The sequence below is a fragment of the Roseibium sp. MMSF_3247 genome, from assembly GCF_030733765.1.
Lineage (GTDB): Bacteria > Pseudomonadota > Alphaproteobacteria > Rhizobiales > Stappiaceae > Roseibium.
In genome coordinates, this window is the sequence record NZ_JASHII010000008.1 from 1 (window position 1) to 55,624 (window position 55,624).

The 55,624-nt window shown below is 55.6% G+C and carries 60 protein-coding genes and 4 tRNA genes (1 of these 64 cut by a window edge); 36 read left to right on the forward strand and 28 right to left on the reverse strand.

Going from position 1 to position 55,624, the window contains the following annotated elements; genetic code table 11:
• From RBB44_RS21730 to RBB44_RS21740, 3 genes are all read right to left on the reverse strand, one after another.
• The coding region (locus tag RBB44_RS21730) for a GTP-binding protein (protein ID WP_306156159.1) at positions 1–566 on the reverse strand (566 nt) is incomplete at its 3' end.
• A 165-nt stretch (positions 567–731) separates the two neighbouring features.
• Positions 732–805, reverse strand: a tRNA-Gly gene (locus RBB44_RS21735).
• Positions 806–825: 20 nt separating this feature from the next.
• Positions 826–910, reverse strand: a tRNA-Tyr gene (locus RBB44_RS21740).
• Positions 911–1,312: 402 nt separating this feature from the next.
• Here RBB44_RS21740 and RBB44_RS21745 point away from each other — a divergent pair.
• The 4 genes from RBB44_RS21745 (at position 1,313) to RBB44_RS21760 (ending at position 3,958) form a co-directional block, all read left to right on the forward strand.
• Complete coding sequence (locus tag RBB44_RS21745) at positions 1,313–1,954, forward strand: glutathione S-transferase family protein (RefSeq protein WP_306150502.1); 642 nt, start codon at positions 1,313–1,315, stop codon at positions 1,952–1,954.
• 88 nt (positions 1,955–2,042) lie between these two features.
• Positions 2,043–2,543, forward strand: coding sequence for a MarR family winged helix-turn-helix transcriptional regulator (locus RBB44_RS21750; RefSeq protein WP_306150501.1), 501 nt, complete (start codon positions 2,043–2,045; stop codon positions 2,541–2,543).
• Between the two features lie 42 nt (positions 2,544–2,585).
• Positions 2,586–3,110: a PaaI family thioesterase gene (locus tag RBB44_RS21755; RefSeq protein ID WP_306150500.1), complete on the forward strand. Its 525-nt coding sequence runs from the start codon at positions 2,586–2,588 to the stop codon at positions 3,108–3,110.
• Between the two features lie 20 nt (positions 3,111–3,130).
• Complete coding sequence (locus RBB44_RS21760) at positions 3,131–3,958, forward strand: RNA methyltransferase (RefSeq protein ID WP_306150499.1); 828 nt, start codon at positions 3,131–3,133, stop codon at positions 3,956–3,958.
• Here the strand turns inward: RBB44_RS21760 and RBB44_RS21765 are convergent.
• Complete coding sequence (locus RBB44_RS21765; protein WP_306150498.1) at positions 3,955–4,269, reverse strand: antibiotic biosynthesis monooxygenase; 315 nt, start codon at positions 4,267–4,269, stop codon at positions 3,955–3,957. The two genes, RBB44_RS21760 and RBB44_RS21765, sit on opposite strands and share 4 nt — an antisense overlap.
• 435 nt (positions 4,270–4,704) lie before the next feature.
• On the opposite strand from RBB44_RS21765, the gene RBB44_RS21770 reads away from it, so the two are divergent.
• Together RBB44_RS21770 and RBB44_RS21775 are read left to right on the forward strand one after the other, a co-directional pair.
• A tRNA-Thr gene (locus tag RBB44_RS21770) sits at positions 4,705–4,780 on the forward strand.
• A 238-nt stretch (positions 4,781–5,018) separates the two neighbouring features.
• Complete coding sequence (locus RBB44_RS21775) at positions 5,019–5,579, forward strand: class I SAM-dependent methyltransferase (RefSeq protein ID WP_306150497.1); 561 nt, start codon at positions 5,019–5,021, stop codon at positions 5,577–5,579.
• A gap of 39 nt (positions 5,580–5,618) precedes the next feature.
• Here the strand turns inward: RBB44_RS21775 and RBB44_RS21780 are convergent, their stop codons facing one another.
• Positions 5,619–6,281 (reverse strand): L,D-transpeptidase, encoded by a 663-nt coding sequence (locus RBB44_RS21780; RefSeq protein WP_286189906.1) that lies wholly within the window; start codon positions 6,279–6,281, stop codon positions 5,619–5,621.
• A 288-nt stretch (positions 6,282–6,569) separates the two neighbouring features.
• Between RBB44_RS21780 and RBB44_RS21785 the strand changes: the two genes are divergently transcribed.
• From RBB44_RS21785 to RBB44_RS21820, 8 genes are all read left to right on the forward strand, one after another.
• Positions 6,570–7,199 (forward strand): glutathione S-transferase family protein, encoded by a 630-nt coding sequence (locus RBB44_RS21785; protein ID WP_306150496.1) that lies wholly within the window; start codon positions 6,570–6,572, stop codon positions 7,197–7,199.
• A gap of 10 nt (positions 7,200–7,209) precedes the next feature.
• Positions 7,210–8,103: a LysR family transcriptional regulator gene (locus tag RBB44_RS21790; protein ID WP_306150495.1), complete on the forward strand. Its 894-nt coding sequence runs from the start codon at positions 7,210–7,212 to the stop codon at positions 8,101–8,103.
• Between the two features lie 189 nt (positions 8,104–8,292).
• Positions 8,293–9,480: a 2-aminoethylphosphonate--pyruvate transaminase gene (locus RBB44_RS21795; protein WP_306150494.1), complete on the forward strand. Its 1,188-nt coding sequence runs from the start codon at positions 8,293–8,295 to the stop codon at positions 9,478–9,480.
• 22 nt (positions 9,481–9,502) lie between these two features.
• On the forward strand, positions 9,503–10,285 hold the full coding sequence (gene phnX / locus RBB44_RS21800; RefSeq protein ID WP_306150493.1) for a phosphonoacetaldehyde hydrolase: 783 nt from the start codon (positions 9,503–9,505) through the stop codon (positions 10,283–10,285).
• Positions 10,282–11,784, forward strand: coding sequence for a sulfatase-like hydrolase/transferase (locus tag RBB44_RS21805; protein WP_306150492.1), 1,503 nt, complete (start codon positions 10,282–10,284; stop codon positions 11,782–11,784). Before phnX ends, RBB44_RS21805 begins: the two co-directional genes overlap by 4 nt.
• A gap of 98 nt (positions 11,785–11,882) precedes the next feature.
• Positions 11,883–12,707: a serine protease gene (locus RBB44_RS21810; RefSeq protein ID WP_306150491.1), complete on the forward strand. Its 825-nt coding sequence runs from the start codon at positions 11,883–11,885 to the stop codon at positions 12,705–12,707.
• A gap of 154 nt (positions 12,708–12,861) precedes the next feature.
• Entirely contained in the window at positions 12,862–13,674 is an 813-nt protein-coding gene (locus RBB44_RS21815) for an NAD kinase (RefSeq protein WP_306150490.1), read from the forward strand.
• 117 nt (positions 13,675–13,791) lie between these two features.
• Entirely contained in the window at positions 13,792–14,319 is a 528-nt protein-coding gene (locus RBB44_RS21820) for a hypothetical protein (protein ID WP_209173885.1), read from the forward strand.
• Positions 14,320–14,411: 92 nt separating this feature from the next.
• On the opposite strand, the gene RBB44_RS21825 is transcribed toward RBB44_RS21820, so the two are convergent.
• From RBB44_RS21825 to RBB44_RS21840, 4 genes are all read right to left on the reverse strand, one after another.
• Positions 14,412–15,572 (reverse strand): DUF2336 domain-containing protein, encoded by a 1,161-nt coding sequence (locus tag RBB44_RS21825; protein ID WP_306150488.1) that lies wholly within the window; start codon positions 15,570–15,572, stop codon positions 14,412–14,414.
• 109 nt (positions 15,573–15,681) lie between these two features.
• Positions 15,682–17,103: a transglycosylase SLT domain-containing protein gene (locus tag RBB44_RS21830; protein WP_306150487.1), complete on the reverse strand. Its 1,422-nt coding sequence runs from the start codon at positions 17,101–17,103 to the stop codon at positions 15,682–15,684.
• A gap of 318 nt (positions 17,104–17,421) precedes the next feature.
• A complete protein-coding gene (locus tag RBB44_RS21835; protein WP_133946802.1) occupies positions 17,422–18,024 on the reverse strand; it encodes a flavin reductase family protein in 603 nt (200 codons plus the stop codon).
• Positions 18,025–18,026: 2 nt separating this feature from the next.
• Positions 18,027–18,623, reverse strand: a complete 597-nt coding sequence (locus RBB44_RS21840; RefSeq protein ID WP_371932352.1) for a nitroreductase — start codon at positions 18,621–18,623, stop codon at positions 18,027–18,029.
• Positions 18,624–18,803: 180 nt separating this feature from the next.
• On the opposite strand from RBB44_RS21840, the gene RBB44_RS21845 reads away from it, so the two are divergent.
• Positions 18,804–19,898: a hypothetical protein gene (locus RBB44_RS21845; protein WP_209173890.1), complete on the forward strand. Its 1,095-nt coding sequence runs from the start codon at positions 18,804–18,806 to the stop codon at positions 19,896–19,898.
• A gap of 49 nt (positions 19,899–19,947) precedes the next feature.
• Here the strand turns inward: RBB44_RS21845 and RBB44_RS21850 are convergent, their stop codons facing one another.
• The 4 genes from RBB44_RS21850 to RBB44_RS21865 all read right to left on the reverse strand — a co-directional run bounded on the left by RBB44_RS21850 (position 19,948) and on the right by RBB44_RS21865 (position 24,428).
• Positions 19,948–20,790, reverse strand: a complete 843-nt coding sequence (locus RBB44_RS21850) for a lysophospholipid acyltransferase family protein (RefSeq protein ID WP_133946800.1) — start codon at positions 20,788–20,790, stop codon at positions 19,948–19,950.
• 170 nt (positions 20,791–20,960) lie between these two features.
• On the reverse strand, positions 20,961–22,931 hold the full coding sequence (gene thrS, locus RBB44_RS21855) for a threonine--tRNA ligase (protein WP_306150486.1): 1,971 nt from the start codon (positions 22,929–22,931) through the stop codon (positions 20,961–20,963).
• A 156-nt stretch (positions 22,932–23,087) separates the two neighbouring features.
• On the reverse strand, positions 23,088–23,801 hold the full coding sequence (locus RBB44_RS21860; protein ID WP_306150485.1) for an ABC transporter substrate-binding protein: 714 nt from the start codon (positions 23,799–23,801) through the stop codon (positions 23,088–23,090).
• Between the two features lie 192 nt (positions 23,802–23,993).
• On the reverse strand, positions 23,994–24,428 hold the full coding sequence (locus tag RBB44_RS21865) for an Lrp/AsnC family transcriptional regulator (protein WP_306150484.1): 435 nt from the start codon (positions 24,426–24,428) through the stop codon (positions 23,994–23,996).
• A 134-nt stretch (positions 24,429–24,562) separates the two neighbouring features.
• Here RBB44_RS21865 and RBB44_RS21870 point away from each other — a divergent pair, with 134 nt between their 5' ends.
• On the forward strand, positions 24,563–25,462 hold the full coding sequence (locus RBB44_RS21870; RefSeq protein ID WP_306150483.1) for a DMT family transporter: 900 nt from the start codon (positions 24,563–24,565) through the stop codon (positions 25,460–25,462).
• Between the two features lie 9 nt (positions 25,463–25,471).
• On the opposite strand, the gene RBB44_RS21875 is transcribed toward RBB44_RS21870, so the two are convergent.
• From RBB44_RS21875 to RBB44_RS21885, 3 genes are all read right to left on the reverse strand, one after another.
• Positions 25,472–27,253: a radical SAM protein gene (locus tag RBB44_RS21875; RefSeq protein WP_306150482.1), complete on the reverse strand. Its 1,782-nt coding sequence runs from the start codon at positions 27,251–27,253 to the stop codon at positions 25,472–25,474.
• A gap of 96 nt (positions 27,254–27,349) precedes the next feature.
• A complete protein-coding gene (yidD, locus tag RBB44_RS21880; RefSeq protein WP_306150481.1) occupies positions 27,350–27,700 on the reverse strand; it encodes a membrane protein insertion efficiency factor YidD in 351 nt (116 codons plus the stop codon).
• Positions 27,701–27,747: 47 nt separating this feature from the next.
• Positions 27,748–28,200, reverse strand: coding sequence for an iron-sulfur cluster assembly scaffold protein (locus RBB44_RS21885; protein ID WP_306150480.1), 453 nt, complete (start codon positions 28,198–28,200; stop codon positions 27,748–27,750).
• 287 nt (positions 28,201–28,487) lie between these two features.
• Between RBB44_RS21885 and folE the strand changes: the two genes are divergently transcribed.
• The 8 genes from folE to RBB44_RS21920 all read left to right on the forward strand — a co-directional run bounded on the left by folE (position 28,488) and on the right by RBB44_RS21920 (position 34,797).
• On the forward strand, positions 28,488–29,114 hold the full coding sequence (gene folE, locus RBB44_RS21890) for a GTP cyclohydrolase I FolE (RefSeq protein ID WP_055671275.1): 627 nt from the start codon (positions 28,488–28,490) through the stop codon (positions 29,112–29,114).
• 51 nt (positions 29,115–29,165) lie between these two features.
• Positions 29,166–29,621: a phosphoribosyl-AMP cyclohydrolase gene (gene hisI, locus RBB44_RS21895; protein WP_306150479.1), complete on the forward strand. Its 456-nt coding sequence runs from the start codon at positions 29,166–29,168 to the stop codon at positions 29,619–29,621.
• 302 nt (positions 29,622–29,923) lie between these two features.
• On the forward strand, positions 29,924–30,436 hold the full coding sequence (gene napF / locus RBB44_RS25565) for a ferredoxin-type protein NapF (protein WP_371932351.1): 513 nt from the start codon (positions 29,924–29,926) through the stop codon (positions 30,434–30,436).
• Positions 30,433–30,735 carry a chaperone NapD gene (locus RBB44_RS21900; RefSeq protein ID WP_306150478.1) on the forward strand — a complete coding sequence of 101 codons (303 nt, stop codon included), beginning with the start codon at positions 30,433–30,435 and terminating at the stop codon, positions 30,733–30,735. The genes napF and RBB44_RS21900 overlap by 4 nt, the downstream gene beginning before the upstream one ends.
• Positions 30,722–33,214, forward strand: a complete 2,493-nt coding sequence (gene napA, locus RBB44_RS21905; RefSeq protein WP_306150477.1) for a nitrate reductase catalytic subunit NapA — start codon at positions 30,722–30,724, stop codon at positions 33,212–33,214. The genes RBB44_RS21900 and napA overlap by 14 nt, the downstream gene beginning before the upstream one ends.
• A gap of 56 nt (positions 33,215–33,270) precedes the next feature.
• Positions 33,271–33,723, forward strand: coding sequence for a nitrate reductase cytochrome c-type subunit (locus tag RBB44_RS21910; protein WP_306150476.1), 453 nt, complete (start codon positions 33,271–33,273; stop codon positions 33,721–33,723).
• A 29-nt stretch (positions 33,724–33,752) separates the two neighbouring features.
• Positions 33,753–34,457, forward strand: coding sequence for a NapC/NirT family cytochrome c (locus tag RBB44_RS21915; protein ID WP_306150475.1), 705 nt, complete (start codon positions 33,753–33,755; stop codon positions 34,455–34,457).
• A gap of 73 nt (positions 34,458–34,530) precedes the next feature.
• Positions 34,531–34,797, forward strand: a complete 267-nt coding sequence (locus tag RBB44_RS21920) for a hypothetical protein (protein ID WP_209178441.1) — start codon at positions 34,531–34,533, stop codon at positions 34,795–34,797.
• A gap of 109 nt (positions 34,798–34,906) precedes the next feature.
• Here the strand turns inward: RBB44_RS21920 and RBB44_RS21925 are convergent, their stop codons facing one another.
• The gene (locus RBB44_RS21925; protein WP_008190618.1) at positions 34,907–35,338 is read right to left on the reverse strand and encodes a CBS domain-containing protein; all 432 of its coding nucleotides are present in this window, start codon (positions 35,336–35,338) and stop codon (positions 34,907–34,909) included.
• A 103-nt stretch (positions 35,339–35,441) separates the two neighbouring features.
• Positions 35,442–36,224, reverse strand: coding sequence for a rhomboid family intramembrane serine protease (locus tag RBB44_RS21930; protein WP_306150474.1), 783 nt, complete (start codon positions 36,222–36,224; stop codon positions 35,442–35,444).
• 549 nt (positions 36,225–36,773) lie between these two features.
• On the opposite strand from RBB44_RS21930, the gene RBB44_RS21935 reads away from it, so the two are divergent.
• From RBB44_RS21935 to RBB44_RS21945, 3 genes are all read left to right on the forward strand, one after another.
• Positions 36,774–37,442 (forward strand): PAS domain-containing protein, encoded by a 669-nt coding sequence (locus tag RBB44_RS21935; RefSeq protein WP_133946785.1) that lies wholly within the window; start codon positions 36,774–36,776, stop codon positions 37,440–37,442.
• 157 nt (positions 37,443–37,599) lie between these two features.
• Positions 37,600–38,238, forward strand: a complete 639-nt coding sequence (locus RBB44_RS21940; protein WP_209173905.1) for a PilZ domain-containing protein — start codon at positions 37,600–37,602, stop codon at positions 38,236–38,238.
• A gap of 544 nt (positions 38,239–38,782) precedes the next feature.
• A complete protein-coding gene (locus tag RBB44_RS21945; RefSeq protein ID WP_306150473.1) occupies positions 38,783–39,397 on the forward strand; it encodes a transglutaminase-like cysteine peptidase in 615 nt (204 codons plus the stop codon).
• Positions 39,398–39,594: 197 nt separating this feature from the next.
• Here the strand turns inward: RBB44_RS21945 and RBB44_RS21950 are convergent, their stop codons facing one another.
• Positions 39,595–40,122 carry a gamma carbonic anhydrase family protein gene (locus RBB44_RS21950; protein ID WP_306149981.1) on the reverse strand — a complete coding sequence of 176 codons (528 nt, stop codon included), beginning with the start codon at positions 40,120–40,122 and terminating at the stop codon, positions 39,595–39,597.
• Between the two features lie 3 nt (positions 40,123–40,125).
• Positions 40,126–40,449, reverse strand: a complete 324-nt coding sequence (locus tag RBB44_RS21955) for a hypothetical protein (RefSeq protein WP_306149983.1) — start codon at positions 40,447–40,449, stop codon at positions 40,126–40,128.
• Between the two features lie 210 nt (positions 40,450–40,659).
• Between RBB44_RS21955 and RBB44_RS21960 the strand changes: the two genes are divergently transcribed.
• Complete coding sequence (locus RBB44_RS21960) at positions 40,660–41,370, forward strand: hypothetical protein (protein WP_306149984.1); 711 nt, start codon at positions 40,660–40,662, stop codon at positions 41,368–41,370.
• Between the two features lie 58 nt (positions 41,371–41,428).
• Here the strand turns inward: RBB44_RS21960 and RBB44_RS21965 are convergent, their stop codons facing one another.
• Both RBB44_RS21965 and cysE read right to left on the reverse strand, forming a co-directional pair.
• Positions 41,429–41,644, reverse strand: coding sequence for a DUF3126 family protein (locus RBB44_RS21965; protein WP_008189983.1), 216 nt, complete (start codon positions 41,642–41,644; stop codon positions 41,429–41,431).
• 120 nt (positions 41,645–41,764) lie between these two features.
• The gene (cysE, locus tag RBB44_RS21970; RefSeq protein WP_306149985.1) at positions 41,765–42,583 is read right to left on the reverse strand and encodes a serine O-acetyltransferase; all 819 of its coding nucleotides are present in this window, start codon (positions 42,581–42,583) and stop codon (positions 41,765–41,767) included.
• Between the two features lie 166 nt (positions 42,584–42,749).
• Between cysE and RBB44_RS21975 the strand changes: the two genes are divergently transcribed.
• Positions 42,750–43,565, forward strand: a complete 816-nt coding sequence (locus RBB44_RS21975) for an enoyl-CoA hydratase-related protein (protein ID WP_306149986.1) — start codon at positions 42,750–42,752, stop codon at positions 43,563–43,565.
• A 129-nt stretch (positions 43,566–43,694) separates the two neighbouring features.
• Here the strand turns inward: RBB44_RS21975 and RBB44_RS21980 are convergent, their stop codons facing one another.
• Both RBB44_RS21980 and RBB44_RS21985 read right to left on the reverse strand, forming a co-directional pair.
• Complete coding sequence (locus RBB44_RS21980; protein ID WP_306149987.1) at positions 43,695–44,579, reverse strand: alpha/beta fold hydrolase; 885 nt, start codon at positions 44,577–44,579, stop codon at positions 43,695–43,697.
• 44 nt (positions 44,580–44,623) lie between these two features.
• Positions 44,624–45,379, reverse strand: coding sequence for an alpha/beta fold hydrolase (locus RBB44_RS21985; RefSeq protein ID WP_306149988.1), 756 nt, complete (start codon positions 45,377–45,379; stop codon positions 44,624–44,626).
• 209 nt (positions 45,380–45,588) lie between these two features.
• Here RBB44_RS21985 and RBB44_RS21990 point away from each other — a divergent pair, with 209 nt between their 5' ends.
• The 5 genes from RBB44_RS21990 (at position 45,589) to RBB44_RS22010 (ending at position 49,249) form a co-directional block, all read left to right on the forward strand.
• A complete protein-coding gene (locus RBB44_RS21990; RefSeq protein ID WP_040452254.1) occupies positions 45,589–45,834 on the forward strand; it encodes a zinc-finger domain-containing protein in 246 nt (81 codons plus the stop codon).
• 25 nt (positions 45,835–45,859) lie between these two features.
• The gene (locus RBB44_RS21995; protein ID WP_306149989.1) at positions 45,860–47,074 is read left to right on the forward strand and encodes an FAD-dependent monooxygenase; all 1,215 of its coding nucleotides are present in this window, start codon (positions 45,860–45,862) and stop codon (positions 47,072–47,074) included.
• Between the two features lie 110 nt (positions 47,075–47,184).
• Positions 47,185–47,928, forward strand: coding sequence for a molybdopterin-binding protein (locus tag RBB44_RS22000; RefSeq protein ID WP_306149990.1), 744 nt, complete (start codon positions 47,185–47,187; stop codon positions 47,926–47,928).
• 15 nt (positions 47,929–47,943) lie between these two features.
• On the forward strand, positions 47,944–48,453 hold the full coding sequence (gene gpt / locus RBB44_RS22005) for a xanthine phosphoribosyltransferase (RefSeq protein ID WP_133946776.1): 510 nt from the start codon (positions 47,944–47,946) through the stop codon (positions 48,451–48,453).
• Positions 48,454–48,589: 136 nt separating this feature from the next.
• Positions 48,590–49,249 (forward strand): L,D-transpeptidase, encoded by a 660-nt coding sequence (locus RBB44_RS22010; RefSeq protein ID WP_306149991.1) that lies wholly within the window; start codon positions 48,590–48,592, stop codon positions 49,247–49,249.
• A gap of 22 nt (positions 49,250–49,271) precedes the next feature.
• Here RBB44_RS22010 and sfsA read toward each other — a convergent pair whose 3' ends face one another.
• Complete coding sequence (gene sfsA, locus RBB44_RS22015) at positions 49,272–49,976, reverse strand: DNA/RNA nuclease SfsA (RefSeq protein ID WP_306149992.1); 705 nt, start codon at positions 49,974–49,976, stop codon at positions 49,272–49,274.
• A gap of 40 nt (positions 49,977–50,016) precedes the next feature.
• Entirely contained in the window at positions 50,017–51,441 is a 1,425-nt protein-coding gene (locus tag RBB44_RS22020; protein ID WP_008192452.1) for a TrkH family potassium uptake protein, read from the reverse strand.
• Between the two features lie 334 nt (positions 51,442–51,775).
• Here RBB44_RS22020 and RBB44_RS22025 point away from each other — a divergent pair, with 334 nt between their 5' ends.
• Positions 51,776–53,935, forward strand: coding sequence for an EAL domain-containing protein (locus RBB44_RS22025; RefSeq protein ID WP_306149993.1), 2,160 nt, complete (start codon positions 51,776–51,778; stop codon positions 53,933–53,935).
• Positions 53,936–53,993: 58 nt separating this feature from the next.
• Here RBB44_RS22025 and RBB44_RS22030 read toward each other — a convergent pair whose 3' ends face one another.
• The gene (locus tag RBB44_RS22030) at positions 53,994–54,755 is read right to left on the reverse strand and encodes an ABC transporter substrate-binding protein (protein WP_306149994.1); all 762 of its coding nucleotides are present in this window, start codon (positions 54,753–54,755) and stop codon (positions 53,994–53,996) included.
• Between the two features lie 346 nt (positions 54,756–55,101).
• Positions 55,102–55,187 (reverse strand) — tRNA-Leu (locus RBB44_RS22035).
• 207 nt (positions 55,188–55,394) lie between these two features.
• Here RBB44_RS22035 and map point away from each other — a divergent pair.
• Positions 55,395–55,624: the 5' portion of a type I methionyl aminopeptidase gene (map, locus tag RBB44_RS22040; RefSeq protein WP_133946771.1), read on the forward strand. The gene runs 601 nt beyond the window's last position; the window shows 230 of its 831 coding nt (coding positions 1–230); the start codon lies at positions 55,395–55,397; the stop codon falls past the right edge of the window.

Consider the following 55,624-nt stretch of genomic DNA (forward strand, 5'->3'; position numbering starts at 1 on the left):
TCACGGCCAATGGCTGCATCGCGGTCTTCAACAGCTGCCAGAGCAGAACCCTTGACGATCGGAATGTCGTCGCCCGGAAACTCGTAGGAAGACAGCAGTTCACGGATTTCCATTTCGACGAGCTCGAGAAGCTCTTCGTCGTCGACCTGGTCAACCTTGTTCATGAACACGACAAGTGCCGGAACGCCAACCTGACGCGCAAGCAGGATGTGCTCACGGGTCTGCGGCATCGGGCCGTCAGCTGCAGAACAAACAAGGATCGCGCCGTCCATCTGGGCAGCACCGGTGATCATGTTCTTCACGTAGTCGGCGTGGCCCGGGCAATCAACGTGAGCGTAGTGACGGTTTTCCGTCTCATACTCAACGTGCGCCGTGGAGATGGTGATGCCGCGTGCCTTTTCTTCAGGCGCGCCGTCAATCTCGTCATATGCTTTTGCAGTCGCACCGCCAGCTTCAGCCAGCGTCATGGTGATTGCAGCGGTCAGCGTCGTCTTGCCGTGGTCAACGTGGCCAATCGTGCCAATGTTGACGTGCGGCTTATTGCGCTCAAACTTTTCCTTCGCCATCGGCGTCGCTCTCTGTCCAGTACTCGGTTCAGTCGATAAGGCTCGCGCGGGCCGCTGATTGACGCCTTGAACAGAGCCCAAGCGGCAAACAACTTCCCATAAGAACTTTTCAGGATTTCCGGGCGAAAGAGCCTTCCGTTCCGGACACTCCGATCAGGCCCATGATGGAGCGGGTGAAGGGAATCGAACCCTCGTCGTCAGCTTGGAAGGCTGCTGCTCTACCATTGAGCTACACCCGCACAACGAGGAAACGAGACGATGGTGGAGGAGGTTGGATTCGAACCAACGTAGGCATAGCCAACGGATTTACAGTCCGTCCCCTTTAGCCACTCGGGCACTCCTCCATCTCGTCTTGCTTCACGCCGAAGCGATCAGGATGGCTTAACCGAAGAGCCCGCCCGGAAGGGGCGAGCAATCCCGTGGCGCGTGTTATGCAGATGCGGACCTGACCTGTCAACGCCGATTTTGAAAAGAAACGAACAAAATCAACCCGGGACCGAAAACCTTGGACCCAAGCGCGCCATAACCGCTTGCCATTCTTGGAGCATTATGACCTCAAACAGAGCAAAACCTCCAAGGATTTCGCCGCTTTCTCGTGATCTCAGTTACAACAAGCCCCTACCCTGTGGACAACTTTTTCCGGCCAATTCGGCTCTTCAATCTTCGCAGCGCCGTTCATTCCCTAACATATTCGACCGGCGGCATGAGAGCGCCGTTTCGGATTCTATGAAATTGGTGGCAAACGGATGCTGAAAGTGTGGGGCCGCAAAACATCGTCCAATGTTCAAGCACTCATGTGGTGCATCGGAGAGCTCGGCGTGGAGTATGAGAGAGCCGACATCGGGCACAGGTTCGGGGGAACCGATACTGAAGACTTCAAGCGGCTAAATCCAAACCAGACGATCCCGGTTCTTCAAGATGCAGACGGCCCGCCAATCTGGGAAACCGGAGCCATCATGAGATATCTGGCCGACAAATATGCGCCAGATAGCTTTTGGCCGAAGCCACAGCAAGACCGCGCCAGGGTCGACATGTGGGCGGAGTGGTCCAAGATCAACATCGCAATGGCGTTTACGGCCCCGGCTTTCTGGCGGGTGGTCCGCACACCTCCGGAAGCCCAGGACTGGAACCAGATCCGAATGGCAATAGCGGCTCTTGAAACCGAACTCGAAATCGCAGAGCTGCAGCTGACGAACCATGCCTATCTTGCTGGTCCTGACTTCACATTGGCGGACATCCAGTTCGGCCACATTCTCTATCAGCACTTCGATATCAATATCGACCGCGCGGATCTGCCCCGTTTGCACCGCTATTATCACCGGCTCACTGAACACAGCGCTTTCCGCGAGCACGTTATGGTGTCGTACGAGGAACTGCGCTGCAGCTAACCCAATTTCGGAGTGTCTAACAGAAAGTCACCCGGCGAGGCACGACAGGATCATTGCAGCACACGCCATTTTGTTGTAGCTACAACACATGGACCCCTCACTCGACGATATCGACTTTAATGAAATGGGCCGCCTGTGCCTTGGCCATTCGGTCCGCCGGACGGCCAATCTGCTGACCCGACATTTCAACCGCTACCTCGCGCCTCTTGGTTTGGAGATCACGCAGGCGCAGCTCATGGCGGTTATTGCCAGCGGTGACGACCTCTCCTCCTCCGACATCGCCCGTTACCTTGGAATTGACCGCTCGACCCTTGCCCGCAACCTAAAGCCATTAGAGGCCGCCGGCTTGATTGAACGGCACAAGCCCGGCGGCCGAAAGGTAACACCACGCCTCACCCAAAGGGGCGCCACTCTGACCGCAGAAGTTCATGCTGCCTGGGAACAGGCCCAGCGCGACCTGACACACGAACTCGGCGCGGAAACGGCAGATGCCATTCGCGGTCATTTGTCGAGCCTGCGGAAAACCGTTCGTGCACTCGAAACCGTTGCCAAACAGCCTGCCGCGCCGCCCGACGGTGCGTCTTCGTAAATAACCGGATCCCCAAAAACCATTCTTTTTAAGGACAGTTTAATGACCAATGCGCAAACCGTAACGGAAAACGGCAAAACCTATCAGTTCGACGCTCTGCCGAAGGAGCAGGTGGCGGGTATCTCCGGAATGGATGTTTTCAAGCTGATGCTCGATGGTCAGCTGCCAGCTCCCCCGATCATGCTTCAATCCAATATCCGCTTGAAGGAATTTGATCACGGGCGTGCGGTCTTTGTCGGCCAGCCGGAAAAGCAATTTCTCAATCCACTGGGTACGATTCATGGCGGTTGGATTTCAACGATCCTGGATAGTGCTCTCAGTTGCGCAGTTCACACCTGTCTGGAACCTGGCGAGTTCTACACCACCACATCCTTGACCGTGAATATGGTCCGCCCCCTTATGCCGGGCAGTGGGGAAGTCACGTGCGAAGGGCGCATTGTTCATCGCGGCTCCCGGCTGGCAACATCGGAAGGTGAGTTGAAAGATGCCCGCGGCAAGCTGATTGCCCATGCGACGGTCAGCTGCATGATCTTTCCCAACCCTGCAGCCTCTTCCCCTGGACGCTGATTGGGGCTAGAGCATGCGGGATGACCGACGATAAAAAACCTGCATGGAAAACTCAGCGCCACGGCTCCGGCAACGCCCAAGGCCGCTTTGCTAAATCCAAGGGCAAACCGGGACCACGGCGTCCCGGATTGCCTCCGGAAGGCCCCGTCTTGCTTTATGGCCTCCACACGGTGGAAGCAGCCTTTGCCAATAAGGATCGCAAGCGCCTGAAACTTTATGCAACGGAGAATGCAAAGAACCGTCTGCAGGAGCGGGGCGTCATTATTGATGTTCCGGTGGAGGACAAGCGCCCCAAGGAACTGGACCGGATGGTCACCAAGGACGCCGTCCACCAGGGTATGATCCTTGAGGCTGATCCCCTGCCCGCTTATGGCGCGGAACATTTAAAAGGCGCCCGGCTGATTCTGGCCCTCGATCAGGTCACCGATCCGCACAATGTCGGTGCGATCCTGCGCTCTGCCGTCGCTTTGGATGCCGACGCCGTTGTGACCACGGAACGCCACGCCCCGGAAGAGGGCCCTGTGCTGGCCAAATCCGCCTCCGGCGCACTCGACATGATCAAGCATGTGCGGGTGAAGAACATGGCCCGCTTCATTACAGAAATGAAGGAGCAAGGCTTTGGCTGCATTGCGCTCGACAGCGATGGTCCCGCGAGCCTTGAAGATACCGACTTCACAGAAAAGACCGTTCTGGTTCTCGGATCGGAAGGGAAAGGCGTGCGACAGGGCGTGCGGGAAGCCTGCGGTCTCTTGGCCAGGCTCGACATGCCCGGCGAAATCCGCTCGCTGAATGTGTCCAACGCCGCCGTACTCTCACTCTATGTCGCGCGCCAGAAGATGGGGCTTTAGGCCCCACTCACCGTCTCAAAGCCTTCAAATTTTGGCGGGCCGGCATAAAGGTCCTTGTTACTGCCAGCGTTTTTATGCGCATCCCGGAATTGTTCCGATTTGGTCCAGGCGAGAAAGTCGTCTTTGCTGTTCCAGATCGTATGGGACGCATACAAGACGGTTTGACCGTCCTCGGCTTCCGGGCCTTTCAGCAAATGAAAGCTCTTAAAACCATCCAGCTCGTGAAGACGGGTCTCCCGGCCTTTCCATACAGCCTCAAAAGCCTCCTCCTGGCCCTTTTTCACTGCAAACCGGTTCATCGCGAGATACATGGCGACCTTCCTTTTTTGAAATTGTTCCGCCAATAATTATGAGTATTTCACTCATATTACCAGTGCTGATTTGCCAACATATTCAAATCTCTGAAACGATGGGGCTTATGGAAAAAGGGCAGACGCATCCGCCTGCCCCGGTCATCACCTGAGATCAAACAAACGCAAAATCATCTGCACCGAGAGACGACAACGCGACGTTTTCAAGGGTAATCGTATTGTTCGCATCGAAAGTGATTACGGTATCCGCACCGACTTGCGCGTTAGCAAAGGTGATCTAGTGGGCAACGGCGAAAAGGCCAAAATGTTTTCCACAAGGGCATCGGCTTTTCGCATGCAATATCGGCGACTTAGAAACAAATTCGCCGTGAAAATCAAAAAATGTATCGCCCCCTCTAGACATCCAACCGGTTTCTGGTAGAAGCCCTCTCCAGCGCCGGTATAGCTCAGTTGGTAGAGCACGTGATTTGTAATCTCGGGGTCGCGGGTTCGAATCCTGCTGCCGGCACCACTTCCCAAATTTATTGAGTTCTTTGCGGGTTCCCAGCAGCCGATGGTTCTGCTGGAAAGTGGCCCACTAGGTTAGTGCATGTTTGCGCAGACGATAAGCGCGGATTGGTCGCTTCTGGTGCGTCTGGCCGCCTGATAATATGGCTGCCGCCTTGCCCTTTTGAATTTGTCTGTACTTTGCCAGTATGAAACGCGCCGCCATGGAGCACGCATCGATTTCACAAAGCTGGCGTAATCCAATGAACACCGAAAAACTCGGCAAATCACGCCTGATGAATTTTCTAGCCCGGTTGGGCGGTATAGCGATGGAAAGCCGGTTGCGTCATCTGCTTTTTGATCCGGTCGCAACGCTTCGCGATGCCGGGCTTAAACCAGGGCAAACCGTCCTTGAGGTCGGCTGCGGCACAGGCTTCTACACCCTTCCTGCAGCGCGCATCCTAGGCAACAGCGGGCATTTTATCGCGATGGATCCGTTGACGGACTATGTCAAAAGGGTCCGTTTGAAGGTCGACGCAGCCGGGCTGCAAAATGTTGATGTGATCCAACACGATGCGCTTCAAACGGGACTTGAAGAAGGCTGTGCCGATCTGGTGCTGCTGCTCGGCGTTCTGCCATTCCCGACTTTGCCCTTGGAAAAACTTCTGCCGGAAATGCACCGCGTCCTGAAACCCGATGGGCAAATGGGCATCTGGCTGTTCCCCACGACCGCTGGCGTCCCCGGCGCCATCGAGAAATCAGGGATGTTCTTCGAAATTTCCAGGAACGGCCGTGTCTACCGGTATGCCAGGATGCAGAGCTAAACCTGCCTCCTCACCGAGCAACCCCTCGGGAAAAACCGGTTACCCTAAAACAATAACCTTGGTGCCGAGCTCCACACGATCATAGAGATCAATGATGTCCTGGTGCCACATGCGGATGCAGCCGCTTGAAGCATTGGTACCGATGCTGCGGGGTTGATTGGTGCTGTGGATCCGATAAAGCGTGTCTTTGTTGCCTTGCCAGAGGTAAAGACCACGCGCGCCGATCGGATTGCTCGGCCCGCCCTCCTGGCCGTCCCGGTACCGCTCTAGATCCGGATCGCGTTCGATCATCTCATCGGGCGGAAACCATTTCGGCCACTCGCGCTTGAAGCGGATCACCGCCTCGCCATTCCAGGCAAACCCGGCCCTGCCAACCCCGATGCCGTACCGGATCGCCCGCCCGCCTGGCTGAACCAAATAGAGGAACTTGTTGTTCGGATCGACCACGATTGTTCCAACCGGATGTGAGGTTGGGTAAAAAACCGTTTGCCGCAGGTATTTCGGATCAAAAGTCTGATAATCGATCGGCGGCAGATTGAAACCACCATCGCGGACAGCAGCGTAAGCCAGCGCGTAATTTGGCGTCCCATCAGACAAAGGCGTCAGACCAGCCTCAACAGTTGCGCTTTTCTTGCTCTGGCAAGCTGCCAGAGCGAGCGGAAGGCCAATGACAAAACTCCGGCGGGTAAACTTCAGCGCCATGCTCTCACATCCTTTCACCGGCATATTTCCGGTTTTCTGAAACCACCCAGAGTCACGTCAGACCTGGATGCTTTTTGAAAGACCGGCCGATGGATCCAACGTCAATTACCGAACCTGTTGCAGGAATGAATGCCAACATCATTATGGTAAACAGCCCCTTAACAGCAACGCAATCTGGCAAACAAACCGGTGACACACACGTCAATTTGATCATCAGGGTTGAAATCACCGCTATCCTGCTTTCTTGCTGTTCCCAACACATGCGATCCAGACATCCGGAGCCGACCCATGATTGACCTTTACACTTGGACCACCCCGAACGGCCGCAAGGTGTCGATCCTTTTGGAAGAGCTTGGCGTTGACTACACGTCCCATGCAATCGACATCACCAATGGTGACCAGATGGCACCGGGGTTTCTGGAGATCAGCCCAAACAACAAAATCCCGGCAATTGTGGATCGCGAGACTGGTCTGAAGCTTATGGAATCCGGGGCAATCATGATTTACCTCGCCGAGAAATACGGCAAGTATCTCGCCCCATCCGGAGAAAACCGGGCCCGGACGCTGGAATGGCTGATGTGGCAAATGGGTGGGTTTGGGCCGATGCTTGGCCAGGCGCATCATTTTGTGCATTTCAATCCGGACAAGTCCGACTATGCCAAGGAGCGCTATTCCACAGAAGCGCGCCGGCTCTACGGCGTGCTCGACAAACAACTTCAAGGGCGCGATTTTATCGCGGGCAATTATTCGATTGCCGATATGGCCTGCTGGCCTTGGGCATCGCGCTATGAATGGCAGGGCGTTACTCTCTCCGATTTTCCGAATGTCCGGGCCTGGTATCAGCGCATAGCTGCACGTCCGGCCGTCCAGCGCGGATATCAAGTGCCGAAAGACATGGGACCGATTCCAGCCGGGTGAACAAGCAGAGATGGACGTCCCAAACCGCATTAAAAACCCGCTCAGCCTCAGTCAGTTGCGCGCTCTGGAAGCTGTTGTACGCCGGGGCAGTTTTTCTGCGGCCGCAAAGGAGATCGGGGTTTCTCAGCCCTCAATTTCCAACCATGTGCATGGATTGGAAAACCGCTTCAAGACCCGGCTGATCGCCAAATCCGGTTACTCAGTCTCCGCAACGCCTGCGCTTGAGGCGCTCTTGCCGAAGATACGGGCGATCCTCGCTCTCACCAGCGATCTGGAATCGGAACTGCTTCATCAAAAGCAGCTAGGCGCTGGTGAGCTCAGGATCGGCTATTCGACCTACCAGCTGGCAATCCCGAGAATTTCGGCCTTCATGGCGCGTCATCCGGAAATATCCATCGAAGCCCGCGCTTTGGCCACCAGCGATATTCTCGACCTGTTTGACAACGGGGACATCGACATCGGCTTTGTGACCGGCCGGGAAATCCCGGCAGGTCTTGAGGGCGAACTTCTGGTCCAGACGCGCATCGTCATTGCCGCACGGGCCGACCATCCGTTGGCATCCAAAGGCACTGTCAGCTGGAAAGACCTGGAAACCCTTCCGTTGCTGCAGCGGGAAAGTTCATCCGGAACCCGCAAGATGTTCGAGGCAGCTGCCACTGTTGCCAGGATCAAACCCAAAACGATTCTTGCGCTCGGGTCATGGGGGTCGATCGCCACCCTAATCCGGTCCGGCATCGGTGTCGGCATTGCAATGGAAGCTGAGATCACAGACCGGGATGGCTGTGTCGCAATCCCGATCGACAGCCCGTCCCTCATCGCGAACCATTATGTTGTCTGGCAAAAAGACATGGCAGGCGTTGCTGCAATAGAGGCGTTCCGGGCCAGCTTGAACACTACAACCTGACCCGCTTGCCGACAGCGCCAGCATCAAGTCTATAACTAATAATTATAGATAAGACTATTTCATTAAACTGTTACGGGAAGAGAGTGTTAAAGGCGCACAGGCTTTGGAGATCCGCTCGGTTGGCACATGGAACCGAGAGGCATCTTCAACTTTGTCTGCAGTTCATTTCACGCCCCAAAGGGACCATTCATGACCCAACACCCGACGGCCTTGCCAAAACCGAAATACGGCGAGCCCTATCTTTTGACCCCTGGGCCACTCACAACATCGTTTGATGTCAAGGAAGCCATGTTGCGGGATTGGGGCAGTTGGGACGGCGATTTCAAGGCGATGACCGCCGAACTCCGGAAAAGCCTCATTTCTTTGCTGGGCGATGGCAGTGATGCCTATGACTGCGTCCCGATCCAGGGCAGCGGCACCTTTGCGGTCGAAGCCATGCTGGGCAGTTTCACGCCGAAGACCAAAAAAACCCTGATCCTGTCCAATGGCGCCTACGGCAAACGCGCAGTTGAAACGATGGCTTATCTTGGCCGCCCGGCTGAAGTGCTGGACAAGGGTGACTATCTTCCGCCGCGTGGACCGGAAGTCGCCGCCCTTCTGAACGCGGATCCGGAGATCAGCCACGTGCTGATCGTCCATTGTGAGACAAGCTCCGGCATCCTCAACCCTTTGCAGGAAATTTCGGACGCCGTTGCCGCCGCGGGCAGAACCCTTTTGATCGATTCCATGTCAGCTTTCGGCGCTATTCCGGTCGAGCCGTCAAAGCTCCGGTTTGCAGCGATGGTATCATCTGCAAACAAATGCATTGAAGGCGTGCCAGGGTTCGGTTTTGTGATCACACAAAGGGCCCAGCTCGAGGCTGCCAAAGGCAACAGCCATTCCATTAGCCTCGATGTACATGCCCAATGGGCACATCTGGAGAAAACCGGTCAGTGGCGATTCACACCGCCAACTCATGTTGTCGCAGCGTTCCTGGAGGCCTTGCGGGCGCACAAAGCCGAAGGCGGCGTTGCAGCGCGCGGCGAGCGCTACAGGACAAACAGGGACGTTATGGTTTCAGGGATGCGGGCGCTCGGATTTGAAACCCTGCTGGATGCTGAATGGTTGTCGCCGATCATCGTCACCTTCTTTTGCCCGGCAGACCCCGCCTTCAGCTTCCCGCGGTTCTACGAGCTCATGAAAGCGCGCGGGTTCATCCTTTATCCCGGCAAACTGACTGTCGTTGACAGCTTCCGGGTCGGCTGCATTGGTCAGATGGACGAACATGTCCTGCGCGGCGTAACCGCCGCCGCTTCTGACGTTTTGAAAGAAATGGGCATTGAAAGCGCCGCCCCACCTGCAGAAGCGCTCGCAGAGCGCGCAAAACTCGCCGCTTGAGCAAACACAAGAAAGAGAACCAATGAGCAAATTCAAAGCTGTCGTTTTCGACTGGGCCGGAACCATGATCGATTTCGGATCCTTCGCACCAATGGGTGTGTTTGTGACAGCATTTGAAAAATTCGGCATCACCGCGAGCATTGATCAGGCCCGTGGCCCAATGGGCATGCCGAAGTGGGATCACATCCGGTCCATGATGGACGATCCGGACATTGCTGCTCAATGGCAGGCCAAATACGGCAGCGCCCCAACTGATGCCGATGTCGACAAAGTCTATGAGATCTTTGTACCGATGAATGAGGAAGTAGTCGCGGATTACGCCGACCTCGTTCCAGGCGCTCTCGATACGATCGCTTACCTGCGATCCAACAACGTGAAAATCGGCTCCACCACTGGATACACCCGGTCCATTATGGAGCGCGTTCTTCCAAGAGCCGCCGAACAGGGCTATGAGCCGGACAATCTGGTGTGTTCTGATGACCTACCTGAGGGTCGTCCGGGTCCTCTCGGCATGTATCAGTGCTTTGTTGATCTTGTCGCCTACCCACCCAGCGCCGTCATCAAGGTAGATGATACGGAGCCCGGCATCGCAGAGGGCGTGGCAGCCGGTTGCATCACCGTCGGTCTTGCTCTTTCCGGCAACTTCGCAGGGAAAACCCCGGAAGAACTGGCGGCCCTGCCTGAGGCTGAGGTCGAAGCGATCCGGCAGGAAGCAACCGCCAAACTCAAGGAAGCGGGTGCCGACTACGTGATCGATACTGTTGCCGATCTTCCCAAACTGATGGATCAGATGGAAGCTGCATGACATCGCGTCCGAACATCCTTCTGATAACGGCCGATCAGTGGCGGGGTGATTGCATCGGCGCTGTCGGTCATCCGGTGGTCAAAACCCCGAACCTTGATGCCTTTGCAGAAACGGCCACCGTTTTTGAGCAGCATTATGCGACGACTGCACCCTGCTCGCCAGCCAGGGCCTCTCTCTACACCGGCCTCTATCAGATGAACCACCGGGTGATCTGGAACGGGGCTCCGCTGGACGACCGGTTCGACAACATTGCCCGCGCAGGACGAAGAGCCGGCTATGTCCCGACCTTGTTTGGCTATACGGACACCTCGCCGGATCCACGGGTACATGATCCGAACGATCCGGCCCTCTCCACTTATGAGGGGGTTCTGCCTGGATTTTACGTTCGTCAACCGCTGCCCGAAGATGACAAACCCTGGCGCTCCTGGCTGGCCACCCGCGGCCATGATCCGGCATCCTTCGACACCCTGCACCACGTTGAGCCGGAGGATGGCGAACTTATCTCTCGCAAGGCCCCGCGCTATTCCAAGGACGAAACGCAGACGGCCTTCCTAACGGACAGTTTTTTCAATTGGCTTGGCGAACAGGTCGCAGGAAAGCCCTGGATGGCGCATATTTCATTCCTGCGTCCGCATCCGCCGATCACCGTGCCCGAGCCCTATAATATGATGTACGATCCGGATGACGGGCCTGAGTTCAAGGGCGCCGAAAGCGCATGGCAAGAAGCAGCGTTCCATCCCCTTGTCTCCGCCTTGCAAGAGTACCAGCATCTTTCCAGCCACATTCCAGGCGCCAACGGCCACGTGCGCGACCTGACCCGACACGATTTGAAGCGCCTTCGAGCGCTCTACTACGGCATGATCACAGAGGTTGATGCCCAGCTTGGCCGCATTTTCTCCGCCCTCGATCAGATCGCGGACGACACACTAATCATCTTCACCTCCGATCATGCGGAGATGATGGGCGATCACTGGATGCTCGGCAAGGGCGGGTTTTACAAACAGAGTTATCACATCCCCCTGATCATCCGGGGGCCCGGCATGGCCAAGGACAACAGGGTTTCTGCCTTTACTTCGGCCGCAGACATCTTTCCCACCCTTTTGGACGTTCTGGGACTCGAGCCCAAACACAAACCTGACGGAAACAGCCTTGCCCCGTATCTTAGAGGCCAAACACCGACCGGTTGGCGGGATGCTGCGCTTTATGAGTTCGACTTCCGCCGGTTGTTGCAGTTTTTCCCGGAAGACGTCCGCAAGAGCTGTCAGGCAGGCGGAGCCTCGGCTCTGACACGCCTTGGAACCGATTGGCAATATGTTCACTTCAGCGGGTTGCCCAATCTGTTGCTCTCAACAAACGATGAAACGGGTGGGATCAAGAACAGGGCTGACAGCGAACCGGCGGCTCTTATCCAAAACATGAATGCCCTCCTCTCCAGTCGCATGCGCCACAATGACGAGACACTCGCCCGGACAATGGTGTGGGAGTATTATTCCAACTAGCAAAGCTTTCAGCGATTGACTTTAGGCCGCGTTAAACCCGTTCAGCGACACTGCACGTAGGAAAACAGTCAGCTCAGGTTCGTCGGAGGCTTCAAAACGTGGCTGTCCCCAGTGGGATTACATCAAGCAGCGGAACAATGTGGCGCACGCTCGCGGCCGCTTATGCGGCTGTGTTCGCACTATCTTGCCTCGCCCTTTCAGACACTGCTGTAGCAACAGAACCAGCTCTTAAGGTCATCGACAGCACGGACGCGCCATGGCCTTCCATTGGCCGGGTCAATGTGGCTGGCTACCGCACCACATCCATGTGTACCGGCACACTGATTGCGCCGAATATCGTGTTGACCGCAGCCCACTGTCTTTACAATAAGGCGACGCTGAAGAAGTTTCCGGAAGACGACATGTTCTTCATCGCTGGAGTCCGCCGAGACGAGTTTTCTGCGCGCCTGGAGGTGGCCTGCGCCTTGTCTGCCAAGGGCTATGCTCCGAAGAAGCAACCGAAACTGGCTGATGTGCATACCGATGTCGGGATCTTGATTTTGAAGGAAAGCGCCAAGCTGCCTGCCGTCCCGGCTCTGTCACCTGAGGATGCAGGCGTGTTAACTCAGGATACAAGGTTCGATTCAGCCGGCTATCGCCGCAGCCGCCGTTTTCTGCCAACCGTCGTTTCAGCCTGCCAGGTGATCGGCACCATAGAAGACAGCTGGGTTACAAACTGCTCGTCGGAAAGCGGCGCATCGGGCGGACCTTTGCTGGTCGCAACCCCGGATGGGCTCAGAGTGGCTGGTGTAATGTCTGCAAAAATCGACGATATCCGATCCGCAATCGTGCCCTTTTTCGAGTGGCAGGAACTTCTGGCCTCACCGGTTTGTCCGGCAAGCGGCGATGCAGCCCAAACGGCTCTACGTCCCACAATTGACTGATAGCTTGGCCTCACCTTCGACTGCGAACCTGTTTCCCACCACCGGCACTTGCTAATTCTTCAAGGGCATGGCCTAGTCGTTAGATAGCTGGCGCCACAGCGCCGTGGCGGCACAAAATCCGTAAGACCACTCTCGTCCAGGCCCTTGTAGATCAATGAACCGTATTGTTTCTTCCCCGCAGCCGGACGATGCCAGCCAGATCACTGACAAGAAACTCGCCTTTGTTTCCAGTGACACGGATGAGGCGAAACACGCGCGGGAAACATTGTCGGCGCAATATGGCGAAGTTCCGATCGCTGATGCCGATATCATAGTGGCACTTGGCGGTGATGGCCTGATGCTGGAAACCCTCTATGCACAGATGGGATCAAACAAGCCGATTTACGGCATGAACCGTGGTTCGGTCGGCTTCCTCATGAACGAGTACCGGGAAGATGGCCTGCGGGAACGTCTTGCCAAAGCGGACACCACAGCGATCTACCCACTGGAGATGACCGCCACCGATGACAACGGCGTTGAGCATTCAGCGCTCGCCATCAACGAAGTTTCCCTGCTCCGCCAAACATCCCAGGCTGCGCGCCTGAAGATTTCGGTCGATGGCCGCGTCCGGTTGGAAGAACTGATTTGCGATGGGATAATTGTAGCAACGCCCGCCGGCAGCACGGCGTATAACCTCTCCGCGCACGGTCCGATCCTACCAATCACAGCTCAGTTGCTTGCCTTGACCCCGATCAGCGCCTTCCGCCCGCGCCGTTGGCGTGGTGCATTGCTTCCCGATTGGGCGGCGGTCGATATCGAAATCCTGGACCCTGAAAAACGGCCGGTCAGCGCCTCTGCGGATCACCGCGAGATCCGCAGGGTCACAAAAGTGTCGGTTCGGGAGTCCACGGAACAGGAAGGCCGGATCATGTTTGATGACGATCATGGCTGGGATGAGCGGATCCTAACGGAAATGTTCAGATACTAGCGGTCCTGATCGACCACCTGCGAAAGACTTGGCGGCGGGAAAGACCCTGTTAAAGTTGTTTACGCATACTGGCGATCGTGAGTGACCGCTCACTGCAACGATGAGGACCCTGCCGCAATGGCTGAAACCGCTCCGGATCAAGATTACGAAATTCTGCAGCCGCCGACAGATCTGCGGAAGAAGGTCCGTGAACTGACACCTCGCGAGGCACGCAAGTTTGATCCGGTAAAAGCTGCAGAAGCTGCTCTGCAAAGGATCGCTCCGCATTTTGGCAACTGGATGGAAAACGAAGCCAAAACGCTCGTGGGTGCTTGGGACTCCGTCAAAGCGGACGGCATTTCCTCCGAAACGATAGATGTCCTTTATCAATCGGCACACAACATCAAAGGCCAGGCGCTTACACTGGGCTTTCCGCTCGTTGGCGATGTTGCTTCCAGCTTTTGTCACTTGCTGGAAAACATTCCAACGCCCAACGATCTGCCAGTAGGGCTCGCGGAAGGATTTGTTGAAGCAATCCGGGCGATGGTGATTGAAGGCGCGAAGGATACCGCCAACAAGACCGGTGTCGAGCTTTTGGAAACGCTGCGCACGGCGACCGACACCTATCTTGCCCAGTTCCCGGCCAAAGAAACAGACGAGAGCTAAGCGGACTCGATCAGCCGCAAGCCTGAATCACTACCCATTATATTTTGGATCAGATTCGCGTTCCGCGCACCAATTCTGCCCGGCGTTGGTAATCACGCAGCATTGACCGAGCGAAGATCTCCGGCGCTCTTTTTCAGAACCGAGCGTGCCTCAAGGCGGGCGACATCAATCGCAAACCGGCGAAGGAATGCATTGATATCCTCATCCGCACCAAAAGCACCGTCTTGCATTTCAGACAGCAACGCTTCAGTCAAAGCCCGCGCTTCTTCAAGGGCAAGGTCATAGCTGAAGTCAGCCTCAGCCTTGCGGGCAATGTCGATCGCTAGCAGGAACGCTTGGTGTGACCGGATTGGCAATCCAGCCTTTCTCAAAACGGCTTGAAGTGCCGCGCGGCGGACAGTCAGCAAAACCTTGCACAGACGTGGCAGCGGCATGTTGCCAAGGTTTGCCAGAGCTGCCGCAAAGAAACGTAGACGGCCGCAACAAACAGCCCGCAGCAAGAGACGCGTGTTCAGGCGCCCGCTTGCCCGCAAGTGTTCCACGAATTCGGGAAGATCGTCATCGTTTGCCTCAAGCGCGAGTCGGAGGACGACTTTGTCGATTGCATCCGACAGGAACACATCGCGCTGATGCTCTGGAACACGCTCCAAAACAACGGGATGGTTTTCAAGGTTCTGCGCAAGCCCCATCAACAGCTCATAGCGCACAGGAATTGGCAGATCGCCGAGTTTCAGCAATTCATCGCAAAGATCGGGGTGTTGCTCAAAGCGTTCGGCAAGCCGTACCAGAGACGACTTCAAAACTGTTGCCCCTGGATTCTTGAGCAAGGCCATACAGGCCGCTTCGTCAGCAACTTCGCACATAGCCGCGCTGACACCCGCAGGGACAGATTCGCGCTCTGCAATGGCGCACTGAACTGCTCGGCTGCCCTCAGCCAGAAGATCCACCAGCTCGGTTTCGTTCAAGAGCGGGGAAGATTTCAGAACAAGGACCGCGATCTCGTCAACGTCTTGCGCGAGAAAACGGATCACGTGTCCGGGAGCATGCGCGCTCGCAGCCAATACCTTCGCGACGGTTTTGCGAACCGGCCGGCTCGGATCATCCAGAAGAACTGTAAGTGCTGCCGCCATGGTTTTCCGTTCCAGGCTGCCTTCTTCGGCAGCCAAATAACGCTCTGCATAGGTTCGCGCCGCCTCAATATCGAGGCCAGCCTGATCAGTGTCGGTGAGGTGCAGAATGTCGTGAACGGTCATGCTCTTAACGTCAGTCCTGAATAGTCTTTGCACTATCCTGACATCAAAGACTTAACGATCCGTTCACCATAATTTTGACATGCCCCCGCCTGTCTTCAACCTCCGAAACCTAAGCCGGAGGCAGTAAGTCTTTCTGTTCTTCCTGAGCCTTCAAACGAAGAAACCGTGTGAGGTCTAACGGACCACCTTGATTGACAAGGGCCAATTCCTGGGCAGCCACCTGAGTAGATGCTCCGGACACAGCGCTGTAGAGCGCAGCCTCTTCAACGGCCGCGAAGGCGGATGCAAACCTTGGATTGACGCCTGCCTGATCGGAACCCGGATCATTGCGGAACAGAGCTTCAAACGGGTTCGCGGTCTGGGCTGCCTGGAACGCGGACAACACACGGCTCACGGTTTGATCCGGGGCCTGATTGATACTCGCGTCACGCGGGTCGTCAGGATCAGGCCGCGGAGCGCTTGCCACTTGCTGTGCCTGTACCTGTGCCTGTGCTTGAGTTTGTGCCGGATCACTCGTCCCTGGATCGGCTACCGCGACAGTCTGCGGACGTCCCTCCGGAACAGGCGCCTTCGCAATCGTTTCAGGAAGGTCTAACGGCAGTGCGGGCTGGACGGGCACTGTCGCCGCCGCCATTTGCACTGGCGCATCCGGCTTGGACCGCATCGCGAATTGCGCGGCCGGATCCCCTGCCAAATGATCAAAGTCCTTCGGCTTTGCCTCTGCCATCATGCTGGGCGGCTGTGGCTTGGACCGCATCGCAAAAGCTGCAGCCGGATCTCCCGCCAGATCATCAAACGGAACCGGTGCCGTTACTGGCGCTCCAGATGCCGGCTTCGCATTCGGCAGAGCTGCCACATTCAAAAGCTCGCCAGAGGTCCTGAGGTTTTTACGTCCGCCGGCTTCAGCAATCATGTTGACTGCATCATGCTTGGACACAATCACCTGATAGACTTCTTCCATGGACCGGGCCTGGCCATTTCGATGGTAGAAGATCGGCTTGTTGGCCCGCGCTTGTGCGGAAAAAACCTGATCGGCGCGCATGTCGGGATTTGCCGCGGTTTTTTCGATCAAGCGACTTGCACCGTTCGCACCAAGAAAATGCGCCATATAGAGCTCGCCGTCCGTCGGCTCACGGCCAATCCGGCGCTCAAGATACTGCGCGTTCTTCTGGGTCAAAGCCCCCGCCATGACAGACGAGATTTCAGGATCCTTGCGAAGATCAAGGATCTCCCGGCGCATCTGGGGATCGCTGACATAGTACTTACCGCTTTTTGACCGGTGAATATGGTCCGCGTACTTGTCCAACCCGTGCTTTGGCCCGGCCTGTTTCATTGTTTCGAGCCAGGTGGACTCTATGAACTGGAATAAGCCTGTAGCACTCGATGTTTTTGCCTTGGCCGACGGATTAAACGAAGATTCCCGTGCGGCTGTTTTCACAAGATAGTCAAACGACGTTCCTGTGGATGTACTCGCAGACTGAAACGCAAGCTCGATCCTAGACGCGACCGAGGTAGTGTCAGCAACCCGCATGACTGGCCTCCTCGACGAAACTAATTATTACTTCGTTAACTTTCGCGCCAAAAAGGTTAACAAAACCTTAACAAGCCACAGGCGGGACCGATTCATTTATTAGAGAAACGAAAACCTAACGGCTCCTACGTAACTATGCCAATGCAATCTCAGGCATTTGTGGACTTTGGCTGTTTCCTGCGATTTTTCTTGGGAAAAAATTGCCGGGTCAGTCCGGAATTGTTTGGGACAAATCAGTTACTGGACGGAAAATTCATTGTTTCATAATGAGACAAGACACTGACCACTGCAGCGCCTTGTCGATTCTTGGTCAGATACTCAAACTTTGGGACGACCCATTTGAAATACTTCCGTCACCACAGCGTAATCCATGTAGCCGAGGCGGGAGAGCGGCTTGTACCGGGTCACGTCCACCATGCCGTTGACGATTACATCATCGGAAATATGCACCCCGACCACCTGACCGAAGATGACCCAGCTGTTCGTGTCGGTTCCGTCGAGACCTTTCATACGGATGGTCTGAAGATGCTTGCACTCCAGGGCAGTTGCCGCTTTGGCAACCCGCGGCACGCTAACGAGATTGGATTGAGCCATCTCCAAACCCGTCAACTCAAATTCAGATTTCTCGTGCGGCACGGCAGCGGAGGACAGGTTCATCTCGTCTTTCAGATCGTAGCTTGCCATGTTGCAGACGAACTCACCGGTCGCATCAATGTTGGCAGCGCTGTCTTTATAGTTGGAGGACGAGAACATCACGATCGGCGGCGTATCGCAGACACAGTTGAAGAAACTGTAGGGAGCCAGATTGGTTTTCCCATCCTTGTCGACGCTGGAAATCCAACCGATCGGCCGCGGTGCGATGATCGCCTTAAATGGATTATGCGGCAGTCCGTGATCGTTTTTTTCTGTTTCGTAGAACATATTCAGTCCGTTTCCGTCCAGTTGGAAGTTATTTCGGAAAGATCCGGCCGCGGACGTTCAACGGGCGGCTGCGTGGCTGTTCCGATATGAATAAAACCTGCAAACCGCTCACCATCTTGAAGACCGAGATAACGCCCCGCTTCTTCATCGAACGCATACCACTCCGTCAACCACTGAGAGGCAAAGCCAGCAGCAGCGGCTGCAGAAACAAGGGTCATGCAAACGGCGCCGGCAGAAAGCTGCTGTTCCCAGACAGGTATTTTCGGGTGCTCTGCGGCCTTGCTTACAACACCGACAACCACAGGCGCGCGCGTGAACCGCGTCCGTTCCTTGTCGGTCTGGGCTTCATCAAGCGGTCCGTTCTTTCTGGCATAAAGCTCTGAAAGGAAGGCCCCGATCTTTTCGCCCTGCGATGCCCGGTAAGTGATGAAGCGCCAAGGCGCGAGCTTTCCGTGGTCCGGAACGCGCGCGGCAATGGTCAACAGATCTGTGAGCTGGGCATCATCCGGGCCAGGCGCCGACATGGTGACAGATGGGTGTGACCGGCGGGTCCGCAAAAACTCCAAGGTTTGAGGTGATCCCCTGCCAAACTCGGACATTCGGTCTGCCTTTCCGCAGATAGTTTCATTTGCAACTATCTACCTAATTGATTGTTGGGATTTGTCAACTGCACTCTTCAGGTCTTGAATTCGCCAAATTTTAAGGTCCATTACAAGAAACAGGCTGGAAGGTACCGCTGACCAGATGACATCGCTTGGCCAAAACGATAATAAGTGGGCATGCAGAATCCAACGACTTTGTTGAACCGGATCAAAGACACGCGCACCAAGGTGCAGCGGTTCGTCATGACTGCGCTCTGCGCGGCGCTGATTTCAGCGCTACCTGGCACAGCACAGGCCCAAACCAGTGCGCCGATGCCGCCTGCCATGAAGCCGGATCCAAACGCACCGTCCGCGGCGTCTCAGGAACCCATTCAGAATCTTCTCGACCGCGAACCGGAACCCTTGTTCTCGGACAACACGCTGGTTCCTTACGCGCCCGCATCCGGCGGCATTCAAGGAACGGCCGACGGGCTGGATGGCGGCGCACTTTATCTCATGGCGAAGCTGACACGTGACAGCCAACCGCTGAACGACAATCTCATTTGGCGCATCTACTCCGAAACGACCAACGCCGATGGCCGGCTTCAGTTGATTGCCACGTCGAAAGGCGGGGATGCCGAATTCCGTTTGGATCCGGGTGCATACATGATCCACACCTCCTACGGCTATGCGCAGGCTACCAACCGGATCGTGATCGGCAAGGAAGTCCTATCGAAAATGGTGACGTTAAATGCCGGCGGCATCAAATTCGACGCCACGCTGCCGGACGGTGCTCCTTTAGAAAGCGGGCCGGTGACGTTCGACATTTACAGTCGGGAATTCGATCAGCGCGGCGAACGAGATCTGATCGCCAGCAGCGTGAAGCCTGGTTCGATAATCCGGTTGAACGCAGACACTTACCACATTGTTAGCCGATACGGGGATGCGAACGCCGAAATCCGCGCCGACATCCAGGTCCTTCCGGGCAAGCTAACTGAAGCGACAATTTTCCACAAAGCGGCCGACATCACGCTGAAGCTTGTCAATGAGCGCGGCGGTGAAGCGATCGCCAACACCACCTGGTCGGTTTTGTCTCCAGGCGGTGACGTGGTCGTCGAAGCCACCGGCGCGTTTCCGGACTTTGTTCTTGCCGCGGGTGAATATGAGGCAGTGGCCCGCAACAACGGAAGGACCTACCTTCATACGTTCACGGTTGAGCCAGGTGCAGACCGGGAAGTGGAAGTGGTCTCTTCGATCAGCGAATTGGTCAGCGGGTCGTCAAGGGCGAATTGATCGCCCTTGGAGATTTCAGGATTTTCCAGAAAAGCAAAGCGACCGCCGGTCAATGGCGGCTGAGCAGCCGTTCTTTTTGTTCGGCCGGTGCCATTTCCATCACTTTAGACTGCAGGAAGTCCATGACTTCCTTTTGGTCCTTGAAACCGGAAATGGTTTCATAGGGGATCGGCGCCCCTGCCCTTGCCCGGATTGCCTGTCCGAGTGTCCGGCGGAACTCGCGGACATAAAGCGAAAGACGAAGGGTCAGCGAGAACCGGCTGACCAAATGAAACAACCAGGAATTCTGGCCTTCAAAGTGGATCGGCAAGACGGTCGCTTTGGATGAGCGGATCATCTTCGCCGTAAAGGTTTTCCATGGCAGTTCTTCAGCACGGCCGAACGGCTTTTGTGCCGTTGCAACGCCGCCACCTGGAAACACGATAATCGTCGTGCCTTCTTCCAAGAGTTTCAGCGCCTCCTTGCGGGTCGCCATATTTGTCTTGAGCGCTTCTTTGGTTTCCTCAAAATCGACCGGCAAGGAGAATGGCCGGATCTCCGGAAGCTTAAGCAGCTCGTTGTTGATCATGATCTTGAACGGGCGGCCGAGTTGTTCGGCAAGGGACAGAATTGCCAGACCATCGCCGATGCCATACGGGTGATTGGCAATCAGAACCAAAGGCCCATCCGGCACATCTTTGGGCGGCCATTCACCACTGTCCACCGATACGCGAATGTTGATAAGACGCAGGAGTTCGCTCCACATATAATCTGTGGTTACGATGGACTGTTTCCAGATCTCGTAAAGATCAAGAAGCTTCCGGCGACCTGACAGGCGTTCAATCGACCGGATCACCATGCGCTTAAGCGGATGGTGATCTGGGTTGGCGTAGCTGAATTCTGCGTAATCCACGATAAGCCGACTTCGTTTGTTACATTGTTTGTACCCGCTACCCGCGTCCGGACAAGCGGAATTGAAACGCTCTAACAGACTCTCTGTTGCAGCCTTATGACATCACACTGCCCTTAAGTAAGGGCAGTGTGCAAGCTGGCATTTTTTCCGTTAACAAAAAGGAAGTTCGATCATTTCAGATCCGGCGGCGTCGCTTCTTCGACAAATGCAGCGACCGCTTCGTCCAATCCCATCGGCGTCTGGTTCTTGGAACCAAGACGGCGGATGTTGACCGTACGCTCTTCCGCTTCCCGCATGCCGCAGACCAGGATGACTGGCACCTTGGCAAGCGAGTGCTCACGGACCTTGTAGTTGATCTTCTCGTTGCGGAAGTCGGTTTCAACCTTCAGCCCCTTGGACTTCAGAAGATCGGCCGCTTCCTGACCATATGAATCTGCTTCAGACGTAATGGTCGCAACAACGATCTGCAAGGGTGCGAACCATAGCGGGAAATGCCCGGCGTAGTTCTCGATCAAGATCCCAAGGAACCGCTCCATGGAGCCACAGATGGCCCGGTGGATCATCACCGGCACCTTTTTCTCACCGTTGTTATCGACATAGAAAGCACCAAAGCGTTCCGGCAGGTTAAAATCGACCTGGGTCGTCCCGCATTGCCAATCCCGGCCAATGGCATCCTTCAAAGTGTACTCAAACTTCGGACCATAAAAGGCACCCTCACCCGGCAAGATGTCGGTCTTGATCCGGCCCTCGGATTGCTCCTCGATCGTTTTCAAGACGTTGGTCATCACCGCTTCAGCGTGATCCCAAACCTCATCCGAGCCCACACGTTTTTCAGGACGTGTCGAAAGCTTCACAACAATCTCTTTGAAGCCGAAGTCTTCGTAGACCGACAAGATCAGATCGTTGATCTTCAGGCACTCTTCCGCCATCTGCTCTTCAGTACAGAAGACGTGTGCATCATCCTGAGTAAAGCCGCGTACCCGCATCAGACCATGCATTGCGCCGGACGGTTCGTAGCGGTGAACAACACCAAATTCTGCCATCCGAAGCGGCAGGTCACGATAGGATTTCAAGCCATGCTTGAAGATCTCGACGTGACCGGGGCAGTTCATCGGCTTCAACGCAAAAATGCGGTCATCTTCACTCTCAGGGTCCGCACATTGGACAGAGAACATGTTGTCCTTGTACCAAGCCCAGTGACCGGAGGTTTCCCACAAGGACGTATGCAGCACTTGCGGTGCGTTGACTTCCTTGTAGTCCTCCTTCAGCCGGCGACGCTTGTAGGCGATAAGCGACTGGAACATATCCCAGCCCTTCGGATGCCAGAAAACGACGCCCGGCCCTTCTTCCTGGAAATGAAACAGGTTCATCTCCCGGCCAAGCTTGCGGTGGTCGCGCTTTTCCGCTTCCTCCAGCATGTGAAGGTAGCCTTTCAGCTCCTTCTCATTGTGCCAGGCGGTCGCATAGATGCGGGTCAGCATTTCATTGTTGCTGTCGCCGCGCCAATAGGCTCCAGCAACTTTCATCAATTTAAAGGCGTCGCCAATCTGTTTGGTCGAGACCATATGCGGGCCCCGGCACAGGTCCAGCCACTGACCCTGTTTATAGATCTTTACATCCTGATCTTCCGGGATCGCGTCAATCAGCTCAACCTTGTAGTCCTCGCCTTTTGCCGCGAAATACGTCTTTGCTTCGTCCCGGGTCCAGACTTCCTTGGTGAACTGTGCGCCGCGCGCGATGATCTCGCGCATCTTCTTCTCGATGACCGGCAAATCATCCTGCGTGAATGGCCAGTTGTCCTTCGTATCGGGGTGAACACGTTTGAAATCGTAATAGAATCCGTTTTCGATCACCGGGCCGATGGTCACTTGTGTACCCGGCCACAGCTCCTGCACGGCTTCTGCCATCACGTGGGCAGCATCATGCCGGATCAACTCGAGCGCGCGCGGGTCATCCCGGGTCACGATCTCGATATTGGCGTCGGTATCAATCGGATCGGAAAGGTCTTTTAGTTCCCCGTCAAGGGTCATCGCGACAGCCTTTTTGGCCAGCGATTTGGAAATGCCGGTCGCCACGTCGAGACCGGAAGTCCCAGCTTCATAAGCGCGCACGGAATTGTCGGGGAAGGTCAATTGAATCATGTCAGTCTCCTGCTCACTCCTGCACACACAGCAGGTAAGCGATATCTTCGGTATTGAGATGTGTGCTGATACGGGATTAAGCCTAAAACGGCAACCTTTTCCGAAACCGGCGAGATGATCGTCTGGGTCGATCCGCAGAAACGGGCTGACAGTCACCTATCCGTTCGGCGGATCAGCCTTCTTAATTGCAGCCCACTCTCCGTCGTTGATCATCGCCCGGAAAGCTGCGTTGATCTTTTCGGCATGCAGCGCGCCGCACTCCGTTTTGGCGAACAGGATCCAGACGCTGAGTTCATTGATCGGGCTGGTTTCATCGTAAACGATGTTGTCGACACCTGCTTCTGCAATTGCCCTCAGGCCGGATTGCTCTTCGATGATCGACCCGTCCAGACGGCCCGCGGACAACATTCTGATATTGTCCAGATCTGAGTTTGGCTCGCGGCTGAAGTCGATTTCATCGTTGGCCGTCAGCGATTTCGGATAGGCGTATTGGGCAGTCAAGCCGATCCGGAGGCCTTCCAGATCAGAAACACTCGACGGCACCGAGCCACCCTTTCGAACAAACGCAAAGTCGCGCTTCGTTAGAATTGGCAGTGATTTGTAGGACGCGACATCCGCGCCAGCACTGGAATGGGGCATCAGCGCGTCGACCACCCCCATCTGAAACAATCCAAGCGCGCGTTTTTTCGGATAAAGCCTGATGTCCAAGGCCAAGTCCGCGCGCCTTGCCGCGGACTGCAATAAAACGACGAACTCCCCTTCGCTCTCACTCTCAACAAAATGCGGAATCTCGGCGGCTGCAACGGTCATCTTGTTACAGCCATCTGCAGCAAGAGAGCCCGGCGCCAACAGGAACGTTAGGCTCAACATTCCCGAGACTGTGAAAAACGATTTGAACCTATTCAGCAAAACACTGTGCCTTTGAGCGGCAAGCCAGCCTGGACTTGCCAGAGAGTTCCCTGATCGCGGGCGAATTCAAAAACATCTTAAGACGGCTAGCGTTCTAAAGCGTTAACGGCTCCGGTTTGGAAAACGTCACGCAGACCAACACAAGGTTGGCCGCTAAAACTCTAAGGGCACCCGCCGGGGCACTGGTTGAGATTTGACGATCGAGGTGCTCGTTTCAGCCTTGTCCGTGATCCGTTCAAGGATACTGTCCAGTTCTTCGATTTCCCGGATCACCAACCGCACCACAAAACAATCGTCACCTGTGACTTTATCGCACTCAATGACTTCCGGTATCTCCTGCAGCAACTCGCGGACAATATGGAGTTTTCCCGGCAACGGCCGGACGCGTGTAATCGCCTGAAGCGCGTATCCGAGAGCCCGGGGATCAACATCGGCCGTAAAGCTGCGAATGACACCGGAATCTTGTAAGCGCCTGAGCCGGTCCGAAACACTTGGCGACGACAAACCGACCTTGACGGCAATGTCCTTGATCGAACACCGGCCGTCCTCAATCAGAATTTTCAATATTTCACGATCTTGGGCGTCCATATCTTTCACTTTAAACCCTAATGGGTCTTTTGCCTAATATTACGAGGACAATTTCATCTTCTGCCTTCAATATCATATGGAGCAGCTCATCCAAACAGCAGATCCTTGAAAGCGTATTGATAGGAGTTGCTCAAATGTCAGAAAGAACCACCGGCATTTTGGAAATGACCTTCGCGATGACCTTGATTGGCACTTTGGGCATTTTCGTTGTTTTTAGCGGAGAAAACCCGGTCACGGTCGCCTTCTGGCGTTGCCTGTTCGGCGCTGCCGGGCTGGCGCTCATATGTTCACTCAAAGGCGCTTTTGCATACAAGATCTCACTGAAGCAGTTTCTGCTGGCGGTCTTGGGCGGCATCGCGCTGACCACCAATTGGGTTATGCTGTTTCACGCGATCGGACATGCGTCCATTTCGCTTACAACGGCCATCTACAACACGCAGCCTTTCATGCTGGTATGTTTTGGCGTGCTCTTTTTCGGAGAACACCTGACACTCAGAAAGCTGTGTTGGTTGGCACTCGCCTTTTGCGGTGTCGTGGTGATCGCCCAATCAAAACCCGAATTGGCTTATGCGGATGGCAACTTTGCCGTCGGGGTCGCCCTGTCGATTGGCGCCGCGTTTCTTTGGGCCGTCGCTGTTGTTGTCACCAAAAAGCTGAGCGGCATCCCCTCCCATATGATCGCGCTGATACAGGTCTCAGCAGGCGCCATCCTTCTTGCCCCTTTCGCGAGTGTGGCGGACCTCCCATCGCAAAGCTCTGCTTGGGGCTCCCTGCTCACCCTCGGTTTTGTGCACACTGCAATGATGTACACGATCTTGTATTCAGCGGTGCAGAAACTACCAACAGACCTTCAGGGCGCGCTGACGTTCCTCTATCCATCAGTCGCCTACGTCACCGACTATTTGGTTCTGGGACAAAAACTTGGAACCGTGCAAATCCTCGGCGTTGCGGTGATCATGCTGGCGGCTGCGGGCATGACACTCGGATGGCGTTTGCCGTTCTTTCGGAAAGAGAAAAGCTGGCACCAGGCCTAGGCCGTTTGCTTAAGAGGCCAGCGCACGTTTTTTCGCGGCCTTGACGATTGACGCGTCCCGGGCGGATTTAGCAACAGCGTCTTTTCCGCCCCGCGTTTCTCTGATCATCGCCAAATCTTCTTCCATGTCCGCGCTCATCGGTGCGATCGCCACATCGGAATATTCGCGCCGGCCGGGCGCCGCTTTTACCCTCCGATAGATCCGGTGAACACGCCAAACCGCAGACAGATAAGCCCAGTGTTTGGAGATCACCTCCCAGACATAGCGCGGGTAGAAGACAAAAGGATTTTCGATCGGGAACCCGCTACGCCGGTCTTTGCGGAATTTGAGCCGGAAATAACCGCCCTCCAGCGGATGAACGCCCTCACACTCGATCATCAGTTTGAACCACATCATCAAGAACAGCTTGTTGCCCGGCCGTCCCTTTTTGTGGGCTGCAGCCCGGCGGAGCACCGTCTCAATGTGGCTGTCGGAATAATAACTCGACCAGGCCTCCCGATAGGCCTCCTCCCATTCATCATCGCTCATCTTCGAATGATGGGAGACCCGGTGGTTGAGGTCGTACTTGTTGAGATCCGGATCCATCCAGATACCTTTTTCAAGCAGGACCTTGTGATCTTCCGAGCCCGGCAGAGGCGTTAGGAAAAAGAACTCAAGAAGATCGAGCGGCAACTCCTTCTTGATGATCTCGACATCCCGCAAGACCGCTTCCTTGGTGTCTCCCGGAAACCCGATGATGTATCCGGCATAGGTGGTGGCACCGTGGTCACGCCACTTTTGCAACATCTGCCGATATTCGGTGATCTTGTTTTGCCGTTTCTTGGCGGCGAGCAGATTGTCGGGATTGATGTTTTCAAGACCGATGAACACCCGGTTGACCCCGGCCCGGGTTGCCTTTTCGATAAAGTTCTCAATCCGGTGGCAGAGCGTATCCACCTGGATGATGAACTTGATGTCGAACTTCTCCTCTTCCCGCAATTGAATGAGCCGGTCGAACAGCGGTTCCCACTCACGATTGCGGGCGAAATTGTCGTCTGTGATGAAGAACCGGTCGATGCCCTGCGCATAGTTGTCGCGAATAATCTGCTCCAGATCATCGGCGGACCTGAACCGGCTCTTGCGCCCCTGCACATTGATGATCGTGCAAAAGGAGCACTGGAACGGGCATCCCCGCCCAATATCAAAGCTGGAATGCGAGCCGGCGGTGAACTGGATGTGCTTGGTTGGCAGGGTCGGCGTCGGCTCTCCTTCAAGCGACGGCAGATCCGCCATGAAATTGTAAAGTGGCTTCAGGTCATCATTAAAGGCGTCCCGGAAAACCTGATCAAGCCGCCGCTCCTCTGCCTCGCCTGCAAAATAGCAAACGCCCTCTCCCTGCAGCGCCGCCATCTCCTCGGACATCTCATCCAGCATCGAAATGCAGCCTGAAACATGAAACCCGCCAATCGCCGTCGGCAGCCCCTCGCGCATGAACTCCCGTGCAAGATCCGTTGCCCTTGGAAACTGATTGGATTGCACCCCAACCAAGGCAATCAGCGCTTTGCCGCCCTTGCGCCGGATATCCCGCGCAATCTTGTTCGGCCGGACGCGTTTGTTTGTTTCATCATAGGTGTGAAGATGAATCTGGACATTGTCACCAAGCGCGCTGCGCTCGCGGGCCGCCTCTGCTAGCCCGTTCAAGCTGGCCAACGTGTTCGATGGAATGGCGGATCGAAGCCATTGAATTGGGTAGCCGTCGTCGTCGTAGTGCGTCGGCTTGATCATCACAAAATGGAAGTCTTGCGCGTTCATCTGCCCTCTCCTGCACCAGAAGCCGGGCCGAAAGAGTTGCACTCACGCAAGGTAAGCTCAACCTTTTATTAACGTTGCGTCATTCCTGTTTTGAAATCAATCCATTCGATGGTCTTCAGGGATATGGTCGCCCGTCCAGCGGCCATACCGCCAGGGCAAATACCAGCGCGCAGTGTCGGGAAGTGTGTCCGGAAGCGGATCAAAACCTGACGCGCCCCAAGGATTACAGCGCAGGATCCGGGACAATCCCAGCCAACCGCCGGCCCAAAAGCCAAACCTGCGGATGGCCTGATCCGTATAGTCGGAACAGGTTGGCGCATACCGGCAGGTCCGTCCCATGAAGAGCGACAGGGTGTGGCGGTAAATCCAGATCAGTCCGATTGCCGCCCATCCGGCTATTGAAAGCTTTCGGGGTTGATCCGGCTTATGATCACAGGATGAACACATCTAAGGGGCTAACCTGACATCAGGCCGGATCACTGCGATCGCACATATTACGCGGCGGCGCCGTCGGCCTTTGTATCAGCCGCAGCTTGATCAAGCGCGCCCACAACCGCATCGAACGTTAGAAGCGTTGATGCATGCCGAGCTTTGTATTCACGCACAGGCAGCAAAAACTTCAGATCCTCGAACCGGCCAACCGGCGGCTCCCCACCTTCTTTCAACATGGCATGCATGGTTGTCTTTAAGGTCCGCAACTCTTCTTCAGTCGCGCCGACCACATGCTGCGCCAGAATGGAGGACGATGCCTGACCGAGCGCGCAGGCTTTCACATCATGCGCGAAATCCGTCACCACGCCATCCTTGACGCACAAATCGACAACCACCGTCGACCCGCACAGCTTGGAATGCGCCTTGGACGTCCCATCCGGATGCTCAAGCCGGCCAACGCGGGGAATGTTGCCGGCGAACTCCAGGATCTTCGCATTATAGATGTCGTCGAGCATTCTCGCCTCTTCGTGACAGCTAGTGAGCAGGTGCCGCATTGTCGGCACGCTTCTTTCATATATATAGATCAGACGCCACAGCAATATCGCAAGGGGCAGAGTGGTCGCAGCCAGATGAAAAGGCGCCGGATCGGCGCTTGACGCTGGCTTAACCCGCTCAGAAACTGTGCGTTCGCTTTTCGTGCGGAGTATGCTACATCTCCGCGCCCTTTTGATCGAGAGGTCTTGATCTGAGCCAGAGCGGATGCCGTATGACGAGTGATAAGGGTAAAATCGCGAGGATCCCTATGGACGCTGTCCTAAAGCCGGTCGGAAAAACATTCGAACGTAAAACACCGGATCAACTTCAACGCCCGAGCCGTGAAGAGGCGGAGGCTGCTGTGCGGACTATCCTCGCCTGGACCGGTGATGACCCGGACCGCGAAGGATTGCTGGACACGCCCAAGCGTGTCGTGAAAGCAATCACACAGCTGTATGGCGGATATTTTGAAGATCCGGCCGAGCATCTTGAACGCACGTTTGAAGACGTCGGCGGATATCAGGACATCGTGCTGGTTCGCGGCATTCCGTTTCATTCGCATTGCGAACACCATATGCTGCCGTTCGTCGGTGAAGCACACATCGCTTATTACCCGGCAGAAGGCGTTGTCGGTCTTTCCAAGCTTGCGCGCGTCGTCGACATTTTCGCCAAGCGCTTGCAAACCCAAGAAAATCTGACGTCGCAAATCGCCTCAACCATCGATGATGCTTTGGCTCCGCGTGGCCTTGCTGTTATGATGGAAGCTGAACATCAATGCATGACCATGCGCGGTGTTCAAAAACCCGGTGTCTCCACGATCACCACGCAGTTCACGGGCATCTTCGAAGACGATCCTGCCGAACAAGCCAAGTTCATGACCTTGGTGCGTGGATAAACATATCTATAGTGGCCATCCAGATACTTGGATGGCCAAAATCGAGTTTACATGTCTGATTTGATTATTTCCGAACGCGCCGACAAAGCGACGGTCGAAGAAGGCGATCGCCTGATGCCGAAATTCGACCAGGACGGCCTGATTGCAGCTGTCGTAACGGACTTCAAAACATCTGAAGTCCTGATGGTCGGCTACATGAATGAAGAAGCGTTGAAACGTACCATCGAAACCGGGGAAGCCTGGTATTGGAGCCGGTCCCGTAAAGGGTTCTGGAAAAAGGGCGAAACGTCAGGCCAGATCCAGAAGGTGCAAGAAATCCTCACCGATTGCGACCAGGACGCCCTGGTCGTGAAAGTCACTGTGGAAGGCAATGGCGCGACCTGCCACGTCGGTTATCGGTCCTGCTTTTTCCGTAAGGTTTCCAACACACAAGACGGCACCGTTCGCTTGGAAAACGTAGAAAAAGAGAAAGTCTACGACCCCAAAGAAGTCTACGGAAAGTCTTAAGTTCAGCTGGTTTCTAGCATCACCAGATTATGCGCAGCTGCAGCGACTTCCGTCGCCCGAATGTTCTCCCTCCCTTCCAACGCATAAGTATTCGCACCTATACGCCACCATGCGGACATAGCATAAGCTTTGTCCAAACCGACGGTTGCAGATAAGCACCGCGGTTGACCAAATGCGACCGGAGAGATGCCTGGGAGGGCTCGCATGGTGGTCCAGTGTGACGCGCATCTGAGCATTCAGCTGCAGGTAAAACCTGTGCGTTTTGTCATGCCCCAAAGCTGTTACATGGGCTGGAGGGCGTTATGACCCCTGCCCAACCGACGCGCAGAAACTTTCTCAAAGGCTCCCTTCGGTCACCCGACCATACGATCATGCGTCCTCCTCGAGCGGTTGATGCTTTTCCAACCCTCTGTGATGGCTGCACCAAATGCGAAACTGCTTGTCCTGAAAACATCATTGTGATGGGGAAAGATCGTCAACCGGTCATCGATTTCACCCATGGACTTTGCACGTTTTGCAGCGAGTGCGCCAACGCATGCCCTACAGGGGCTTTGGATCCACTTCTTGACCTTGATTGGAACTGGAAGCCTGCCATTTCGCAGACCTGTTTTTCGCAAATCGGGATCACCTGCAGAAGTTGCGAAGACGCGTGCGATCAATACGCCATCCGTTTCAAGTTGGGGTTGGGCGGCAGGTCCGAACCCCAAATCGATTTCGACAGTTGCAGCGGGTGCGGCGCATGCGCCCATGTGTGCCCGGCAAATGCCGTAACGTTCAAGCATTTACAACCAGAGATGAGTGAGGCCATCACATGAACATATGCGGCTGCCTCGTACATACCACACCGGATGCAACCGAAAGAATTGGTGTTGTAATAGATGCCATGGACGGCGCCGAGGTTCATGCAATTGGCGACGGAGGTCGCCTTGTTGTCGTCGTCGAAGACACGCCAAGCCGCATGGCATCGGAACTGATCATGGATTTGCATCAGATCCCGGGCGTTATCTCCCTGTCTCTGACCTACCACCATTTCGATGAATCCGAAGCTTTGTGCGCCGCTTCTCTGCCCACCTCATCAAGCCAAGCCGGAGACCAGACAAATGACCATTTCTGAATCCCGCCGGACGTTTTTGAAGGCCACCGCAGCCGCAGCAACCGCGTCTGCTGCTGGAATTCCACTTGGAACAGGTATTGCCCAAGCACAAATCCAAGCGCCAGACATTAAATGGGACAAGGCCGCCTGCCGGTTTTGCGGCACCGGGTGTTCTGTCCTCGTTGGGACCAAGGAAGGCCGGGTTGTTGCAACTCAGGGCGACCCCGAAGCTTCGGTCAATCGCGGCCTAAACTGCGTAAAAGGGTATTTCCTGTCCAAAATCATGTACGGCGCAGACCGGTTGAAACATCCTCTACTTCGCAAAACGAATGGTGTGTACGACAAAAATGGCGAGTTTGAACCAGTCAGCTGGGATGAAGCCTTCGATGTCATGGCACAGAAGTGGAAGGAAGCCCTCAAGGCCAAGGGGCCGACCAGTGTTGGCATGTTCGGTTCCGGACAGTGGACGATCTGGGAGGGTTATGCTGCTGCCAAACTGATGAAAGCCGGGTTCCGGTCCAACAACATCGATCCGAACGCCCGCCACTGCATGGCGTCAGCGGTCGTAGGTTTCATGCGAACGTTTGGGATCGATGAGCCCATGGGCTGCTACGATGATTTCGAAGCGGCGGATACGTTTGTGCTCTGGGGCTCGAATATGGCCGAGATGCACCCGATCCTCTGGTCAAGACTGACAGACACACGGCTGACGAAACCCGGTGCCCAGGTCCATGTCTTATCAACCTACGAACACCGGTCATTTGAGCTTGCAGACAATGGCATGGTTTTCAAGCCGCAGACGGATTTGGCGATCCTGAATTACATCGCCAATCACATCATTCAGTCTGGTTCTGTGAACGAAGACTTCATGGCCAAGCACGTGAACATTACCAAGACCGAAACGGATATCGGCTATGGTCTGCGGCCCGAGAACCCGTTGCAACAGGAAGCCGCTCATCCAGACTCCGGCAAACTGACCGCCATTGATTTGGACGAATACGCGTCAGCCGTCGCCGAGTACACGGTCGACATGGTTTCAGAGTTGTCCGGTGTGCCTGCCGAGAAGCTCGAAAAACTCGCGCATCAATACGCCGACCCGAACCGCAAGGTCATGTCGCTCTGGACGATGGGGTTCAACCAGCACACCCGTGGATCTTGGGTTAACTCCCTGTGTTACAATGTCCACCTCCTAACAGGTAAAATCTCTGAGCCAGGAAACTCACCGTTCTCGCTAACGGGTCAACCTTCGGCCTGTGGCACGGCACGGGAAGTGGGAACATTTTCGCATCGCCTGCCAGCCGACATGGTGGTCAACAACGACAAGCACCGGGAAATCTGCGAGACCGCTTGGAACATTCCTGAAGGCACAATACCGCCCAAACCGGGTTTTCATGCCGTTCTGCAAAACAGAATGCTCAAGGACGGGAAACTCAACGCCTATTGGGTCCAGTGCAACAACAACATGCAGGCGGCGCCAAACCTGAATGAAGAAAGCTTTCCCGGGTACAGAAACCCGGAAAACTTTGTCACCGTTTCAGACCCCTACCCGACCGTAACCGCCATTGCGGCAGACCTGATATTGCCGACGGCCATGTGGGTTGAAAAGGAAGGGGCCTATGGCAACGCGGAACGGCGCACGCAGTTCTGGCGCCAACAGGTTCATGCACCGGGCGAAGCCAAGTCCGATCTCTGGCAGTTGATGGAGTTTTCCAAGCGCTTCACGGTCGAGGAGGTCTGGGGCAAAGAACTGCTTGCGAAAATGCCCGAACACCGCGGGAAGACGATGTATGACGTGCTTTACGCAAACGGAACAGTCGACAAATTTCCCCTAAACGAAACTCAAGAAGGCCACCCAAACGACGATGCCGCGCATTTCGGTTTCTATGTCCAAAAGGGTCTGTTTGAAGAGTATGCTGGATTTGGCCGCGATCACGGCCATGACCTCGCGCCGTTCGAAACATATCATGAGGTAAGGGGCCTTCGATGGCCCGTGGTTGACGGCAAGGAAACGCTTTATCGGTTCCGTGAAGGCCATGACCCTTATGTTCCGGAGGGCGAAGGGTTGCGGTTTTATGGCCATAAGGACGGCAAGGCCAAGATCATCTTTGCCCCCTATGAAGCACCGCCTGAAGTCCCGGACGATGAGTACAATCTCTGGCTTTGCACAGGCCGTGTCCTGGAACACTGGCATTCGGGCTCCATGACCCAGCGGGTGCCTGAGCTGCACCGCGCTTTCCCGCTTGCTGTTGTCTTCATGCACCCGAATGACGCGGAAAAACGAGGGCTTCGCAACGGTCAGGAGATCGTTATCTCCACACGCCGCGGCGAGGTTCGCAGCAAACTTGCAACCCGCGGCCGGAACAAGGTGCCTGAAGGCCTTGTCTTCATGCCGTGGTTTGACGAAGGCCAGTTGACCAACAAGCTCACGCTGGACGCCACCTGCCCCCTGTCCAAGGAAACAGACTTCAAGAAATGCGCCTGCAAGGTCGAACGCGCCTGAACCAGTGAAGCGTATTCGAGTTTGCGCGGTACGAATGACCGTAAGGAGAGATTTCAATGAAGAAACAATTTCTCGCAAGTCTTGCAGCGCTGCTTTTTGCGACAGGTCTCGTCGGCTTCGCGGTCGCACAGCAGCAACAAGTTCAAGCCATGCGCTCCACCCCAATCGATGCGCCCAACCGGCTTGGACCAGACTTCAAATGGGAAGGCAAGGAAGGCCGGATGCAACGGAATTACCGGCAGCAACCGCCGTTGATCCCGCACTCTATTGCACAGTACCAGATCGACACACGCACCAATCAATGCCTGTCCTGTCATGACTGGACGAAAGCCGGTGAGCGCGGCGCGCCGACCTTGTCCATGACGCACTACCTCGACCGGGACGGAAACGAACTCGATCAGCTGGCCGGCACACGATACTTTTGCAATCAGTGTCACGTACCTCAAGCGGACGTTCCGCCACTGGTCGAAAACACCTTCCAGCCATCCGCTCCAGTCTCCGTTCGATAAGCAACTACTTTTCAGTCAGGAGTTCATAGATGAACGACTCCAAAAAGACGAAACAGTCCCGGAATTTCTTGTTGCGCATGTGGGATTGGTTTTGGACCCCCACAAAGGTCCTGAGCGCCGGCTTTGTTCTGCTTGCCGGTTTTTTGGGTGGCATCCTGTTTTGGGGCGGCTTTCACTGGACCCTGGAATTGACCAACACCGAGGAGTTCTGCACGGGGTGCCATACTATGGAGACCAACCTTGCAGAATACCGAAACACTATTCACTACAACAATCACTCCGGGGTTCGGGCAATCTGCTCTGATTGTCATGTGCCGCATGAATGGCAGCACAAGATCAAAGCGAAAATCATGGCTGTGAAGGACGTCTATCACGAGATAGCCGGCACCATCAGCACACCGGAAAAGTATGAAGAACACAGAATTGCAATGGCGACGGTCGTCTGGCGAAAGATGAAAGTCTCCGACAGTCGCGAGTGCCGCAATTGCCATAATTTCAAGTACATGGACTTTACGGTTCAAGAAACGCGCGCAGCTTCAGAGCATCAGCGGGCCATTGACAACAACATGACCTGTATCGATTGCCACCAAGGCATCGCACATGATCTGCCGCCCGGTTATCAGGAGCGCTATCGCGAGGTGATCGAACAACTCGAGGCAACCAACAAAGAGACGCCAGACCAGCCAAATGAGGTCGCCGAAGTAAGGAGCTACCTGGAGAAGGTGTCAAACTGATAGCCGTTTGACCTGACTATGACCTGGGTCTCCACCGGATGTTGGCTTCAAGGCAGAATGAGAAAGGTGAGATATGCTTGGAATTCTGGACTTGCTCGGGACGATCGGCGGCAATGTGCTGAGCCTGCCAGGCATCCTCGGACTTGCTGCGGGGATGATGACCCGAAATTGGGTATTGGCGGGTTTTCTGGGAGCCGCAATCGGAGTTGTTGAGACTTTTTTGTTCGCCGGATTTCAGGTCTCTGAGATCAACCTGATTGATTTGTTTATCGCCGTTCTGATTGGCGTTCTTGCAAGCAGTGTCGGATGCGCAATCAGGCATAAGGGCGCGACAGTCTAGCTAAGAAATCAAACTAACTGATCATACAGCGGAGCCATCTACCAAAGCAAAAGGGCTGACCGACGTGGGCAGCCCTCGCAATGTACGGCGATAATGATCTAAGCCTGCCTCAGGTGGTCGTGATGTAGCTGCGCATTTGCTCAGCTTCGTGTTCGACCTGGGCGATCTTGTGTTTCACGACGTCGCCGATGGAGATGACCCCAATCAGCTTGCCGTCTTCCACCACCGGCATGTGACGGAACCGGCCCCGGTTCATGCGCCCCATGACCTCATTTGCTGCATCCATTTCCGTGCAAGTCATCACATCCTTGGTCATGATTGATGAAACGGGCTGAGACAACGCGGACGCGCCTTGCAGACCGACAAGGCGCACCACGTCCCGCTCCGAGACAATGCCCTCAATATGCCGGTCTCCATCACAAAGCACTACGGCGCCGATCTTGTTCTTCGCCAGAATTTCGGCGATCTCGCTCACCGGTGCGGACTTATCCGCCGTGATGGTGTCGTGGCCTTTCGTCTTCATGATTGCGGCAACGGTCATGTAAGCAAACCTCCCTTTGCATCCAAGGACCGGTTGCATCCGGCTCCCTGATCACCGCATCATGGCAAAAAAATATGGCGACGCAAAGCCTTGACGTTGCCCGTTACCAACCCCGCCGCTGGGGCACTGGATCAAAGAGCGGGAACAGAGCCAAACCGGCGACAAAACCGCCAATATGAGCTTGCCAAGCAATGGACCCCGCCTGCCCACCGCTTGTCAGTCCGAAGAACATGTTCAATCCAAACCAAACGCCAACAAAGACCAGAACCTGCTGGTTCCGGAAGCACTCGCTGAGCGGCTGCGCGGGTACAAAATACGCGCCTCGATCGGACCGACGGAAAACGCCGAGTGGTCCACCCATCTCAAAGACAAACCGGATAGCCGCCGCCATATGGCCTGATATGGCAGCTGACGCGCCGATCATGGGCGCGGACTCGCCCCAGTGGGTCGCAAGATGTGCAAACGCACCGCCAACAGAGCACAAAGCAGAAAATGCCAAGAACCGCCCAAGTCCAAACCTGCGCACGACGGCGCTGCCGAAGATCGCCATCCAGAGCAGATTGAACGTCAGGTGCATGGCACCACCATGCAGGAAACTATAACTGACAAATGCCCAGATGCTGGACGCAAAGTCTATCGCCTGCAGACTGCTCAGCGCTGTGTATTTCACCGGCCAGAATGCCAGGAAGTACAGCATCATGTTGTTCCAGCCAGTCGGGATGACAAAGGTCCGCACAACATGAATGGCGATCAGGGCAACGCTCAGCCAGATAATCGCAGCCGGTAGATTGAGCGCCGGAGGCTCGGAAGGGCGTTGCTCGCGCTCGCGCTGCTTGGTCTCTTCGTCGCGGCGCTTACGCTCCTCATCAAACTGATAAACGTTCATAGAACCTCGCATCTCAATGTCCCGAAGTTGTAGCCCGGCAACGGGACAAAACAAGGGCGCCGGTCAACAATCGCATACGCTTGCAGAAACATGGTGAACGTCAATGCGTTGGTTCGTTTCTACCCCTGCCCTTGTCGGCACATAACAAAACGCCGGCTATCGAAACGATAACCGGCGTTTGTTGAGCCCCCCACAAAAGGTCGCGTCCCCACGCGCCAAATTGAGGTGTCTTGCTGCGATCGCCTTTTCAGTTTCGGGTTCTTTTACGCCCCTTAGGATTTTTTTTGGCGCTCACACGTGCATAGGTTTTACAAACCAATGCCCTGAAGACGATGTGAATTTGCCAGCCACACTCTGCGCTGGCAAGCTTTACGAAGAATTAACCTTAACAAAGTGTTGCTCGACGATTTTTTCATACTTTCAGCGACTTGGCACACCCCCTGCTTAGTAGGACCCAAACAAAAGGACGGATAACGGAGCGTCCCGTTTTGAAACAGTTACTGTCTTGAGACGAAACAGCGCTCCGGAGTGGGACGAAAGGCAAGTCAAATGAAACATGGCGTGACCCAGACACTATACTCCTATTGGGATTCTCTGCGCGGAGCTCGGCCCGCTCCGAACCGGAGCGAAATTGATCCGGGCGAAATCCGCGGTTTGCTTGGCGATACGTTCATCCTGGAGACCAATGGACCGAGTGATGTGCGTTACCGTCTTGCCGGGACGCGCCTCTGCTCTGCTCATTGCCGGGAACTGAAAGGTCGCAATTTTCTCCGAGGTTGGGACACCAAGGACCGTGAAGCACTAGAGAGCCTGATCGCAGCCATCACCGAAGACGGCGCTGCCGCAGTGGTTGGGATCAATGGGCACACGGAACGTGAACAGGAACTGCAGATGGAAATGCTGCTTGTTCCACTCAACGTTCCTGGTGAAGGCCGAATCCGGATACTTGGAAGCGCGGTACCAATGGACAAGCCCTATTGGATCGGTCTGCATCCGATCTTGAGACAGTCCATCAGCAGCCTGCGGCTGGTCTGGCCAGATGAGCGTCCGTATTTCACAGGCGCAAGCCACTCGAACATCAATCCGATCATGCCCCGCTTCACCGCAGAAGACATGCCAATGCGAACCCCGGTTCTCCCCCAGGGTGCGGCAGTCCTCCCGCATGGAGCAGAGCGGCAAGTTGGCCACCTGACGGTCTATTCCGGCGGCAAATCCTAACAACTCTGTCAAAACCCTTAATATTGGGCGATGTGTAGGGTACACTCTTACACATCGTTAACCCCATTGCCCCTAAAGTACTTGCGAGGATTGTCATGATTCTTTGCACGATCGGGGAAAGTGCGTTGCAAAACGCACAGGTTTGGACATTGCAGGCATGAGCGCCGGATTGGCAACAGCAGCACCAGAGGGAAGCAAATCGCTTCAAGTCACGGACCGCCGGCGCCATCAACGGGTTCAGGTAAATATACTTGGCCGTTTCATGCTTGAAGACCGCAGAGAGTATCCGTGCCAGGTGATCGACATGTCACCAGGTGGCATGGCAATGATCACCCCAGTTTCTGGCAAAGTCGGCGAACGCGTCGTCGCATACCTTGACCACCTCAGCCGCGTAGAGGGTCGGATTTCCCGGCTTATTGACGGCGGCTTTGCAGTCGAGCTGCGCAACACAGTTCGCAAACGGGACAAGATTGCAAACGTTCTGACCTGGCTCGCAAACCGGGATGAACTTAATCTTCCTGAAGATCGCCGCCATGACCGCTTCGTTCCGAAGAACCAGATGACGAAGATGATCCTTCCAGACGGAACGGAACATGTCTGCCGGATTTTCGATGTATCCCTCTCAGGTGCCGCAATCGCAACGGATGTCCTGCCCGAGATGGGCGATCAAATTACGCTTGGCAAGATGCGTGCCCGCGTTGTGCGCCAGATAGAAGGCGGGATTGCGGTCGAATTTGCGGCGGTTCAAAGCCGCGAGCTGCTCGAACACCACATCACGACGCCGGAATCCAAATAAAACATCCGCTTTTTGAGTTTTGTCCCTCTGCTGCCGTCAGCAGTTGGTAAGGGCTGACGACACTTGGCTTCTGTGAAGACGTGCAAACTGGCGGTCAGATTTCGTCAGATCATCGGTCGTGCTCAGGTTTGGGCGCTTGCCTCCTTCCAAAGCAGCCAGCTGCGCCCCACTTGGCCACAATCAGGTCTTCAAGACACTGACCGAGTCGTTCCAGGCAGCCTCAACGCGTTTTTTTTCAACTTTTTTCAAGCTTCGACACAGCTAAAAAACGCAGTGTTTCGGGATTAGCAAGCCTACCTCCAACGGACTGAACTCGCATCGATGAATTTTCATTTCGAAGAGGAAGAACCACGAATTGAGCGACTTACGGAGGATCGATAAAATTTGACTCAAATCTTCGTCGAATTTGATTCAAATTCAATTCAAGTATTACTAAAATAAAATTCAAAACAAATTCAAATAATAATATAAGTTTATCACCTCAATTTCCGTGAAGTAAAAAGCAGCAATGCACCGTAATGCCAGCCTTGGGGAGGGCGTTACGATGAAACATCTTGGAAAATTTCTGTCTACCACTGCGATTTTGCTTGGCCTCTTCGGACCAGCGCCCGTCGCACATGCCGATCCTGGCCGCTTTATGGACATGAAAGCCGCGGTCAAAGCGCCAATCGGCCACCGGCAATTCTGCCGTGACAACAGTTGGGCCTGTAAGAATGAACGCTACGAACCGGTGGTCGTAAAACTGACAGAAACCCGCTGGAACGAACTGATCGCAATCAACGCGGAAGTCAATCGCCGGGTCCGCCCGATGACAGATTCCGACCTCTTTGGGAAAGAGGAGTATTGGACCTTTCCGGTGGATGGTTACGGCGATTGCGAGGAATACGTTCTTGAAAAACAGCGTGTGCTCATTGAAGCCGGGTGGCCCAAAAGCGCTCTTTTGATCACGGTTGCGAAAGACATTCAAAACGGTGGCCATGCCGTCCTGACTGTCCGAACGGATCACGGCGACATGATCCTCGATAATCAGATCGAAGCCGTGCTGCCCTGGTACTCAACACCCTATCGCTACATCAAACGGCAATCAGCAAGTTCACCGGCCAAATGGACCGGGATCTCGGATACGCGCGTAACGACAGTCAGCAGCATTTCGAACTAGTTCGGGATTGGCCTGATCTCAGGCCGATAGGACGATCCGGTCGCGTCCCCACCCTCCCCATCCCTACCACGACCGGATCCAGGGAACCGGCCCGCCCCCGCAGGCCGGTTCCTGCTATTTTGGAACCTGCAAGCTTCGGAACTGCAAAAAAGATGGAGTTGAAAGAGAGCCTTGAGACTGTTGGTACGCAAGACCGTTCAGATCTCAGCCAGACCAGCCGCATACCGTTGCCAGTTGGCAACGTAACCGTCAGCTGATCTTCGAATATCCGCCGCAGCACTCTCTGGCAGCTCGCGAACGACCTTTCCAGGAACACCGACAACCAATGAGTTGTCAGGAATAACCTTCCCTTCGGCAATGAGAGCATTTGCCCCGATGATACAGTTGGAACCGATCACGGCACCGTTCAGGATCGTAGCGCCCATCCCGATAAGGGAATTGTCATTGATTGTGCAGCCGTGCAGAATGACCTTGTGGCCGATGGTGCAGTTGTCCCCAACCGTGAGCGGATAGCCTGGATCCGCGTGAAACACACACCCATCTTGAACATTGGACCGCTTGCCGATCCTGATTGGCTCTCTGTCCCCGCGCAAAACGGCGTCGAACCAAACGCTGCTTTCTTCTTCCAGATGCACGTCGCCGATCAGCGTTGCGGTCGGTGCAACCCAACAACGCCCAGCGTCCGGAACCTGCGGACGCACTCCATCAAGTGAATAGATCGGCATTGCTTACGCGTATCCGGCCACAATCAAGGCCACGTTCATGACCATCAGCCCGGAGCACATGCTCCACATGCCAGCGATGGTGGACGAGGCAACGAGCCACCCCAACGGCCGGTTCTCAATACGCCGACCGCGGATTGCATTGCGCATTATGATGAAGGGACCGGCAAAAACACATACGAGGACACCGGCGACGAATCCGAAGATGGTGGTGCCGGAAAAGTTGAATTTCGGCGGTTGATTGGTCACCAGCTGGTAGAGGCTTCCGAGCAGACCGGCTGCAACAAACCCCGCGCACGCAATGTATCCAACGATAAGTAAATCCAGCATAGCCCCTGTTAACCTTCCGTTAACCTCTTCACTGAGAAAGTGATGAAGAAATTGTAAACGGTCAAGAGCAAACATCGTGCCGGTCTGGCCACGGGATAAAAACCTCAAGTTTTTAGTAAGTTACGCCGGATGGCACCAGTCCTGCGCTGAAACACGTGTCTCATTCTTGAACACTGTGTGCCAGCTTAGGTCATTAGAAAGGCACGGCACGTGATCAGGCCGACCCTGCCAGCACCGACCAATGCAAAGCCACTTCATTTCGCGATGCTGGCAACAGCCTTGTGTGTTCTGACCTTCGCGCATGTTGCCGAACGCGGATATCATTGGTTTATGCGTGCAGCCCCGCTGTTCCAATCGACACCCCGGCACGCTTTGGTGAGTGTCACGATGGGACCGGACAACTTTCGGATCCCGGCGGGTTATTTCAAATCCGCAACGCACCGCATGTCGGCACAGGGCGAGGCAGATCACTACCAGCAAGTCAGCTTGCTGATGACATGGCCAGACCTCAGGATGCCTGGCGACGACAACGCCTCGGCACAGCTCGGCACCCCCCTGCCGCTCGTCCAGGTGGATCTGGAGCATGATCCTTACCGGGAAACACTCAGAACTCAGCTGGATCCTGTCTACAAGCGCCTTGCCCGCGGCGGTGCGCGGCCAACGACAGCAGGGTTGGACATGTTGATGTTGTCTGCCCGGGCGGCGCAGAACCGGGATATCATCGTCTATGACCCCGAGGCCAAAGACGGCTTTATTGCCCGGTGCGTCAAGAAACGCAGCGGGGCAAAGGCGGTTTGCCATCGAACGGTCACGCCCGGTGGCGGCCGGCTGATCCGCTACCAATTCGATCAAACCTTGCTTCCTAGTTGGCGCGAGCTTGATGAGGCGATCAAAGCGAAGGTTCGCGGCTTTCGCACCTAAAGACCCAACAAAAAAGCGGCCCACTTGGGCCGCCTTTTAGAAACCTATCTGATGAGCCTTACACTTCGTCGAGATCGATCTCGAGAATGGCCATCTGGAAGTTCCAGCTCAGGTCTTCATCTTCGTCATCACGGAAGATAACACCGATGAATTCCTCACCGATATAGACCTCCGCGGAGTCGTCCTTCTTCGGACGTGCCCGGACCTGCATGCTCGGTAAATCGAACTTTTTGCGCAGATAGGCTTCAAGCTTGCGGATTTCTTCGGGGTTCACGTGGCTCTCTCCTTGTCGTTCGCCAAATCCATCAGTCGTGGTGCGGACCCTACAAGAGAGCCGGGAAATGCCAAACCTTTTCGATCAGCTTTCCCCGTCTTCCTTCATACTGGCCACACCCTACTCACCCAGGAGTTGGTTCATGCTGCGGGCTGGCTCCGGACACCCAGCCTTCCCAACGATCTTCGCCGGCACACCTGCAACTGTGGTGTTCGCCGGAACATCCGTAAGAACAACAGAGCCGGATGCAATTCGGCTGCAATGCCCGATCTCCAGGTTGCCGAGCACGTTAGCGCCAGCGCCAACCAGAACGCCGTGACGGATCTTCGGATGCCGGTCGCCGTCTTCCTTCCCCGTGCCGCCCAGCGTCACACCTTGCAGGATGGAGACATCGTCTTCAATCACAGCCGTGCCGCCGACAACAATGCCGGTGCCATGGTCGATAAAGATCCCGCGTCCAACCGGAACGGCCGGATGAATGTCGATCTGAAAAACTTCCGAGCAGCGGCTCTGCAAATAAAGGGCGAAGTCCTTTCGGCCCTTGCGCCAAAGCCAATTGGCCAGCCGGTGTGTTTGAAGGCCATGAAAGCCCTTGAAATAAAGAACCGGCTCCAGATAGCGGAAGCATGCCGGATCGCGATCGAACACCGCGACGATGTCCACCCGGAAAATCTCGGCAAGCTCCGGCTCGTCCGCCAGCGCTTCCAGATAGGTCTGGCGAATAAGCGACGCAGAAACGATGTCCCGCCCCAAGCGGTCGCCCAAGCGGTGAACTACAGCTTCTTCCAGGCTGTCGTGATTTAGGACCGTCTCATAGACAAAGGACGACAAGGCTGGCTCTGCCGCCACCATCGCCTGGGCTTCGTCGCGCAACTGTTGCCAGACGGGATCGTGCTTCATCACGCGATCTTCGCCAGCTTGGCGTACCGGGGTCGACATGGACTGTCTCCTTTTCAAGCCCACTTCACATGGTCTTCTAAAATAGGCGCTGTGCGTGATATTCCAAACAAAACTTGCTCATATCAGATATCAATCACTCTAATGAATCGTTTTTTTACGATCAATAATCCGGCACCCGTCCTTTTGCACAGCTCCTGAGGTTCACATGACATCCGATCAATCCCCGTCTCAGTCCGAAGATACCAATCCATTCTTGCGTGTTTCCGGTCAGATTGCCGAATTGATCCTGAATGCTCCAGACCGCAAAAATGCCCTGCCCCTAGCAGGCTGGGCCCGCATTCCCGAATTGCTCGAACCGCTCCGCGATAACGCCGGCCTGCGCGCCCTGATCGTGCGAGGCGCCGGCGGCAAGGCCTTTTGTGCGGGAGCGGACATTGCCGAATTTGAGGCTGTCCGATCAACCGCTGACAAGGCCGCCCATTATGATGCGGTCAATGTCGCCGCCTTCCGGGCCTTGAAAACCTTACCTGCTCCGGTCGTCGCGGCAATTGAAGGCCCATGCCTCGGGGGCGGCCTCGGATTGGCGCTGGCCTGCGATCTTCGCATTGCATCGGACACCGCCTTTTTCTCCATCCCGGCCGCCCGTCTCGGCCTTGCCTATCCGCCGGACGCGGTGGCGGACTTGATCGAGGCTGTGTCCCCGTCCAATGCGAAAAAGCTGTTGTTCACAGCTGAACGCCTCTCCGCCGACAACGCCTTGCAAATTGGCCTCATCGACGAGGTTCACGAAGCTGGCGCGTTAGATGCCCGGATTGCCGAGCTGTGCCGACACTTTGAACAAAACGCTCCGCTGTCCCTAAAAGCGGCCAAGACAACCATCAACCTGCTGGCATCGGCAAGTGCGGCGGCCGACTTGAGCGCCGCTCAATCAATGGCGCGCACCTGTGTCGACAGCGCCGACTACGCCGAAGGCTGCCGCGCCTTCCTGGAGAAACGCAAACCGGCTTTCAAAGGGCAGTGAACAGGGAATTTCTCAAGAAAAAGAGGCCGCTATCATAAATTCTTGATTCTAACGCAAAGATAGACGGGATTGTGAATCAACCTATGAAACAGTCCCGCCATCAGATTCAAATAGCTGATAAATTTGCACTCACGCAATCAGCGCTTCGGATTTCAGGTTGGTGAGAAACTCTTCCACTGCCTGGGCGAAAACGTCATTCTTGTCGCCGGCAACCATATGACCGGCGTCCTGAATGTCGGTGAACTTGGCATGGGGCACGCAGTCCAGGAACTCTTCCACATGTGCCATCGACACCAGCTCGGAGTTCCGGCCGCGCAACAGAAGCACGGGCACTTTGAGGTTTTCAGCCGCTTCGATCATTCCGGCCTGCACCCGTTTTGTGATTTCTGCGTCTGAATGTTCCCGCACTTTCAAGAACGCAGGGTCCCAATGCCAGCGATACCGGCCGTCAGCATGAAGGCGCAGATTTTTAGAAAGCCCCGACAGATCCTTCGGCCTTGAGCGGTTCGGTAGATACCGAGCGATGGCATCTGCAGCTTCTTCCACCGTCCCGAAACCTTCTTCCACCCTGTCGCCCATGAAGCCGAGGATCTTGTAGACCCCATCCATATCGACACGCGGCGTGATGTCGACCAGCACAAGTGCGGCCTGATTTCCCGGCGCTTCCGCACCTTCCGCCAACATTCCGGCAAAACCGCCCAGCGACGCACCAACCACAACGGGTTTGGCGCCATGTTTTGCAATCACCTGCCGGCAGAGCGCGACAAGATCCTGGGCGAAATGGACAAACATGTAGTTGCCGGAGGGAACCCAGGCGCTTTCGCCGTGGCCCCGCTGGTCAACAGAATAAACCACATGTCCAAGCGCCGCGATCCGTTCCGCAGCCGCAGCCCACGAATGACGCGTCTGCCCGCCGCCGTGCAGCAAGATCACAGGTTGACCGCCCGTCCCATATTGATCGGCAATCAGGGCGTTTTCCTCCGCCCCTTTGAATTCGATCCGTTTTGCGCTCATGTCTCCTCCCAATCTATGCGCACAAGCTGGCGTAAAACCGCCGGTCAATCGTCGACGTTGTTCAAAAACGCCAGGACCCCTTGCTTGTGAACCTTGTCTCCGACGGCCACCATGTGATCCCGTCCCGGGATCTCAAGCACGTCTGCATGCTGCATCAAGGCAGCCAATTTGTGCGGGGAACCGGCAATGTCATCGCGGGTTCCAACGGCCACCAGAACCGGCCGTTCGATGCGGGCGATATCTTCTTCGCTGATTTTCTGTCGCGAGGAGCGCATGCACGCGGCAAGAGCCAACCGGTCGGATTTGGTCTGTTCGGCGAACGCGCGAAAGGCCCGGCCCGTCCGGTCCGTGACGTCCTGCAGGCGATCGGCTTCAAGCGCAGCGGCAATTGGCTCCGGGTCTCCCACCCCTTCGATCATGCCGTAGCCAAGCCCGCTGAAAATGGCCCGTTTGACTCGCTGCGGATGATTAAGCGTCAAAAACGCACTGATCCGGGCACCCATCGAATAGCCCATGACATCGGTCTGCTCGATCCCAAGATGGTCGAGCAGCTTCCGGGCGTCTTCCGCCATAATCGGAGCACCGTAGGCCTCCGGGTCGTGGAATTTTTGACTTTCCCCATGGCCCCTGTTGTCGAGCGCGATCACGCGGCGGCCTTCCTTGATGAATAGATCGACCCAGCCCGTGTTCTGCCAGTTGACCGCTTTGTTGGAGGCAAAGCCGTGGATCAACAGGATCGGATCCCCTTCGCCCTCGTCCAGATAGGCAATATGAACATCATCCTGCTCAAAGACCGGCATAAAACTTCCTCTTACGTAAACGTAAAACCCGAATTTCAACCACTGTACTGAGAATGATCTCAATTGGCAAAGCCGGATTTCCACGGCGGTGGCAGCCACAAGTTGGTTGGTGACCGCGGCAAGGTTGCCCCTGTTCAACCGGGCATCAAATCGGTATGGTCCGGCCAAAAGAGCTTGGCGCAACCGCCACAAGAATTGAGGAAGTGATCATGGCAGATCAGGTCGTCCCGCATTTTCAAAACACCAGCGGCCACGATTCCATCGCAATCGGCGCAAAGGAATTCATGTGCATCGGCGCCCATCCGCCGTTCGATCACCCGCATGTCTTCCTCGATATGGGCAGCGAAAAAGAAGTCGTCTGCCCCTATTGCTCCACGCTTTACAAGTACGACGCCACGCTGGCTCCGAACGAATCGTCTCCTTCCGACTGCACCTGGGTGCCGGAAGCTGCTTGAAACTGCCTGATAGACCAGAGCTGTCATGAGCGAGACCGGCCCCCCCCCCTCCCCGATCGTCATCGCCGGAGCAGGCATCGGCGGCTTGACCGCCGCTTTGACTTTGCGCCGGGCCGGTCATGAGATCGTGCTTATAGACAAGGCCAAGGCTCTGTCAGAGGTGGGTGCAGGCCTGCAGCTCTCCCCCAACGCCTGTTCGGTGCTAGACGGTTTTGGACTGCTTCAGGACCTAAAAGCACTTGGCCACCAGCCGGACAATCTTCGGGTCTGGTCCGGCAAGACTGGAGATCAGATTTCCAAAGTCAGGCTTGGGTCTTATTTGCTCGAACGGCATGGCCAGCCCTTTATTGTGATCCACCGGGCGGATCTTCAGGGCACGCTTTTGAAAAAGGTCGAGGCGACCGACGGCATCAAATTGATGCTCGGCACCGCCCTTACCGATGCCAAGACGGGCGATGCCGGCAACCTGGTGTGCACATATCAGGCCGGCGAAACAACCGGGACACTCAACTGCAAGGCCCTCATCGGTGCGGATGGCGTCTGGTCAACGGTTCGCCGATTGATCCCGAACCACAAAAACGCGCGCTTCAGTGGTCAGGTCGCTTACAGGTCCACACTGCCAATCGACAAGATCCCTGCCAAGTGGCGCAAGGATTCCGGGCTGTGGATGCACAAGGACAGCCATCTGGTCCATTATCCGATCCGCAGTGGCGAGCAGCTGAACATCGTCGCGCTGGCAACAGAAGATTGGCAGGACGAAACATGGTCGGCGCCAGCTGGCAAGGACGAACTGCTGCACCGTTTCAAGGACTGGCCAACGGACATCCGCAATCTGCTGAATGGGCCAGAGCGCTGGTTGAAGTGGGCCTTGTGCACGGTCGACGCCAATGGTCCCTGGACGCATGGCCAGATTGCCCTCCTCGGCGACGCGGCCCATGCAATGCTTCCCTATATGGCCCAGGGCGCGGCTATGGCGATCGAAGATGCCGCCGAGCTTGCGAACCATTTCCCAGTTGAAACGGAAAACACCGCAGCGGCTCTGAGAGCCTATGAGCGCACCCGCAAACCGCGCGCGGAACGCATTCAGGAAACCGGCTTTAAAAACGCAAAGACGTTTCACATGTCCGGTCTTCCAGCCACAGCCCGCGACATGGTGATGAAGTTTTCAAAACCGGAGAGCCTTGCGGCCCGCTTTGACTATGTTTACGGCTGGAAACCCAACCAAGCATTGCCCTCCTGACCGCCTTTGGCCGTCTTAATCTTGGGGCGGCTCCAAGTTTCTGACGCAAAAGGTTGAGCCAGACCGCAAGCTGGGATAAAGCCAAGCATCCGGATCGAGGGAGCGCTGACATGACAGCTGATAAGGCCGATGACGTTGTAACCGCTGCATTTCTTGTCATCGGCGATGAAATCCTGTCCGGACGCACCAAAGACAAGAATATCGGCTTTCTCGCTGACTATCTGACCGCTCTTGGCATTGACCTCAGCGAAGTTCGGATCGTACCGGACGTTCAGGCCGAAATCGTCAGCGCTGTGAATGCCCTCCGGGCGAAATACACCTATATCTTTACATCAGGTGGCATCGGGCCGACCCATGATGACATTACCGCCGAGGCCGTCGCTGCTGCATTCGACGTGCCGCTGAATCTTGACCCCCGAGCCGTTGCGATCATGGAAAAGCACTATCCGCCGGGTCAGTTCACCCCTGCCCGCCAACGCATGGCGCGGATCCCGGAAGGGGCGGATCTCATTGAAAACAAGGTGTCCAAGGCTCCCGGATTTCGGATTGGCAACGTCCATGTCATGGCCGGTGTTCCTGCGATCATGCAAGCCATGATGGATGCGGTCGCACCGACGCTGCATACGGGCAAGAAGATGTTGTCTGAAACGGTTGCGGCAAATATGCCCGAGAGCCGGATTGCTGAACGCCTGGCCGCCATTCAGGACGCCCATCCTGAAACTCTGATTGGATCCTATCCGAAAGCAACGGACGGAAAATTCACCACCCAGATCGTAATTCGATCCAGAGACGAAACCATTCTCGCAGCCGCCGCACAGGATGTGGCGCGCGCTGTTGACGATCTCTCTGGATGACTTGAAGGAAAAGACATGGAAAACCCTGCACAAGACAAAGCCTTCCCAGTCTCATGGGACATGTTCCACCGCGACTCCCGCGCGCTCGCCTGGCGGCTCTCAAGCGAAGGTGAGTGGAAAGCCATCGTCTGCATCACCCGCGGCGGTCTGGTTCCGGCCGGGATCGTAGCGCGCGAACTTGGCATCCGCACTATCGAGACCGTGTGCATCGCCTCTTATCACGACTATGACAGCCAGGGCCGTCTGGAAGTTATCAAACCGGTCGATCCGAAAGTGATCGATCTGGAAGACGGCGAAGGCAGCGGCGTCCTTGTCATCGATGATCTTGTCGACACGGGCAAAACCATGAAAGTGGTCCGGGAGATGCTGCCCAAAGCCCATTTTGCAACTGTCTACGCCAAGCCGGTCGGCGTTCCGATGGTCGACACCTTCATCACAGAAGTCTCCCAAGACACCTGGATTTATTTCCCTTGGGACATGGGCTGGCAGTTCCAGCCGCCGCTTTCCAAAGACACGGCAGGCTGATTTCAGGCCGTCCGCATCACAATTTGCGGATTATCCTGAGATCCATTCGACGGCTGGTTGACCAGAGGGTCCAACCGGCCGTTTATGTTTCTGGAAGCCTTTCGATGATTCTCGTGAGGGCGAAACGGGATCCGGAATGCTGGACAGACGCACATTTTTGGTTTCGGCAACAGCTGCGGTCGCAACCGGCTGTTCGGGTAACACGACCGCCAAACTGCCGCCCAAGCCGAGCCTGACCAAGCCGGTCTCGACGGATTTTGCGCAAATGTATGCGGCCAGACCGCAGGAGCGTTTTCCTATTCCAGCCGTCGACATTTCCAAGATCGATCCGAAGTTCTACCGTCAGGTAGTCGACTACAACTCCTCCGCGCAACCGGGCTCCATCGTCGTGGAAACCCATGAGCGCTTCTTGTACCTGGCAATGGGGGATGGCAAGGCAATGCGTTATGGCGTCGGCATCGGGCGCGACGGCTTCGCCTGGGGTGGGCGGGCGCGGATCGCCCGGAAAAAAGCCTGGCCGACCTGGACCCCGCCCGCCGACATGATCAAACGCCAGCCGAAACTTGCCAAATACAAGAACGGCATGGACCCAGGGCTGGACAACCCACTGGGCGCGCGGGCGCTTTACATCTTTGAAGGCAACAAGGATACGCTTTACAGGATCCACGGCACATCGGAAACCTGGTCAATCGGCAAAGCCGCCTCGTCCGGCTGCGTCCGTATGCTTCAGCAGGACGTGATTGACCTTTACAACCGCGTGCCGGAGGGAACTCCGATCACGGTCTATCAGGTTTAAGGGCCCAGGCGGAGGGTTTCGGTCAATCGTTGATCGCGACATCCTTCACGGCATCTATCCCGTCGAGGCGGACATCGCAGCCGATGGCATAGGCTTCAACACCCGCGGCCTTGGCAGTTTTGAAAGCCTCGGCATAGTTTGGATCAATGTCAGAGGCGAGTGAAAGCGTATCGCAGTCAGGACGCTGAACCAGAAACACCATCGCCGACCGGTGACCTTCCGCAACCATATCTCCAAGCTCGACCAGATGCTTCGCTCCGCGGGCTGTCACGCTGTCCGGAAACTCGGCAAGACCGGATTCGCGCATCAGGTGCACGTTCTTCACTTCAACGTAAATCTTGGAGCCATCCACCTGCTCCAACAGAATGTCGATCCGGGAGTTCTTGCCGTATTTCACTTCCCGGCGCAGGGTTTCAAAATCCGCCAACCCCTGAATGCGGCCCGCCACCAGGGCTTCTTCTACCAACTTGTTCGGATGGGCGGTGTTGATGCCGACCAACGCACCATCGGCTTCAATCACTTCCCAAGAATATTTCAGTTTCCGCTTCGGATTGTCGGACGGCGACAACCAGACCCGGGATCCTGGCTCCTTCAGGCCCAACATCGACCCCGGATTGGCGCAATGGGCCGTAACTTCTTCGCCGGTCTCATCCAGAACAACATCCGCCAGAAACCGCTTATAGCGCTTGACGAGACGGCCGCTGACAAGGGGGACAGAAAACTGCATGAATGACTTCCTGAAGTGATACGCAAACGATCAGAGAGGGTTACTTTGACCAGAAATCCGGGTCGAGCAGAACCAAAACCGTGAACAGCTCCAAACGGCCAACAAGCATGGCAAAGGACAGGAGCCATTTGGCCCCATCCGGCAATGGCGCGAAATGCCCCGCCGGCCCGATCATCGGCCCGAGGCCCGGACCCACGTTGCCTACAGACGTCGCGGCCGCCGAAATCGCCGTCACCAAGTCAAGATCGAAGAACGACAAGGCCACGGTGATCACACCGACCGACCCCAGGTAGACCACCAGAAACGCCAAGACCGAGAAGGACAGTTCCGGGGTCAGCCGGGTCCCCGCATATTCTTCCGACATGATCCGGTGTGGCCGAACCATCCGGCGCAAGTGGGCGCGGACCGTGCCGAAAAACACCAGAAACCGGAAAATCTTGATGCCGCCGGTCGTCGACCCGGTACATCCGCCAACAAACATAAGTAGGAAGCAGGTCCCGACAACCGGAGCACCCCATTGTTCGAAATCGCCCAGTGCGTAGCCGGTTCCGGTCACAATGGAGACCACCGTGAAAGTTGCCTTGACCAAGGCCTCGTCGAAATCAAAATCCATCTTGACGCCAAGATGAACCGTGAGGGCCAGGGAAACGATCGCAAGAAATCCGAGGAGTACTCGGACCTGCGGATCCCGCCACAAAAGAAGCGGTTGCCCGCGGAGCGCCTGAATGATCAACACAAACGGCATCGCGCCGATGATCATGAAAACAATGGCGACCCAAGCAGACGAATGGTTCTGGAAATACCCGAAGGACAGGTCATGGGTCGAGTACCCGCCCGTCGCGATCGTTGTCAAAGCATGGTTGAACGCATCGAAGAGCCCCATGCCCGTTGCCAAATAAGCGGCGATACACAAGACGGTAAGGAACAGGTAGGCCAGCCCTAACAGCCGGATCAGTTCAACAGAGCGGCTGACGATCTTTTCTGACCGGTCGGAGCTCTCGCTTTGAAACAGCTGCATCCCGCCAATGCGCAGGAACGGCAGCAAGACGATCGCCATAACGATAATGCCGACGCCGCCCATCCATTGCATGATCGACCGCCAGACCAGCAATCCGGGCGGCAAACCATCCAGACCGGTCAATACAGTGGAGCCGGTCGTGGTAAAACCTGAGACCGCTTCAAACACGGCGTCTGCGTAGCCGATCCCAAGCCAAAGAAAAGGCAAGGCTCCAAAGGCCGGTAGTGTTGCCCAGGCAAGTGTCGTCAAAATGAAGGTCTGCCGAGTGTCGAGACCCTCCTTAAGCGATCCGCCCATGGACAGCGACAACAGCATGCCAAACATGCCGGTTAGCAAGGCAGAAAAGACGAACGCCTGCCAATCTGCATTCTTCTGCGCGACGTCGATGATGGCTGGGACGAGCATGGCGGTCGCAAGACCGACATACAAAAACCCAAGAACGTTCAAAACTGGTCTGAGTGAAATCAAGCGGAACGCACCCCAAAGCCCATATTGCGCGCGCTCCGCAGAGACACACAGTTCAATGTCCTACCGTTATTGCCGACAATTTCCAATGCTTTGCAGCCCTCTTCCCCCGGTTGATCTGTGTAACTCCGAGTTCACAATACGGAATTCGCTAGGGTTGTCCGACACCTACGCCGTTTAGTTTAAAATTGGACCAATCGATTCAGATTTCCGTAGCGTTTGAAGTTTACCCTTGCGTGCTGTCTGTGTCGTGAGCTCGCACTGCGCGAAATTGACAAGGATAACCGCCATTACACGTTTTGGAATTCACTCGTTGGTGGTCCGGATCAGTCTGATACTCGGGGTTGCTGTTTTGCTTAGCATCGGCCTTGTTTCCGGTATCAGTTATTTTGAAATAGCAAGGACGACCGAAGAAAATTCGACCATTCGTATTGACCGCGCGGCCAAGACCGCAGCGGCAGTGATCCGGTATGGCACAGACCGCGCAATCGACCCCACAAGCGACGAAAACGGCAAGCCGCAAGTCCTGACCTTGACCGCACTCTACAACGGTCCGGCAGACCTGCGTCCAAATGCATTGTTTGATGAACTTGTTCTGGCCATTGGCAAGAGCAACCAGGGTGCGGCTAACATCTTCAGCTACTCAGAAAAGACTGGTTTGTTCGACCGGATTGCAACGACTTTCCGCAAGCCGGACGGCAGCATGCCACCACCTTTTGCCATCAAACCCGGCCACCCTGCGTATTCAAACCTCGTAAACGGCGTTCCATTCATTGGGAACGTCCCTGTTCAAGGTCGGCTACGCCTTGCTTATTTAATGCCGATCGTCGATGGCGATCGTGCCCTGAAGGGAGCAGCAGCCGTTGATGTTGGCTGGGCCGATGATCTGACGGTGGCGCAAAACCGTCTCAGCGCGCGCCTTTTCACAGCAGCTGCCTTGGTTCTCTTTGCTGTCATGCTGGTGGGCGGGATCTTGCTGCGCAACCAGATGATGCCTTTGCGCCGTCTCGCCGCCGCCGCCCATAGGCTTGCCTCCGGTCAGCCTCAGGCCTCTTTTCCCTGTGCGGACCGTCCAGATGAAATAGGCGACCTTGCGCACGGCCTAGCCAGGGTAACCGAGCTTCAGGAACGCCTCCATAAGCTGGCCTATGTCGATCCGGTCACAACAGGCGGCAACCGTACGAAGTACTTTGCAGATCTCGCTGACGCTTTGGAAAGCGCAGCCGTTGACAACTGGAAAACGGCCCTGATCCAGCTGGACTTTATCGGCTTTGCAAAAATCAATGATACCTTCGGACAGAAGGCAGGCAACCGTGTCCTGATGCAGACCTATACCCGCCTCCGCCGCCTTTTGGGGGAAAGCGCCAAGGTCTCCAGAATTTCAGCCGATGACTTTTGTATTCTTCTCCCGCTCGAGGAAAGCGGCGAACTTTCCGCTGACTTCGCAGGCCATATTATTGACGTCCTGTCTAATCCGTTCCAACTGGACGAAGGCGAGATCCGGGTCGATCCGCTCATTGGCATCGCATTGCTGCCTCAAGATGCCCACGATGTCGAAACCGCCCATCGGGTTGCCGGCATTGCCCTGAGGGCCGCCAAGGAAGCCGCCCACCAACAGCATATGTTCTTCTCCGAACCGCTCAATGACCGGGTTCAAAGCGAAATGCTTCTGGAAACCCGCCTCAGAACGGCGCTCGCTACAGGACAATTGGAACTCCACTATCAGCCGCAAGTAAATCCTGCCAACGGCAGTCTGGTCGGTCTGGAATCGCTGATCCGATGGCGGGACGGCCAAGGCAACTGGATACCGCCCTGTGACTTCATTCCCCTTGCAGAAAAGACCGGCCTGATCATCGATCTTGGTCATTACGTGCTCGACGAAGCCTGCCGGCAGGCGGCACATTGGCTCACATCCGGGTTTGAATTCGGGCACATCTCGGTCAATGTGTCTCCGATAGAGTTTCAGCAACCAAACTTTGCAAGCAACGTCAGGAAAATCCTCCAACGGTACCAGCTGCCGCCAAACACGCTGTGCCTTGAAGTCACCGAAAACGTGTTTGTCGATACCAGTGAGAGGCTAGTTCTCGATCTCCTCTTTGAACTTCAAGCAACTGGGGTTTTGTTGTCGCTGGACGATTTCGGATCAGGATACTCGTCCTTGAGCTACCTGCATAAGCTGCCGTTTCAGGAACTCAAGATTGATCGCGCTTTTCTTCAGGATGCGGACCTCTACCCGCAAAAGAAGCAGCTGTATCAAGCAATTGTCGGGCTCGGCAAAAGCCTTGGCCTCCGGGTCGTTGCTGAAGGCGCAGAAACTGAAGGCGAATACTTGCTAACAGTGAGTTTGGAATGCGACAGCCTGCAGGGTTATTTCTGTGCCCGCCCGCTTCCGGCGAAAGACATTCCGGACTGCTGCCTCTCCATTGGTGAAGCATTGAATTCCGACCGTCTGCAATCTATCCGCAAACGCGCTTAACCCACGCGATGCAAGCGCATTGGCCCTACCTGGCCTCGGGCCCCAATTCATGACGACATCAGTTGTCGGTCTCTTTCATGGACAGAAGGAAATCGGCTCTTGCCTGATCAAGGCGCGGCAAATTCTGTTGGAGCCGGTTCCAGGCTTCAGTTTTTGTGCTGTTTTTCGAAAACGCGAGATAGATGTCTGACACGCCAACCGGCTGGGCGAAGGGAGCGACTGTGTCCAGATCGATCCGATGTGCTTCCTCAATTGTCATAAGATGTGGCGCAACAAAACCATCAAGACGTTCAAGATGCACCGCAGTCAACAATTCCTCCAGGCTGTCCCGTGAGGCGATCCGGGCCTTGCCACTCTCCTCCAGCGCCCGGAAATTTGGATGCATGCGCCCACTTGCGATTTTTCCGATGGACAGACCGTGCAATTGGGTGACGTCACCGGTGAAATCGTAGGACGGGTTTTTCCTCGCGAAAATCATCATCTCAAATTGAGTGATTGGATTGGCTGGATAGTTGAGCCATTCCTCCCGTTCCGGTGTGTACACTACCGGAAAAATAAGGTCTGCCGCGCCCTTGCGCACCTCGAGCTGAGCGCGGGGCCAGCTGGTCACTTCAAAATGGACCTCAACGTTCGATTCCGCTGCAGCCGTTTTAACCAGATCAACAAGCAGTCCGCGCGGCTCGTCATCCGGGCCGATTGAAAGATATGGCGGGGTTGAAAAGCCAACGATCAGCAATCTGTTCTCGTCAGCAAGGCTTAAGCCGCCAAACACCAAGGACAGCCACATTCCGGAAAGACATGCCAAGATCCGAAAAGCCAAAAAATCCGCTCCGCAACCGAGGGCTGAACATCACCAAGAACTACCGTAATGGAAATTTCGTTAATGCAAAACTGACAAGAGGTTAAAGACAGAAGCAGACTTTTCCGGCACTAAGCTGTTTGAGCACACTCCGGAAAGACGATGTTTCTGAAAAACGACCCTACGGCAACCAGCCACGCCTACCGCAAAACGCATCTCTTGGTTGACTGAGGTTCTGCAAGCCACGACATCGGCCACAGCCTTACTGCGAGTTGAAAGTCAGGAAGTCTTTTTGTGCAATTGAGAGGATCAACCTCGAACCAAACCAGCGCTCAAGTAGCCCGAAGAGCGGTAGCGCCAACAAAATTGGTGCGGGCGACGGGACTCGAACCCGTACAGCCTAGGGCCGAGGGATTTTAAGTCCCTTGTGTCTACCAGTTCCACCACGCCCGCAGTAGCAACACCAAATCCCCTAGAGACTTTGCATCGTTTCTGCAAGCCAGCAGCGTAGTTTTCAAATACTGTTTCTTCTCTGCCCAGCACATCGGGGACTGGAAATTGCCACCTGCGGACTGTATGTGGACTTAAAGAACATGGTAGGCTCCAACGTGCTGCAGCCAACAAGCTGCGCTGGGAGCCAAGAAGCGAGAACACAACTTTATGGTCACCTACATCGATGCCGCCGATGCCCCAATGAAAAACACGGGTCAGGTGCGCCTTTACGGTCCTGAAGACTTTGATGGCATGATGAAAGCCGGGCAGCTGACCGCATCCTGTCTCGATGAGCTGGCCGATATGGTCAAACCGGGTGTGACCACGCAAGAAATCGACGACTTCGTCTACCAGTACGGCATGGACCACAATGCGATACCGGCTACACTGAACTATCG

Excerpts from the sequence above, each read along its gene's own strand:
- RBB44_RS21745 (WP_306150502.1), top strand. The coding sequence starts at position 1,313 with ATGCTGAAAGTGTGGGGCCGCAAAACATCGTCCAATGTTCAAGCACTC.
- RBB44_RS21750 (WP_306150501.1), top strand. The coding sequence starts at position 2,043 with ATGGACCCCTCACTCGACGATATCGACTTTAATGAAATGGGCCGCCTG.
- RBB44_RS21755 (WP_306150500.1), top strand. The coding sequence starts at position 2,586 with ATGACCAATGCGCAAACCGTAACGGAAAACGGCAAAACCTATCAGTTC.
- RBB44_RS21760 (WP_306150499.1), top strand. The coding sequence starts at position 3,131 with ATGACCGACGATAAAAAACCTGCATGGAAAACTCAGCGCCACGGCTCC.
- RBB44_RS21765 (WP_306150498.1), bottom strand. The coding sequence starts at position 4,269 with ATGTATCTCGCGATGAACCGGTTTGCAGTGAAAAAGGGCCAGGAGGAG.
- RBB44_RS21775 (WP_306150497.1), top strand. The coding sequence starts at position 5,019 with ATGAACACCGAAAAACTCGGCAAATCACGCCTGATGAATTTTCTAGCC.
- RBB44_RS21780 (WP_286189906.1), bottom strand. The coding sequence starts at position 6,281 with ATGGCGCTGAAGTTTACCCGCCGGAGTTTTGTCATTGGCCTTCCGCTC.
- RBB44_RS21785 (WP_306150496.1), top strand. The coding sequence starts at position 6,570 with ATGATTGACCTTTACACTTGGACCACCCCGAACGGCCGCAAGGTGTCG.
- RBB44_RS21790 (WP_306150495.1), top strand. The coding sequence starts at position 7,210 with ATGGACGTCCCAAACCGCATTAAAAACCCGCTCAGCCTCAGTCAGTTG.
- RBB44_RS21795 (WP_306150494.1), top strand. The coding sequence starts at position 8,293 with ATGACCCAACACCCGACGGCCTTGCCAAAACCGAAATACGGCGAGCCC.
- phnX (WP_306150493.1), top strand. The coding sequence starts at position 9,503 with ATGAGCAAATTCAAAGCTGTCGTTTTCGACTGGGCCGGAACCATGATC.
- RBB44_RS21805 (WP_306150492.1), top strand. The coding sequence starts at position 10,282 with ATGACATCGCGTCCGAACATCCTTCTGATAACGGCCGATCAGTGGCGG.
- RBB44_RS21815 (WP_306150490.1), top strand. The coding sequence starts at position 12,862 with ATGAACCGTATTGTTTCTTCCCCGCAGCCGGACGATGCCAGCCAGATC.
- RBB44_RS21820 (WP_209173885.1), top strand. The coding sequence starts at position 13,792 with ATGGCTGAAACCGCTCCGGATCAAGATTACGAAATTCTGCAGCCGCCG.
- RBB44_RS21825 (WP_306150488.1), bottom strand. The coding sequence starts at position 15,572 with ATGACCGTTCACGACATTCTGCACCTCACCGACACTGATCAGGCTGGC.
- RBB44_RS21830 (WP_306150487.1), bottom strand. The coding sequence starts at position 17,103 with ATGCGGGTTGCTGACACTACCTCGGTCGCGTCTAGGATCGAGCTTGCG.
- RBB44_RS21835 (WP_133946802.1), bottom strand. The coding sequence starts at position 18,024 with ATGTTCTACGAAACAGAAAAAAACGATCACGGACTGCCGCATAATCCA.
- RBB44_RS21840 (WP_371932352.1), bottom strand. The coding sequence starts at position 18,623 with ATGTCCGAGTTTGGCAGGGGATCACCTCAAACCTTGGAGTTTTTGCGG.
- RBB44_RS21845 (WP_209173890.1), top strand. The coding sequence starts at position 18,804 with ATGCAGAATCCAACGACTTTGTTGAACCGGATCAAAGACACGCGCACC.
- thrS (WP_306150486.1), bottom strand. The coding sequence starts at position 22,931 with ATGATTCAATTGACCTTCCCCGACAATTCCGTGCGCGCTTATGAAGCT.
- RBB44_RS21860 (WP_306150485.1), bottom strand. The coding sequence starts at position 23,801 with ATGTTGAGCCTAACGTTCCTGTTGGCGCCGGGCTCTCTTGCTGCAGAT.
- RBB44_RS21865 (WP_306150484.1), bottom strand. The coding sequence starts at position 24,428 with ATGGACGCCCAAGATCGTGAAATATTGAAAATTCTGATTGAGGACGGC.
- RBB44_RS21870 (WP_306150483.1), top strand. The coding sequence starts at position 24,563 with ATGTCAGAAAGAACCACCGGCATTTTGGAAATGACCTTCGCGATGACC.
- RBB44_RS21875 (WP_306150482.1), bottom strand. The coding sequence starts at position 27,253 with ATGAACGCGCAAGACTTCCATTTTGTGATGATCAAGCCGACGCACTAC.
- yidD (WP_306150481.1), bottom strand. The coding sequence starts at position 27,700 with ATGTGTTCATCCTGTGATCATAAGCCGGATCAACCCCGAAAGCTTTCA.
- RBB44_RS21885 (WP_306150480.1), bottom strand. The coding sequence starts at position 28,200 with ATGCTCGACGACATCTATAATGCGAAGATCCTGGAGTTCGCCGGCAAC.
- folE (WP_055671275.1), top strand. The coding sequence starts at position 28,488 with ATGGACGCTGTCCTAAAGCCGGTCGGAAAAACATTCGAACGTAAAACA.
- hisI (WP_306150479.1), top strand. The coding sequence starts at position 29,166 with ATGTCTGATTTGATTATTTCCGAACGCGCCGACAAAGCGACGGTCGAA.
- napF (WP_371932351.1), top strand. The coding sequence starts at position 29,924 with ATGACCCCTGCCCAACCGACGCGCAGAAACTTTCTCAAAGGCTCCCTT.
- RBB44_RS21900 (WP_306150478.1), top strand. The coding sequence starts at position 30,433 with ATGAACATATGCGGCTGCCTCGTACATACCACACCGGATGCAACCGAA.
- napA (WP_306150477.1), top strand. The coding sequence starts at position 30,722 with ATGACCATTTCTGAATCCCGCCGGACGTTTTTGAAGGCCACCGCAGCC.
- RBB44_RS21910 (WP_306150476.1), top strand. The coding sequence starts at position 33,271 with ATGAAGAAACAATTTCTCGCAAGTCTTGCAGCGCTGCTTTTTGCGACA.
- RBB44_RS21915 (WP_306150475.1), top strand. The coding sequence starts at position 33,753 with ATGAACGACTCCAAAAAGACGAAACAGTCCCGGAATTTCTTGTTGCGC.
- RBB44_RS21920 (WP_209178441.1), top strand. The coding sequence starts at position 34,531 with ATGCTTGGAATTCTGGACTTGCTCGGGACGATCGGCGGCAATGTGCTG.
- RBB44_RS21925 (WP_008190618.1), bottom strand. The coding sequence starts at position 35,338 with ATGACCGTTGCCGCAATCATGAAGACGAAAGGCCACGACACCATCACG.
- RBB44_RS21930 (WP_306150474.1), bottom strand. The coding sequence starts at position 36,224 with ATGAACGTTTATCAGTTTGATGAGGAGCGTAAGCGCCGCGACGAAGAG.
- RBB44_RS21935 (WP_133946785.1), top strand. The coding sequence starts at position 36,774 with ATGAAACATGGCGTGACCCAGACACTATACTCCTATTGGGATTCTCTG.
- RBB44_RS21940 (WP_209173905.1), top strand. The coding sequence starts at position 37,600 with ATGAGCGCCGGATTGGCAACAGCAGCACCAGAGGGAAGCAAATCGCTT.
- RBB44_RS21945 (WP_306150473.1), top strand. The coding sequence starts at position 38,783 with ATGAAACATCTTGGAAAATTTCTGTCTACCACTGCGATTTTGCTTGGC.
- RBB44_RS21950 (WP_306149981.1), bottom strand. The coding sequence starts at position 40,122 with ATGCCGATCTATTCACTTGATGGAGTGCGTCCGCAGGTTCCGGACGCT.
- RBB44_RS21955 (WP_306149983.1), bottom strand. The coding sequence starts at position 40,449 with ATGCTGGATTTACTTATCGTTGGATACATTGCGTGCGCGGGGTTTGTT.
- cysE (WP_306149985.1), bottom strand. The coding sequence starts at position 42,583 with ATGTCGACCCCGGTACGCCAAGCTGGCGAAGATCGCGTGATGAAGCAC.
- RBB44_RS21975 (WP_306149986.1), top strand. The coding sequence starts at position 42,750 with ATGACATCCGATCAATCCCCGTCTCAGTCCGAAGATACCAATCCATTC.
- RBB44_RS21980 (WP_306149987.1), bottom strand. The coding sequence starts at position 44,579 with ATGAGCGCAAAACGGATCGAATTCAAAGGGGCGGAGGAAAACGCCCTG.
- RBB44_RS21985 (WP_306149988.1), bottom strand. The coding sequence starts at position 45,379 with ATGCCGGTCTTTGAGCAGGATGATGTTCATATTGCCTATCTGGACGAG.
- RBB44_RS21990 (WP_040452254.1), top strand. The coding sequence starts at position 45,589 with ATGGCAGATCAGGTCGTCCCGCATTTTCAAAACACCAGCGGCCACGAT.
- RBB44_RS21995 (WP_306149989.1), top strand. The coding sequence starts at position 45,860 with ATGAGCGAGACCGGCCCCCCCCCCTCCCCGATCGTCATCGCCGGAGCA.
- RBB44_RS22000 (WP_306149990.1), top strand. The coding sequence starts at position 47,185 with ATGACAGCTGATAAGGCCGATGACGTTGTAACCGCTGCATTTCTTGTC.
- gpt (WP_133946776.1), top strand. The coding sequence starts at position 47,944 with ATGGAAAACCCTGCACAAGACAAAGCCTTCCCAGTCTCATGGGACATG.
- RBB44_RS22010 (WP_306149991.1), top strand. The coding sequence starts at position 48,590 with ATGCTGGACAGACGCACATTTTTGGTTTCGGCAACAGCTGCGGTCGCA.
- sfsA (WP_306149992.1), bottom strand. The coding sequence starts at position 49,976 with ATGCAGTTTTCTGTCCCCCTTGTCAGCGGCCGTCTCGTCAAGCGCTAT.